The 57,217-nt window shown below is 69.8% G+C and carries 53 protein-coding genes (1 of these 53 cut by a window edge); 38 read left to right on the top strand and 15 right to left on the bottom strand.

Annotation, left to right across the window (positions count from 1 at the left end; genetic code table 11):
• Both ACFWQC_RS21560 and ACFWQC_RS21555 read right to left on the bottom strand, forming a co-directional pair.
• A protein-coding gene (locus tag ACFWQC_RS21560) for an FGGY family carbohydrate kinase (protein WP_378682635.1) crosses the window boundary here: on the bottom strand, nt 1-1,037 show its 5' portion. 433 nt of this gene lie to the left of the window's left edge; the window shows 1,037 of its 1,470 coding nt (coding positions 1-1,037); the start codon lies at nt 1,035-1,037; its stop codon lies beyond the left edge, outside the window.
• Complete coding sequence (locus ACFWQC_RS21555) at nt 1,034-1,876, bottom strand: DUF1028 domain-containing protein (protein ID WP_378682632.1); 843 nt, start codon at nt 1,874-1,876, stop codon at nt 1,034-1,036. The genes ACFWQC_RS21560 and ACFWQC_RS21555 overlap by 4 nt, the downstream gene beginning before the upstream one ends.
• A 189-nt stretch (nt 1,877-2,065) precedes the next feature.
• Here ACFWQC_RS21555 and ACFWQC_RS21550 point away from each other — a divergent pair, with 189 nt between their 5' ends.
• Together ACFWQC_RS21550 and ACFWQC_RS21545 are read left to right on the top strand one after the other, a co-directional pair.
• Complete coding sequence (locus tag ACFWQC_RS21550; RefSeq protein WP_378682629.1) at nt 2,066-3,484, top strand: APC family permease; 1,419 nt, start codon at nt 2,066-2,068, stop codon at nt 3,482-3,484.
• A gap of 110 nt (nt 3,485-3,594) precedes the next feature.
• Nucleotides 3,595-4,935, top strand: a complete 1,341-nt coding sequence (locus ACFWQC_RS21545; protein WP_378682626.1) for a class II 3-deoxy-7-phosphoheptulonate synthase — start codon at nt 3,595-3,597, stop codon at nt 4,933-4,935.
• Here the strand turns inward: ACFWQC_RS21545 and ACFWQC_RS21540 are convergent.
• The 4 genes from ACFWQC_RS21540 to pknB all read right to left on the bottom strand — a co-directional run bounded on the left by ACFWQC_RS21540 (nt 4,932) and on the right by pknB (nt 9,842).
• Nucleotides 4,932-5,399, bottom strand: coding sequence for a GNAT family N-acetyltransferase (locus ACFWQC_RS21540; RefSeq protein ID WP_378682623.1), 468 nt, complete (start codon nt 5,397-5,399; stop codon nt 4,932-4,934). The genes ACFWQC_RS21545 and ACFWQC_RS21540 overlap by 4 nt on opposite strands.
• 168 nt (nt 5,400-5,567) lie before the next feature.
• On the bottom strand, nt 5,568-6,539 hold the full coding sequence (locus tag ACFWQC_RS21535) for a hypothetical protein (RefSeq protein WP_378682620.1): 972 nt from the start codon (nt 6,537-6,539) through the stop codon (nt 5,568-5,570).
• Nucleotides 6,540-6,801: 262 nt separating this feature from the next.
• Entirely contained in the window at nt 6,802-7,710 is a 909-nt protein-coding gene (locus tag ACFWQC_RS21530; RefSeq protein WP_378682617.1) for a deoxyribonuclease IV, read from the bottom strand.
• Between the two features lie 2 nt (nt 7,711-7,712).
• Nucleotides 7,713-9,842, bottom strand: a complete 2,130-nt coding sequence (pknB, locus tag ACFWQC_RS21525; protein WP_378682614.1) for a Stk1 family PASTA domain-containing Ser/Thr kinase — start codon at nt 9,840-9,842, stop codon at nt 7,713-7,715.
• Between the two features lie 193 nt (nt 9,843-10,035).
• On the opposite strand from pknB, the gene ACFWQC_RS21520 reads away from it, so the two are divergent.
• From ACFWQC_RS21520 to ACFWQC_RS21510, 3 genes are read left to right on the top strand one after another with little or no spacing between them, the layout of a single operon-like run.
• Nucleotides 10,036-10,407 carry an Rv2175c family DNA-binding protein gene (locus tag ACFWQC_RS21520; RefSeq protein ID WP_378682612.1) on the top strand — a complete coding sequence of 124 codons (372 nt, stop codon included), beginning with the start codon at nt 10,036-10,038 and terminating at the stop codon, nt 10,405-10,407.
• Nucleotides 10,408-10,438: 31 nt separating this feature from the next.
• Entirely contained in the window at nt 10,439-10,855 is a 417-nt protein-coding gene (locus ACFWQC_RS21515) for a ribonuclease domain-containing protein (RefSeq protein ID WP_378682609.1), read from the top strand.
• Nucleotides 10,856-10,860: 5 nt separating this feature from the next.
• The gene (locus tag ACFWQC_RS21510; RefSeq protein ID WP_378682607.1) at nt 10,861-11,283 is read left to right on the top strand and encodes a barstar family protein; all 423 of its coding nucleotides are present in this window, start codon (nt 10,861-10,863) and stop codon (nt 11,281-11,283) included.
• On the opposite strand, the gene ACFWQC_RS21505 is transcribed toward ACFWQC_RS21510, so the two are convergent.
• Entirely contained in the window at nt 11,284-12,813 is a 1,530-nt protein-coding gene (locus ACFWQC_RS21505) for a molybdopterin-dependent oxidoreductase (protein WP_378682604.1), read from the bottom strand.
• A 101-nt stretch (nt 12,814-12,914) separates the two neighbouring features.
• Here ACFWQC_RS21505 and sigK point away from each other — a divergent pair, with 101 nt between their 5' ends.
• Both sigK and ACFWQC_RS21495 read left to right on the top strand, forming a co-directional pair.
• Nucleotides 12,915-13,517: an ECF RNA polymerase sigma factor SigK gene (gene sigK / locus ACFWQC_RS21500; RefSeq protein WP_378682601.1), complete on the top strand. Its 603-nt coding sequence runs from the start codon at nt 12,915-12,917 to the stop codon at nt 13,515-13,517.
• Nucleotides 13,507-14,181 (top strand): anti-sigma factor domain-containing protein, encoded by a 675-nt coding sequence (locus ACFWQC_RS21495; protein WP_378682598.1) that lies wholly within the window; start codon nt 13,507-13,509, stop codon nt 14,179-14,181. Before sigK ends, ACFWQC_RS21495 begins: the two co-directional genes overlap by 11 nt.
• Nucleotides 14,182-14,297: 116 nt before the next feature.
• On the opposite strand, the gene ACFWQC_RS21490 is transcribed toward ACFWQC_RS21495, so the two are convergent.
• Nucleotides 14,298-15,383, bottom strand: a complete 1,086-nt coding sequence (locus tag ACFWQC_RS21490; RefSeq protein WP_378682595.1) for a polyprenyl synthetase family protein — start codon at nt 15,381-15,383, stop codon at nt 14,298-14,300.
• Nucleotides 15,384-15,417: 34 nt separating this feature from the next.
• On the opposite strand from ACFWQC_RS21490, the gene metF reads away from it, so the two are divergent.
• Nucleotides 15,418-16,308, top strand: a complete 891-nt coding sequence (metF, locus tag ACFWQC_RS21485) for a methylenetetrahydrofolate reductase [NAD(P)H] (RefSeq protein WP_378682592.1) — start codon at nt 15,418-15,420, stop codon at nt 16,306-16,308.
• 4 nt (nt 16,309-16,312) lie between these two features.
• On the opposite strand, the gene ACFWQC_RS21480 is transcribed toward metF, so the two are convergent.
• Nucleotides 16,313-17,638: a phytoene desaturase family protein gene (locus tag ACFWQC_RS21480; protein WP_378682589.1), complete on the bottom strand. Its 1,326-nt coding sequence runs from the start codon at nt 17,636-17,638 to the stop codon at nt 16,313-16,315.
• Nucleotides 17,635-18,270 (bottom strand): DUF4126 domain-containing protein, encoded by a 636-nt coding sequence (locus tag ACFWQC_RS21475; RefSeq protein WP_378682586.1) that lies wholly within the window; start codon nt 18,268-18,270, stop codon nt 17,635-17,637. Before ACFWQC_RS21475 ends, ACFWQC_RS21480 begins: the two co-directional genes overlap by 4 nt.
• A gap of 143 nt (nt 18,271-18,413) precedes the next feature.
• Between ACFWQC_RS21475 and ACFWQC_RS21470 the strand changes: the two genes are divergently transcribed.
• From ACFWQC_RS21470 to ACFWQC_RS21450, 5 genes are all read left to right on the top strand, one after another.
• Entirely contained in the window at nt 18,414-19,007 is a 594-nt protein-coding gene (locus ACFWQC_RS21470) for a hypothetical protein (RefSeq protein ID WP_378682583.1), read from the top strand.
• A 169-nt stretch (nt 19,008-19,176) separates the two neighbouring features.
• Complete coding sequence (locus ACFWQC_RS21465; RefSeq protein WP_355017918.1) at nt 19,177-19,638, top strand: SAV_6107 family HEPN domain-containing protein; 462 nt, start codon at nt 19,177-19,179, stop codon at nt 19,636-19,638.
• 49 nt (nt 19,639-19,687) lie between these two features.
• Nucleotides 19,688-20,413 carry a methyltransferase domain-containing protein gene (locus ACFWQC_RS21460; protein ID WP_378682580.1) on the top strand — a complete coding sequence of 242 codons (726 nt, stop codon included), beginning with the start codon at nt 19,688-19,690 and terminating at the stop codon, nt 20,411-20,413.
• Nucleotides 20,414-20,530: 117 nt separating this feature from the next.
• Nucleotides 20,531-21,736 carry a DNA polymerase IV gene (gene dinB, locus ACFWQC_RS21455; RefSeq protein WP_378682578.1) on the top strand — a complete coding sequence of 402 codons (1,206 nt, stop codon included), beginning with the start codon at nt 20,531-20,533 and terminating at the stop codon, nt 21,734-21,736.
• 145 nt (nt 21,737-21,881) lie between these two features.
• Complete coding sequence (locus tag ACFWQC_RS21450; protein WP_160024339.1) at nt 21,882-22,250, top strand: DUF3040 domain-containing protein; 369 nt, start codon at nt 21,882-21,884, stop codon at nt 22,248-22,250.
• A gap of 27 nt (nt 22,251-22,277) precedes the next feature.
• On the opposite strand, the gene ACFWQC_RS21445 is transcribed toward ACFWQC_RS21450, so the two are convergent.
• From ACFWQC_RS21445 to ACFWQC_RS21435, 3 genes are read right to left on the bottom strand one after another with little or no spacing between them, the layout of a single operon-like run.
• Nucleotides 22,278-24,566 (bottom strand): transglutaminaseTgpA domain-containing protein, encoded by a 2,289-nt coding sequence (locus ACFWQC_RS21445; RefSeq protein WP_378682575.1) that lies wholly within the window; start codon nt 24,564-24,566, stop codon nt 22,278-22,280.
• Nucleotides 24,566-25,858, bottom strand: coding sequence for a DUF58 domain-containing protein (locus ACFWQC_RS21440; protein ID WP_378682572.1), 1,293 nt, complete (start codon nt 25,856-25,858; stop codon nt 24,566-24,568). Before ACFWQC_RS21440 ends, ACFWQC_RS21445 begins: the two co-directional genes overlap by 1 nt.
• A gap of 29 nt (nt 25,859-25,887) precedes the next feature.
• Nucleotides 25,888-26,841, bottom strand: a complete 954-nt coding sequence (locus ACFWQC_RS21435; protein WP_378682570.1) for an AAA family ATPase — start codon at nt 26,839-26,841, stop codon at nt 25,888-25,890.
• Nucleotides 26,842-27,131: 290 nt separating this feature from the next.
• Between ACFWQC_RS21435 and mraZ the strand changes: the two genes are divergently transcribed.
• From mraZ to ACFWQC_RS21325, 22 genes are all read left to right on the top strand, one after another.
• Nucleotides 27,132-27,554, top strand: a complete 423-nt coding sequence (mraZ, locus tag ACFWQC_RS21430; protein WP_008363047.1) for a division/cell wall cluster transcriptional repressor MraZ — start codon at nt 27,132-27,134, stop codon at nt 27,552-27,554.
• A gap of 249 nt (nt 27,555-27,803) precedes the next feature.
• Nucleotides 27,804-28,814: a 16S rRNA (cytosine(1402)-N(4))-methyltransferase RsmH gene (rsmH, locus tag ACFWQC_RS21425; protein ID WP_378682566.1), complete on the top strand. Its 1,011-nt coding sequence runs from the start codon at nt 27,804-27,806 to the stop codon at nt 28,812-28,814.
• On the top strand, nt 28,811-29,407 hold the full coding sequence (locus ACFWQC_RS21420) for a hypothetical protein (protein WP_378682564.1): 597 nt from the start codon (nt 28,811-28,813) through the stop codon (nt 29,405-29,407). Before rsmH ends, ACFWQC_RS21420 begins: the two co-directional genes overlap by 4 nt.
• A gap of 12 nt (nt 29,408-29,419) precedes the next feature.
• Complete coding sequence (locus ACFWQC_RS21415; RefSeq protein ID WP_378682561.1) at nt 29,420-31,246, top strand: peptidoglycan D,D-transpeptidase FtsI family protein; 1,827 nt, start codon at nt 29,420-29,422, stop codon at nt 31,244-31,246.
• A gap of 172 nt (nt 31,247-31,418) precedes the next feature.
• Entirely contained in the window at nt 31,419-31,853 is a 435-nt protein-coding gene (locus ACFWQC_RS21410) for a MarR family winged helix-turn-helix transcriptional regulator (RefSeq protein ID WP_378682558.1), read from the top strand.
• A gap of 56 nt (nt 31,854-31,909) precedes the next feature.
• Nucleotides 31,910-33,157, top strand: coding sequence for an MFS transporter (locus tag ACFWQC_RS21405; RefSeq protein WP_378682555.1), 1,248 nt, complete (start codon nt 31,910-31,912; stop codon nt 33,155-33,157).
• Between the two features lie 69 nt (nt 33,158-33,226).
• Entirely contained in the window at nt 33,227-34,765 is a 1,539-nt protein-coding gene (locus ACFWQC_RS21400; RefSeq protein ID WP_378682553.1) for a UDP-N-acetylmuramoyl-L-alanyl-D-glutamate--2,6-diaminopimelate ligase, read from the top strand.
• Between the two features lie 138 nt (nt 34,766-34,903).
• Nucleotides 34,904-36,022 carry a phospho-N-acetylmuramoyl-pentapeptide-transferase gene (mraY, locus tag ACFWQC_RS21395; protein ID WP_355017907.1) on the top strand — a complete coding sequence of 373 codons (1,119 nt, stop codon included), beginning with the start codon at nt 34,904-34,906 and terminating at the stop codon, nt 36,020-36,022.
• Entirely contained in the window at nt 36,022-37,485 is a 1,464-nt protein-coding gene (gene murD / locus ACFWQC_RS21390) for a UDP-N-acetylmuramoyl-L-alanine--D-glutamate ligase (RefSeq protein WP_378682549.1), read from the top strand. The genes mraY and murD overlap by 1 nt, the downstream gene beginning before the upstream one ends.
• 193 nt (nt 37,486-37,678) lie before the next feature.
• Nucleotides 37,679-38,971: a putative lipid II flippase FtsW gene (gene ftsW, locus ACFWQC_RS21385; RefSeq protein WP_160024329.1), complete on the top strand. Its 1,293-nt coding sequence runs from the start codon at nt 37,679-37,681 to the stop codon at nt 38,969-38,971.
• Nucleotides 38,972-38,984: 13 nt separating this feature from the next.
• Nucleotides 38,985-40,061: an undecaprenyldiphospho-muramoylpentapeptide beta-N-acetylglucosaminyltransferase gene (gene murG / locus ACFWQC_RS21380; protein WP_378682545.1), complete on the top strand. Its 1,077-nt coding sequence runs from the start codon at nt 38,985-38,987 to the stop codon at nt 40,059-40,061.
• A 79-nt stretch (nt 40,062-40,140) separates the two neighbouring features.
• Nucleotides 40,141-41,559 (top strand): UDP-N-acetylmuramate--L-alanine ligase, encoded by a 1,419-nt coding sequence (gene murC / locus ACFWQC_RS21375; RefSeq protein ID WP_378682543.1) that lies wholly within the window; start codon nt 40,141-40,143, stop codon nt 41,557-41,559.
• A gap of 17 nt (nt 41,560-41,576) precedes the next feature.
• Nucleotides 41,577-42,470 carry a cell division protein FtsQ/DivIB gene (locus ACFWQC_RS21370; RefSeq protein ID WP_378682540.1) on the top strand — a complete coding sequence of 298 codons (894 nt, stop codon included), beginning with the start codon at nt 41,577-41,579 and terminating at the stop codon, nt 42,468-42,470.
• 213 nt (nt 42,471-42,683) lie between these two features.
• A complete protein-coding gene (gene ftsZ / locus ACFWQC_RS21365) occupies nt 42,684-43,913 on the top strand; it encodes a cell division protein FtsZ (RefSeq protein WP_378682538.1) in 1,230 nt (409 codons plus the stop codon).
• Nucleotides 43,914-43,938: 25 nt separating this feature from the next.
• Entirely contained in the window at nt 43,939-44,679 is a 741-nt protein-coding gene (gene pgeF, locus ACFWQC_RS21360) for a peptidoglycan editing factor PgeF (protein WP_378682536.1), read from the top strand.
• A complete protein-coding gene (locus ACFWQC_RS21355) occupies nt 44,679-45,383 on the top strand; it encodes a YggS family pyridoxal phosphate-dependent enzyme (RefSeq protein ID WP_378682534.1) in 705 nt (234 codons plus the stop codon). The genes pgeF and ACFWQC_RS21355 overlap by 1 nt, the downstream gene beginning before the upstream one ends.
• A gap of 116 nt (nt 45,384-45,499) precedes the next feature.
• A complete protein-coding gene (locus ACFWQC_RS21350) occupies nt 45,500-45,985 on the top strand; it encodes a cell division protein SepF (protein WP_378682531.1) in 486 nt (161 codons plus the stop codon).
• Nucleotides 45,986-46,137: 152 nt separating this feature from the next.
• On the top strand, nt 46,138-46,905 hold the full coding sequence (locus ACFWQC_RS21345; protein WP_229788310.1) for a DivIVA domain-containing protein: 768 nt from the start codon (nt 46,138-46,140) through the stop codon (nt 46,903-46,905).
• 470 nt (nt 46,906-47,375) lie between these two features.
• Nucleotides 47,376-47,804 carry a TraR/DksA family transcriptional regulator gene (locus ACFWQC_RS21340; protein ID WP_160024321.1) on the top strand — a complete coding sequence of 143 codons (429 nt, stop codon included), beginning with the start codon at nt 47,376-47,378 and terminating at the stop codon, nt 47,802-47,804.
• Nucleotides 47,777-48,373: a signal peptidase II gene (lspA, locus tag ACFWQC_RS21335; RefSeq protein WP_378682527.1), complete on the top strand. Its 597-nt coding sequence runs from the start codon at nt 47,777-47,779 to the stop codon at nt 48,371-48,373. The genes ACFWQC_RS21340 and lspA overlap by 28 nt, the downstream gene beginning before the upstream one ends.
• On the top strand, nt 48,370-49,311 hold the full coding sequence (locus ACFWQC_RS21330) for an RluA family pseudouridine synthase (protein WP_378682525.1): 942 nt from the start codon (nt 48,370-48,372) through the stop codon (nt 49,309-49,311). Before lspA ends, ACFWQC_RS21330 begins: the two co-directional genes overlap by 4 nt.
• A complete protein-coding gene (locus ACFWQC_RS21325) occupies nt 49,289-49,756 on the top strand; it encodes a GNAT family N-acetyltransferase (protein WP_378682522.1) in 468 nt (155 codons plus the stop codon). The genes ACFWQC_RS21330 and ACFWQC_RS21325 overlap by 23 nt, the downstream gene beginning before the upstream one ends.
• Nucleotides 49,757-49,789: 33 nt before the next feature.
• Here ACFWQC_RS21325 and ACFWQC_RS21320 read toward each other — a convergent pair whose 3' ends face one another.
• Both ACFWQC_RS21320 and mmuM read right to left on the bottom strand, forming a co-directional pair.
• Nucleotides 49,790-50,203, bottom strand: coding sequence for a hypothetical protein (locus ACFWQC_RS21320; RefSeq protein ID WP_378682520.1), 414 nt, complete (start codon nt 50,201-50,203; stop codon nt 49,790-49,792).
• Between the two features lie 85 nt (nt 50,204-50,288).
• Nucleotides 50,289-51,173, bottom strand: coding sequence for a homocysteine S-methyltransferase (gene mmuM / locus ACFWQC_RS21315; protein WP_378682517.1), 885 nt, complete (start codon nt 51,171-51,173; stop codon nt 50,289-50,291).
• Nucleotides 51,174-51,334: 161 nt separating this feature from the next.
• Here mmuM and dnaE point away from each other — a divergent pair, with 161 nt between their 5' ends.
• The 3 genes from dnaE (at nt 51,335) to ACFWQC_RS21300 (ending at nt 57,145) form a co-directional block, all read left to right on the top strand.
• Nucleotides 51,335-54,919: a DNA polymerase III subunit alpha gene (gene dnaE / locus ACFWQC_RS21310; protein WP_378682514.1), complete on the top strand. Its 3,585-nt coding sequence runs from the start codon at nt 51,335-51,337 to the stop codon at nt 54,917-54,919.
• On the top strand, nt 54,904-55,536 hold the full coding sequence (locus ACFWQC_RS21305; protein WP_378682511.1) for a hypothetical protein: 633 nt from the start codon (nt 54,904-54,906) through the stop codon (nt 55,534-55,536). Before dnaE ends, ACFWQC_RS21305 begins: the two co-directional genes overlap by 16 nt.
• A gap of 88 nt (nt 55,537-55,624) precedes the next feature.
• Complete coding sequence (locus ACFWQC_RS21300) at nt 55,625-57,145, top strand: hypothetical protein (RefSeq protein ID WP_378682508.1); 1,521 nt, start codon at nt 55,625-55,627, stop codon at nt 57,143-57,145.
• The last annotated feature ends 72 nt before the right edge of the window (nt 57,146-57,217 follow it).

Genomic DNA, 57,217 nt, shown 5'->3' with positions numbered 1-57,217 from the left:
AGGCCGGTCAGGGCGGGCACGAACACGACGCCGTCGGACGAGGTGACGGTGTGCGCCAGGGCCTCGGTCTCCGCGGCCGAGCCGATGATCTGCAGGCCGTCGCGCAGCCACTGCACCGCGGCGCCGGTCACGAAGATAGAGCCCTCCAGGACGTAGGTGACCTCTCCGGAGGGTGACATCCAGCCCGGGGAGGTGAGCAGCCCGGAGTCCGACCGCTGCGGGGTGGTGCCGGTGTTGGTCAGCACGAACGAGCCGGTGCCGTAGGTGCACTTGGAGTCGCCCACCTCGAACGCGGCCTGCCCGAACAGGGCCGCTTGCTGGTCCCCGGCCACCCCGGCGATCGGCAGCGAGAGATCCAGGAAGGAGCGCGGGTCGGTGACCACGCCCTCGCCCCAGTTGGGACCGATCTCCGGAAGCGCGTCGCGCGGCACCCCGAAGAGATCGCACAGCTCGTCGGACCAGTCGTTGGCGCCGATGTCGAACAGCAGGGTCCGTGACGCGTTCGAGACGTCGGAGACGTGGTGCATGCCGCGGGTCATCCGGGCGATGAGGTAGGAGTCGACGGTGCCGATCGCGTAGCGCCCCGACTCCACGTGCGCCCAGGTGTGCGGCTCGTTCTCACGGATCCAGGCCAGCTTCGTCGCGCTGAAGTAGGGGTCCAGGCGGAGCCCGGTCAGCTCCCGGACGCGGGCGTCGTGGTCGGCCATCGAGGCGCACATCGCGGTCGTACGCCGGTCCTGCCACACGATCGCCCGCCGGGGCGACCCCAGCGTCTCCCGGTCCCACAGCACGACCGTCTCGCGCTGGTTGGTGATCCCGATGCCGACGAGGTCGTCCTTGCCGTGGGCCGCGAGGACCGTACGGCACGCCTCCAGGGTCGCCTGCCAGATCCCCTCGGGCACGTGCTCGACCCGGCCCGGGCTGGGGAAGAGCTGGTCGAACTCCTCATAGCCGCGGGCCGCGACCTCACCCTTCTCGGTCACGATCAGGGCCGTGACGCCGGTGGTGCCGGCGTCGATGGCGAGGATCGAACTCACTTCGGGGTCCTGACGATGTCGAGGATGCGCCGGTCGATCCAGGACAGGTCCTCGGCCACCCGCATCTCGTAGTTCTCGGTGGCGACCCAGGCGAGGAAGCCCGAGTCGCCCTGTGCCGCGGCGTACGTCTCCACCTCGGCCTCGATCTCCGGGGTGACCTGCACCTTCTCGGCCTCGGTCGACGCGGTCAGGTAGAAGTCGCTGAGATCCAGGAGCCGCTTCAGCTCGGTGATCGGCGCGGCGTGGTCGTCGACCCGGAGGTCGGCCGCGATGTCGTCGTTGCCGCCGTAGCCGGCCTCCTCGCGCACCACCAGGAGGGCCGCGCTCTGCCGGCCGCGGCTGTCCCCGCCGGCCTCGTCGCCCGCGGCCAGGGCCGCCAGCAGCCGGTGCTGCAACGGCTCCTCGGGGGCGGAGGCCAACCAGGCGGCCTCCATCGCCTCGACGACCTCGGGGCCGGTGAGGATGTTGCCCTGGATCGCGTACGACCCGTTCTCGGTGGAGCCGGTCCGGCCGCCCGCCCAGGCGAAGCAGGACGGTCCGGTGTGGGACGCGGCGTTGCCGTCGACGTCGACGATGCCGACCTGACGGTGGTCCCGTCGCTCGTCCTCCTCCAGCAGCCTCTCGAGGGCGACCGAAGCGGTCGCACCGTCGTCGAGGTGAGCGAGCGCGAGACCCTTGTAGGCGACGTTGGCCTCGGCCTGGGTGGCGATGGCTCCGACTCCCGCGACGGCGGCCGGGACGGCCGATCCGACGGCGAGGAACTTCGAAGCGACGGCCACACCCCAGGTGGGCTCCCCGGTGCCTGGATCAACTGCTCTGGCGACGATGGAGAAGGTCATGGCGTGACCCTATCCACGAAATTTCGTCCGGTTACGGCGTGTTGACGAATTGTCGTACACCTGACGGCGAGGTTGGGCTTTGATTGAGGGATCCCTTCATCCCAATTTCGGAACTGAGTTTCGAACGTGACCAGGAAGGACATCATGACAACCCTGGCGAAAGAAGAAACACCCGAGTTGAAGCGAGTGATGGGGCCTTGGCTCCTTCTGCTCTTCATCGTCGGTGACATCCTGGGAGCCGGCGTCTATGCCGTCACCGGGACCATGGCCGGCTACGTGGGCGGCATCCTGTGGCTGCCGTTCCTGCTCGCCTTCGTGGTGGCCACCATGACGGCGTTCTCCTACCTCGAGCTGGTGACGAAGTATCCCAGCGCCGCCGGTGCCGCGCTCTACACGCACAAGGCGTTCGGCATCCACTTCCTCACCTTCATGGTGACCTTCGCGGTCGCCTGCTCGGGCATCACCAGTGCGTCGACCTCGGCCAACACGCTGGCGCAGAACTTCTTCGGTGGTCTGGAGATCAACGGCTGGATGGACGCGCCCAGCGAGGGCGTCGTCACGCTGGTCGCGTTGGGCTTCATGGTCCTGCTCGCGCTGATCAACCTGCGTGGCGTGGGCGAGAGCGTGAAGTTCAACATCATCCTCACCGTGGTCGAGATGGTCGCGCTGTGCATCGTGATCGGCGTCGGCTTCTACGTGATCGCCCAGGGCAAGGCGGAGATGTCCGAGCTGATCTCCTTCGACGACTACTCCAACATGGGCGTGGTCTTCGCCGTCACCGCGGCGACCTCGGTGGCCTTCTTCGCGATGGTCGGGTTCGAGGACGCGGTCAACATGGTCGAGGAGACCAAGGAGCCGGAGAGGATCTTCCCGCGCACCATGTTCATGGGCCTGGGTGCAGCCGCGCTCCTCTACATCCTGGTCGCGGTCTCGGTCGTCAGTGTCCTGTCCCCCGGAGAGCTCGAGACGATCCGTGAGTCCGAGGGCCGGGCCCTGCTCGAGGTGGTCGCCAAGGGTGCTCCCGACTTCCCGATCGACAAGGTGTTCCCGTTCCTGGCAGTCTTCGCCGTCGCCAACACGGCGCTGATCAACATGCTGATGGCCAGCCGGCTCGTCTACGGCATGGCCAAGCAGCGGGTGCTGCCCAAGCAGCTGGGCGCAGTCCTGCCGGGCCGGCGCACGCCCTACATCGCCATCATCTTCACCACGGTGCTGGCGCTCTGCCTGATCTGGTACGTCTCCAGCGACCCGGACAGCAACATCGTCTCCAACCTCGGCTCGACGACCGCGCTGCTCCTGCTGTGCGTCTTCGCGATCGTCAACATCGCCTGCGTGGTCCTGCGCAACCGACGTGCCGACACCGACAAGGTGTTCTTCACCGCGCCGAGGTGGCTGCCGCCCATCGCCGCGATCCTGTGCATCTACCTGGCCGGCCCGTGGGTCGACCGCGACGGGATCGTCTACGAGATCGCCGGCGGCCTGATGGTCATCGGCGTGATCCTGTGGGCCATCACCTGGCTCATCAACAAGTTCGCCAACAAGGACGACGAGCCGCCGCACTTCCAGGACATCGAGCACATGGACGTGAACCCCGAGGACGACAAGTAACCGGGTGAATTCGGTCAGGGCCGGCGTACGTTCTCTCGAGGACGTACGCCGGCCCTGCCGTCTCTGAGATGACTTCGTAACAACCGGGTGATCCGCGTACTCTGAGGCTCGTGAACGACGCCTTCCCCTCCCTCGAGCAGCTGCACGCCATCGGAGCCCTTCAGCAGCCGACCTATTCCGACCCGGCCGCGCTGGCCGCGGCGGTCGAGAAGCTGAGGAACCAGCCGCCGCTCGTCTTTGCGGGGGAGTGCGACCAGCTCAAGAGCTCGATCGCCGCCGCCGGCCGCGGTGAGGCGTTCATCCTGCAGGGCGGCGACTGCGCCGAGGTCTTCGCCGAGGCGACCGCCGACAACACCCGCAACAAGCTGCGCGTGCTGCTGCAGATGGCCGTGGTCCTGACGTACGCCGCCTCCGTCCCGGTCGTGAAGATCGGCCGCCTCGCGGGGCAGTACGCCAAGCCGCGCTCCTCCGACATGGAGACCCGCGACGGGGTGACCCTGCCGGCCTACCGCGGCGACGCCGTCAACGGCTTCGAGTTCACCGCCGAGTCCCGCATCCCCGACCCGCAGCGGCTGCTGGACGTCTACCACGCCTCCTCCTCGACCCTGAACCTCGTGCGCGCGTTCACCACCGGTGGCTACGCCGACCTGCGCCAGGTGCACACCTGGAACTCCGAGTTCGTCCGCAACTCGCCCGTCGGCGCGAAGTACGAGGCGATGGGCGCAGAGATCGAGCGCGCGATCGCGTTCATGGAGGCCATCGGCGCCGACCCGGAGGAGTTCCACCGGGTCGACTTCTACTCCTCCCACGAGGCGCTGCTGCTCGAGTACGAGCACGCGATGACCCGCATCGACTCGCGCACCGAGACGCCGTACAACGTCTCCGGCCACTTCGTCTGGATCGGTGAGCGCACCCGTCAGCTCGACGGCGCCCACGTCGAATACTTCCGCCACCTCAACAACCCGATCGGCTGCAAGCTCGGCCCCACCGCGACCCCCGACGACGCGCTCGCGCTGGCCGCCAAGCTCAACCCGAAGAACGAGGAGGGCCGGCTCACCTTCATCACCCGCTTCGGCGCGGGGAAGGTGCGCGACGGGCTGCCCGGGCTGGTCGAGAAGATCACCGCCGAAGGCGTCAACGTCACCTGGATCTCCGACCCGATGCACGGCAACACCTTCTCCACCTCCAACGGCTACAAGACCCGCCGCTTCGAGGACGTCCTCGACGAGGTCCAGGGCTTCTTCGACGTCCACCACGCCCTCGGCACCGTCCCCGGCGGCATCCTCGTAGAGAACACCGGCGACGACGTCACCGAGATCATCGGCGGCGGCGAGGAGCTCGACGAGGCCGGCCTCGTGCACCGCTACGAGTCCGTCGTCGACCCCCGCCTCAACCGCGTCCAGTCGCTGGAGATGGCATTCCAGGTCGCGGAGATGCTCAGGTCCCGCTAGTCCCGTGCCCAGGCGAGCTGCATGATCTCGTCGCCGTCGTGGAGGATGCTGCGGTTGTTGGTGTCGGTGAAGTCGGTGCGCTCGTAGAGGCGCTGGGCGCGCCGGTTGTCGGTGCGGGTCCAGACGCTGAGGCCCTCCCAGCCGCGTGACTGGAGGTCGCGGATCATCTCGGTGCCGACGTGGGAGCCCCAGACCGCGGGGTCGACGAAGACCATCGAGATGTGGCCGTAGCCGGGCAGGGGTACGCCGTCGACGAGGTAGGTCTCGGCCACCAGCATGCCCGCCGGGCGGGTGCCGTAGTGGGCGAGGAGCGCCAGCTCGGCGGAGTCCAGCTTCTCGCGGACTCGGCGGATGCGGGCCTCGGTTGCGGTGCGGCGGCGGGCGGCGTTGGCCGCCCGCCAGACGTCGAGCGCAAGGGCGCGCTGCTCGTCGCTGCTGATCTCGGCGACGATGATCCTCGGCATCAGTGCCCCAATCCGAAAGTCCGTGCCGCAAGTCGTGCGATGCGTGCGTGCATCGCAAGGCGGCGTGGCGACGGCATACCGGGCGTCTTCCGAGCGGCGCCAACGCAGCGAGGCGCGTGCGCAGCGTGCGACTTGCGGTGCGGAATTGAGGTGCGGGGCACTAGGCGGCTACAGCGTCATCAGCCAGATGCCGAGCACGAGCATCACGATCATGAAGATCGCGCCCACCCACAGCAGCACGATCCAGGTCGAGGGATTGTCCTCGGACTCGGAGGCCATCAGCGAGGAGACGTACTCCTGCTGGGCGCCGTAGTCGCCGAAGTCCTGCTCGATCGGCTCCTGCTCGGCGACGTAGCCGTAGCCGGTCTGCCAGTCGCCGGCCTCCTCGGTCGCGTAGGCGTCCTCCGCGTAGCCGCTCGCGTAGGCCGGCTCATAGATCTCGGCCGCAGTCTCCTGCTCCTGCGGCGGGGCCCAGTGGCGGACCTGGCCGTTGCGCGACTCCTGGACGAGCATCCCGGAGGGCTGGACGAAGGGCTGGTACGCCGCCTCGACCGTGACCTCGGAGACCGGCTCGGGCTCAGGAACGGGCTCGGGCCCGGGAAGGGGGCCAGGCTCCGGGGTCGGGTCGGGGACGGGCTCCGGGCCGGGGACGGGCTCGGGTTCCGGGACCGGCGTCGGCTCCGGGAAGGGCGACGGGTCCGGGACGGGCGACGGCTCGGGGTCCGGGATCACGGCCTGCTCCGCGGCGGCCGGCTCGTGTGCCGGCGGGAGCGTGGTCGGTGGCGGGGCGGTCGGCGGTGCGTACGCCGGACGGACCGCGGTGGTGCCGTCGGGCTCCTCATCGGTGTCGAGCTTCTCCTCGACGGACGGCGCCTGGCGCCTCGAAGTGCGCTCGGTGGGCTCGTCGTTGGAGGCCGACGATGCCGGACCCGGCACGTTGTCGTCGCCGTAGGCACTGATCCGAGGCAGGCTCAGGGAGGTCTGCGCCGCGTCGGGCCCGTTCTCGACGGCCTCCGGGGCCGTCGAGGAGACGGGCTTCCGGATCACGGTCGCCTCGTTGGGCTCGTCGAGCTCATCGGGCGTGACGTCATCGTTCGCAGTGGGCTGGGTGGCTTCGGGCTTCGCTTCAGCAGCGGACACGGGCGGCGTCCTTTCCTCTACATCGGTGGAGTCAGCCTCGGCTGCTCGGTCGGGCTCCGTGGCGACCTCGAGTCCACACATCGGGCACGCCGGCTCATCGGACAGCCGGTGTCCACACTGTGCGCAGCTGGTCATGCCACCCCCATGGCGTCGAAGATCACTCCCGTGCGTTCCCAAGCGTAGACGACCGGAGCGAGGCCGAGTGGCGAGCTTGCTCGTCCGCTCGTGCCGAGCGAGGAAGTAACCATGCGAAGCATGGAGGTCACCCGCCTTGACCTTGGGCCGACGCCCGCAGATCGCGGAGCAGCGCCATATCGGGGTTGTCCGCGTCGCGAGAGCCGGGAGTCTCCAGGATGAAGGGGACTCCGTCGGTCGCCGGATGCGCGAAGAGCTCCTCGAAAGCCGTCGTGCCGATGTGGCCGCGGCCGATCTGCTCGTGGCGGTCGAGGTGCTTGCCCCGTACGTCCTTGGAGTCGTTGGCGTGGATCAGCCGGAGGCGGCCGGGGCCGCCGATCTCGACGATCCGGTCAACGCACGCGGTCGCGCCACCGGGCTCGTCCAGCGGGGCGCCGGCGGCGAAGACATGGCAGGTGTCCAGGCAGATCCCGGCCTTGGGGTGGAAGTCGACGGCCGCCAGGTATGCCGGCAGGTCCTCGACGCCCGCGCAGAGCGAGCGTCCCTGTCCGGCGGTCGGCTCCAGCAGCAGCCACGGCGCGGTCTCGGCCTCGATGTCGTCGAGCACCGGCAGCAGCGCCTCGCGTACCTGCTTCATCGCGACGGCGTGCTTCTCGGTCGCATCCCCGTCGGGGGAGACGAAGGAGCCGGTGTGGACGACGACCCCTTCGGCGCCGATGTCGGCGGCGCGGCGGAGGTTGTGGGCGACCAGGGCGGCCGACCTCTCGTAGGTGGCCGGGGTCGGCGAGCCGAGGTTGACCAGATAGGGGGCGTGGACGAAGGCACGCATGCCGCGCCGTTCGATCTCTGCCCGGAACGCCTTGTCCTCGGCGGGTTTCCCTGCCGAGAGCGCCCAGCCGCGTGGGTTGCCGACGAAGATCTGAAGGGTCTCGCCGCCGACCGCGTCGGTGTTGGCGAGAGCACCGGCGACGAGACCCTTGCCGACCTGTACGTGGGTGCCGATCGGGTTGCGAAAGGCGGTCCGAGAAGTGGTCAAGGTCAGTTCAGCCAGATCGTGATCTCGGAGCCGTAGGGAGCCTCGCCGCTCGCCGGCTCCTGACGGGTCACGTAGCCGAGGCCGAGGTTGATGCCGGCCTCCGGCTCCTCCTTGACCTTGAATCCGGCGGCCTCGAGAGTCTGCCTGGCTGTGGCCTTGTCTGCGCCGACGACGTTTGGAACCGCGACAGCGGCGGGGCCCTTGGCGACCACGAGGGTCACGGTCTCGCCCTTGGGGAGGGTGCCGGAGTTGGGGCTCTGGCTGAGCACGGTGCCGGGCTGGATCTCCTGGTTCTCCTCCTCCTGGATCTCGACCTTCAGGCCGTCGGCCTCCAGCGACTTCTTGGCGCGCTCGGCGCTGCGGCCGGTCCAGTCGACGATGTCGACGGGAGCCGGACCCTTGCTGATCACGAGCACGATCGCTTTGCCGGGCCGCACCAGGGTGCCGGGGCGCGGCTGGGAGTTGATGACGTGGCCCTCGGGGACGTTGTCGTTGAACTTCTCGATCGGGTCGCCGATGCCGAGGCCCTTGTCGCGGATCTCGTCCTGAGCGTCGTCGGCGAGCATGCCCTTGACCTTGGGCACCGAGTATTCCTCGATGCCTCTGCTCACGCTGATCTCGACCGTCGATCCGGGCAGCGCCTTGTCGTCGCGGCCGGGGTCGGAGTCGATCACGACGCCCTCCTCGACGGTGTCGGAGAACTCGGTGTTGGCCGAGACCTCGAAGCCGGCGTCCTGCAGCTGCGTGGTGGCTGCGGCCTTGCTCAGGCCGGCCACCGAGGGCACCCGCTCGTAGCGGCCGTCGATGAACCACCACAGGCCGCCCGCCACCAGCGCGACGGCCACCACGGCGGCTCCGATGGCGATCGGGCCCGTCCAGGTCGCGGGCATGCTCCAGCGCTGCTTCGGCTGCGCGGGAGTCGGGGCGATGCGTACGTTCTCCTCCGGCTCGCTCAGCGAGAGCCGGGCGCCCGCGGGGAGTCCGACGCCCGGAGGCGGCGGTCCCGGCGGGCCAGGGGGACGGCCGGGCGGCGGACCGGACGGTCCGGACGGTCCGGACGGTCCCAGTCCGAGGGCGGGCAGGACCGCGGTCGTCTCGGCACCGGACTCGTCGTGAGCCCGTGCCGGGGAGTCGGTGCCACCGGCGCCCTGTTCGGGCGCGCCGGGCCGGGGGAGCGCCAGGTCGGCGGTGAGGTCGGGGTCGTCGAAGATGCCCGCGGACAGGGTGGCCATGACCCGGTTGACCATGCGCAGCAGCACGCCGGCGTCGGCCGGGCGCAGCTCGGGATCACGGGCGGTCGCGCGGGCGACCAGGGCGTCGACGTACCGGGGGATACCGGGGGCTGCCTTCGACGGCGGCGGGACGTCTTCGTGGACGTGCTTGTAGGCGATCTCGACCGGCGAGGGACCGCTGTGCGGCTTGCGGCCGGTGAGCAGTTCGTAGAGCACGACGCCGGCGGCGTAGACGTCGGACCGCGGCCCGGACCTGGACTCGGTGACCAGCTCGGGCGCGAGGTAGGAGACGGTGCCGACGAGGTTGCCGGTGGTGGCGTCGTTGGAGTTGTTGTTCATCACCCGGGCCAGACCGAAGTCGGCGACCTTGACCCGCTGCGAGATCGAGGCTGCACCCGTGGTGATCAGCACGTTCTCGGGCTTGATGTCGCGGTGCACGATCCCGACCGCGTGGGCCGCGGTCATCGCGCTCAGGATCGGCTCGATGTAGGCCAGCGCCTTCGCCGCGCCCAGCGGAGCCTGTGAGGCGATGGTGTCGCGGAGGGTGTGTCCCTCGATGTACTCCATCGCGAGGAAGGCGACGCCGTCGTCCTCGTCCTGGTCGTAGACGGCGACCACGTTGGGGTGCGAGAGCTTCGCGGCAGACCTGCCCTCGCGTACGAACCGCTCGGCGAAGTTGCCCTCCTCGTCGAGGTCCTGGTGCATGACCTTGACGGCGACGATGCGGTCCAGCCGCATGTCATGGGCCACGTATACCGTCGCCATGCCGCCCTTCGCGACCTTCTCGACGATCCGATAACGCATCCCCAAGACCTTGCCCAGAAGGGGTTCGGATGCGGTAGCCGAGCCTCCGCCGTGGCGCCCGATGACGTCGTCACGGGGGTCCGCCTCACTAGCCACGCGATCCTCCTGTCTCCGGTTGGAGAAGTATTCCGGACCGGGCAATGGTACGGACCAGCGGGTCCCCCTCACGACTTTCCGGACCGGCTACCCGGGCCGGTAATGTGATTGTTATGAGCGAGCGTCAGCGAGTGACCATGGGCCTCAGGCCGCCACGTCCGTACTCTGGCGCGTGCGCTACGGAGGTGGCGGCATGAGTGAGATGCGGTTGGCGGAGCAGGATCTGGGTGTCCTGGTTGAAGAGTGGATCGACTGGGCTACGGCCGCGTCTCTGCTCGGAGTGACCGTGGGGAAGGTGCGCACCATGATCCGCGAGCACGAGCTCGCCGCCGCGGTCCCTCCGGGGGTGAAGGGCCAGCACATCCCGGCCCTGTTCATCCAGGACGGTCTGCCGGTCAAGGGTCTGAGCGGACTGCTGCACGTCCTCCACGACGGACGCTACGACGACCGCGAGATCATCGCCTGGCTCTTCCTCGACGACGACCTTCCCGGCCGCCCGATCGACGCGCTTCGGGAGAACCGCGGGTCGGAGGTCAAGCGCCGGGCCCAGGCCATGGCACTCTAGACAACCGGTCCGTACGTCTCGGAGGAACCTCGTGAGGTCGAAGTCTGCCCTGGTCGCCCTGCTGATCGCCGTCCTGATGGCGCTGGTCGCCGGATGCGGAGGCGGCACCGGAGGTGACTCCGGGGCGGACGGTGGCGGGAAGACCGGCACCGACCCCGAGAGCGGGCTCGCCTGGATCGCGGAGTCCGACCTGCCGCCCGAGGGCGTGGAGACGCTCGAGCTGATCGACGCCGGCGGCCCGTTCCCCTACCCGGGCAAGGACGGCAGCACCTTCGGCAACCGCGAGCAGATCCTGCCGGAGGAGGCGTCGGGCTACTACGCCGAATACACCGTGCCGACGCCTGGCTCCGATGATCGGGGCGCGCGGCGTATCGTCACAGGCGAGGGTGGGGAGTTCTACTTCACCGAGGACCACTACGAGTCGTTCTCACGGATCGACCGGGGGTGATGGAGATGAGTGGACTGGCAGCACTTCTCGCCGGCAAGGTCGATCCCGGCGTCTATCGCTGGCACACCGAGCTGGCCGCGGCCGACCTCTCCGAGTCGGTGACCGGCGCGGGCTGGTCGCTGGCGCAGATCGCCGACGTCGTCGAGACCAAGGACGAGGTGCTCGGCGCCATCGGCGCCGCGCTGGGCTTCCCGGCCCACTTCGGTCGCAACCTCGACGCGCTCTGGGACTCGCTGCGCGACCTCTCCGCGCCCACGGTGCTGCTGTGGGAGACGTGGGGGTGCGCTGCGTACGCGGATCGTGCCGGTTTCGACAAGATCGTCCGGGTTCTCCAGGACCGTGCCGCGGAGATCTCCGAGGACCGGCCGGCGTTCACCGTGCTGCTGCGCGGGGACGGTCCGGAGACGGACCTGCCCGACCTGGGCTGATCACCCGACCTCGACCGTACGGGTGGGGTAGCCGGTGGCTCCATCGGGAGCGGGCGGCGCCTCGTCGGCGGTCTGCGGAGTGCCGGTGCGGTCATAGGCCCGCGCCTGGATCCGGTGCTCGCCCTCGGTCGCGTCCCAGCGGTAGGTCCACTGGCGCCAGGTGTCGATGCTGTCCTCGGCGGCGAGCGTGGCGGGCTGCCAGGGGCCGTCGTCGATGCGTACCTCGACCTTGCTCACACCCCGGTGCTGCGCCCAGGCGACGCCGGCGATGGTGCGTTCACCAGGCATGACGTCGTCTCCGGGCAGGTCGATGCGGCACTCGGTCTTGATCGGGCCCTCGGCGGACCAGCCGCGGTCGGTCCAGTAGGCGCGGAAGTCGGCGAAGCGGGTGACCTCCAGCTCGGTGAGCCACTTGGTCGCCGAGACGTAGCCGTAGAGGCCGGGGACGACCATGCGGACGGGGAACCCGTGGTCCCGGGTCAGGGGCTCACCGTCCTGGGCGATCGCGAGCAGGGCGTCGCGGCCGTCGGTGAGCGCCTCGAGCGGGGTGCCGATGGTGATGCCGTCGGCGCCGGTGGACTTCACCGCGTCGGCGTCGGGGGAGAGGCCGGCGCGCTTGAGGACGTCGCGGATGCGTACGCCGGTCCAGGTCGCGTTGCCGATCAGGTCGCCGCCGACCTCGTTGGAGACGCAGCAGATCGTCACGCGGCGCTCGTAGAGCGGCATCGCGAGCAGGTCCTCGTAGGTGAGCTCGACCGGGTCGTCGACCAGGCCGTGGATCTTGAGCCGGTAGTCGGCGACGTCGACGCGTGGGGTGAGCAGGGCGATGTCGATGCGGTAGAAGTCGTCGACGGGGGTCAGGTGGGGCGTCAGCCCGTCGATCCGGAGCTCCGCGCCCGCAGGGAGGGGCGCGGCGGGGGAGACGGCCGCGGGGATGGCCACCCTCGTCGCCGGGAGCCGGCGTCCGGTGACCACCTTGGCGCCCACCCCGCCGGCCGCGCCCACCGCGGTCACCGTCGCCGCGGCGACCAGGAACCTGCGACGGTCGAAGCCGTCGGGGGCCTCGGCCTCGGTGGGCGGGCTGTCGGTGTCGCGTAGCGGCCGGGTGAGGAGGATCAGTGCGGTGATGCCGACCGCGAGGCCGATCAGCAGCGCGATGATCCCGATCGTGCCGTTGTCGGCCCGGTCGGCCCGCAGGGCGGCGATGTCGATGGCCCCGAGGAGCAGCAGCATGCCCGCGCCGAGGGCGGGGCGGCGTACGGCCAAGGCGCCGGCCACCCCGAGCAGGACGAGGGTGACCAGCCCGACGCAAGCGAGCAGGATCGGCTTGTCGGCGGTGCCGAAGGTGGCGACCGCCGCCTCCTTGAGCCAGCGTGGGGTCAGGTCGATGACCCGGTCGCCGAGCGCGAGCAGGGGAGAGGCGCCACCGGCCAGGGCGGCGATGAGCTCGGCGACGCCGAGGCCGAGCACGCCGGCGGCGATGCCCGCGAGGGGGCCGTAGAGACGTCCGGGGAGGATGCGGGATGCCATGCTGTGGGTTCGTGGCCGATCGATGGGCGGATGGGACCAATCCTCCCACTCTTCGGCTGCGAACCCGGGATGAGATCTTTCATTTGTCGAAAGGGGTGCGCGTGCGGCGAGCGCTGCGGGTCGTGGGCGACGAGTCGCCGCCTGACCCCGATGACGAGCTGGACCCCGCGGCGGTGCTCGCCGCGGTCGCCGGTGGCGACCTCGATGCCTTCGGCCGGCTCTACGACGACCTGTCTCCGCTCGTCTTCGGTGTCGCCCGGCGGGTCGTGCGCGACCCCTCACGTGCCGAGGAGGTGACCCAGGAGGTGTTCACCGAGATATGGCGCCAGGCGGCCCGGTTCGACCCGTCGCGCGGCACTGTCCGGACCTGGGTGCTGACGATCGCGCACCGTCGCGCGGTCGACACCGTGCGCTCCACGCAGGCCTCGCGGGCTCGCGAAGAGCACGTCGCCCGGCGTGAGCCGGTGGAAGTCGCCGGCCCGGAGGACGCTGTCGTCATGGCGTCGGAGCACGAAGGCGTACGCCGCTGCCTGGACTCCCTCACACCACTGCAGTCCCAGGCCGTGCGGCTGGCCTATTACCAGGGCTTCACCTATCCCGAGGTCGCCGAGATGCTCGGCCGGCCGCTGCCGACGGTGAAGTCACGGATGCGGGACGGGCTGATCCGTCTTCGAGACTGCCTGGAGGTGCAGGATGGCGCCTGACGTGCACGGCCTGGTCGGGGCCTACCTGCTCAACTCGTTGGCGGACGAGGAGCACGCCGAGGTCGAGGCGCACCTGGCTGCCTGTCCCGACTGCCGGGAGGAGGTCGACTCGCTGCGGTCGGCGACCGCCTCGCTCGCCGGTCAGGTCGCCGAGACGCCGCCGGCATCGCTGCGCGCCCGCGTGGTGCGTACGGCCTCGGAGACTCCGCAGCTCCCGCCCGTGGTCTCCGTGGCGCGGCGCCGTCGTCGGCTCGTGGGTGTGCTGGCCGCGGTCGCGGCCCTGGTCATCGGAGTCGGCGTGACGGTCGGCGTGGTCGTAGGAGATGACGACCCGCCCGCGATGACCGCCGCCGAGGTGATGTCGGCCCCCGACGCGCGGATGCACAAGGAGGAGACCTCCGACGGCGAGCTGATGGTCGCGATGTCCCACCAGATGCGCATGGTCGCGGTCGACACCGCCGACCTCGAGCGCCCCGCCGGGATGTCCTACCAGGTCTGGTGGCACACCGACGCCGGCATGGAGTCCGCCGGCGTCCTCGACGAGGAGATGTCGGTCGCCGTCCCGGTCGAGGACGGCGACCTGATGGTCACCATGGAACCCGAGGGCGGCTCCGACCGACCGTCGGAGAAGGTCCTCTTCCAGATGCCTGCCGAGCGCCTCTGACCCGCCGAGGCGTCAGCTAGGTCGGCCGAGGCGTCAGCTAGGTCGGCCGAGGCGTCATCACGTGACGTCTCGGCCAGCGGGAGTGACGCTTCGGCCGACGTACCTGACGGTTCGATTCAGACGGTGCGCTGGGTGGCGGCGGTGGCGAGGGCGCGCAGGACCCCGGCGGCGTACGCGTCGAGGACGCCTGACGTCTTGGCGTCGTCGAGGGCGGTGAGGCCCTGGCCGGAGAGCTCGGTGATGGTCTTCTCGACCTGCTGCTCGGCGCCGGAGAAGGCGATGAGCGCACGTAGCGCCGCGACCTGGTCCGCGTTGAGCGGTTGGCCGAGTGCCTGGTCCAACAGTTCGGCGTCCTCGGGGGTCGACCCTGCTAGGGCGAGGGCCACCAAGACGGTGCGTTTGCCCTCGACGAGGTCGTCGCCGGCGGGCTTGCCGGTGACCGAGGGGTCGCCGAAGACGCCGAGGAGGTCGTCGCGGAGCTGGAAGGCCTCGCCGACGGGCAGGCCGTAGGCCGACAGCGCCTCGATCTGCTCCGGGGAGGCTCCGGCCAGGGCGGCGCCGACGTGGAGGGGGCGCTCGACGGAGTACTTGGCCGCCTTGTAGCGCACCACCTTCATCGCCGCCTCGACGTCCGCGGCACCGCGAGCCTGGACGGTGATGTCGAGGAACTGCCCGGCGATCACCTCGCTGCGAGTGTGGTCGAACACCGAGAGGGCGGCAGAGGTCTCGGCGCCCCCGAACCCAGAGGTACGCAGCAGCTCGTCCGACCAGGTCAGCAGCAGATCGCCGAGGAGGACGGCCGCGGCATCGCCATAGGCACGGGACCGGCCCGGCCAGCCCGCGGCGGAGTGGTCGGCCTCGAACGCGCGGTGCGCGGCCGGCGCTCCGCGCCGGGTGTCGGAGTCGTCGATGACGTCGTCGTGGACGAGCGCCGAAGCCTGGAGCAGCTCGAGCGCGGCGGCTGCCCGGACGAGCGACCCCTCCTCGGACGGCGAGGGGGAGGGGCGGACCGCGTGGAAGCCCCAGTAGCAGAACGCGGCCCGCAGCCGCTTGCCGCCGGACATCGACTCGCGGGCCCGGCGCAGCAGCGGTTCGACCTCGTCACCGAGCGGAGCCAGCCGCTGGGACTGGGTCTCGAGGAAGGTGTCCAGTGCCCCCTGGACGCGACTGCGGAATTCATCGGCGTCCCACGTTTCATTCACTCTCCGAGCCTAGGGCACTGCCTAGGATGGCCCGATGGTGACTGGACGTGGACGCTCTCTCGCGGAGCTGATCAACCAAGGCGAGCGCTCGTTCTCCTTCGAGTTCTTCCCACCGAAGGACGAGACCGGCGAGGAGCAGCTGTGGAACGCCGTACGCGCGCTGGAGCCCTACCGCCCCACCTTCGTGAGCGTCACCTACGGCGCCGGCGGCTCGACCCGTGACAAGACGGTCGCCATCACCGGCCGGATCGCCGCGGAGACCGAGCTGCTCCCGGTCGCCCACCTGACCTGCGTCGGCCACACCCGCGAAGAGGTCGCCGCGATCCTGGACTCCTATGCGGCGCAGGGCGTCGCGCACGTGATGGCGTTGCGCGGCGACCCCGCCGAGGGGCCGCGTGCCGAGTGGACCCCGACCCCGGGCGGCCTCGACTACGCGATCGACGTGGTGAAGCTGGCCCGCGAGCGCGGTGACTTCCGCATCGGCGTCGCCGCCTTCCCGGAGGGCCACCCGGGCGCGGAGTCGCTCGATGCCGACGCCGACGTGCTGGTCGCCAAGGCGAAGGCCGGCGCGGAGTTCGCGGTCACCCAGATGTTCTTCCGTGCGGCCGACTACTTCGGCCTCGTCGAGCGGGTCCGTGCCCGCGGCGTCGACATCCCGGTCCTGCCCGGGATCATGCCGATCCTGAATCTCGCCGCCATCCGCCGCCAGAGCGAGCTGATCGGCGCCGAGGTCCCTGAGGAGATCGTCGAGCGCCTCAGCGCCGCCGGCCCCGAGCCCGCCGACATCCGTGCCGAGGGCATCGCCGTGGCCGCCGAGCTCTGCCAGGAGCTCCTCGACGGAGGCGCCCCGGGGCTGCACTTCTACACCCTCAACCGCTCCAAGGCGACGCTGGAGATCTTCGCCAAGCTCAACGTCACGGCCTAGGCGCTCACTTCTCGGCAGGCCCGATCGACTGCGCGACCAGCGCGGACGAGAGCCCGGCGAAGGGCAGCCCGGAGCCGGGCGTCGCGTGGGCGCCGGCGGCGTAGACGTTGGGGAGAGGGGTGCGCGGCCCGAGGCGCTGGAACACCGTGCCGCGCCCCGCCCACTTCACGCCCAGCGGCGACCCGCGCCAGCGGCGTACGAGCTCGGCGGCGCCCAGGTCGACACGGTGCACGACGTGCTCGCGCAGGTCGATCTTGTGGCGCGCCAGCGCCAGCAGGACGTCCTCCATCAGCTTGCCGTGGGAGTGGATCGTCCAGGCGTGCTGCCCCTCGGGGGCGAGCCCGCGGGTCCGTACGACCAGGGTGGGCTCGCCGTGGAGCACCAGCTCGTCGGGAAGATCGAGGAGGTGCTCGGGCAGCGAGGAGAGTCCGAGGTGGAACGTCATCGGCGGGATCGCCGGCAACGAACGTTCCACCAGCGGCCGCAGTGCCGGCAGCGAGCGCGGGTCGAAGGCGAGGACGACCGCCCCGTCGGCGCCGAGATCGATCTCGCCGGCGGTGGTGCTGACCGCGACCGCCCGTCCGTCGCGTACGACGATGTCCTCCACGCGGGTCGCGGTCTGCACCGAGACCCGGCGGGTGGCCATCCGGGCGGCGAGCACCTCGGCCACCACCCCCATCCCGCCCTCGACCCGCCAGGCGCCGAAACGCTGCTCGAGATAGGCGGTGAGCCCCGCCCAGGCAGGTACGTCACGCAGCTCCTGCCCCGCCGCGACGAACGGGTGCGCCGCGACCAGCCGGAGCCGCTCGTCCTTGAACGTCTTGCGCAGCCGCTTGTGGAGGGTCTCGCGCGACCGGAACCGCTCCGCGACGGCCGCGGGCAGCGCCGAAGGCTCCCACGGCACCTCGAAGTAGTGCTGGCGCAGCACCTCCCAGTCCTCGCTGAACCTGGCGACATAGTCGGTCCACCGCTGACCCATGCCCGCGCCCAGCTCGTCGAAGGCCGCCAGCTGGGCGCCACGGGTGCCGCCGGGCACCGAGACCGAGGTCTTGTCGGCGAACCGGTGCTCGCGGATGACGTCCATCGGCACCAGCTCGAGCTCACGCTCCGCGGGCCGTCCGGACTTGCGGAACAGGTCGCGCATCACCGCGGGCAGCAGCGTCGAGGTCGCCGACGCGTCCCAGGTGAACCCTTCTTCACGCACCGGTACCAGAGCGCCACCGAGCTGACCGGAGGCCTCGAGGAGGGTCACCGAGTGGCCGAGCTTGGCCAGCCTGGCGGCGCTGGCCATCCCGGCGTACCCGCCCCCGAGGACGACTACCGCCGTCACTGGACGGGGTAGGGCTTGGTCGTGCCGTCGGACGGCTCCTCCGGCGGCGGGGCGCCACGTCTTCCACGCCGGGTCAGCCTGCGCCAACCCCCGCGAACGGCGCGGAGGAGGAGATACATCAGCACCAGCCCGGCCACCAGCAGGACCGCGGCGATGCCGGCGGCGGCCAGCGGGTGCGCGGTCGCGAACCAGACCACGCCGAGGACGAGGCCGTCCTCGGCCAGGCTGACCACCGAGTTGGAGACCGGCTCGGGGGAGGAGTTGACGGCCAGCCGCTCGCTGGCCTTGACCAGGTGGGACATGAACGCCGAGGTGCCGCCCACGACGCCGCCGACAGCCGCGTTGAGCGAGTCGGCCTCACCGGCGAGCAGGACGCCGATCACGGCGCCGATGGTGGGCCGGATCACCGTGGAGATCGAGTCCCACGTCGAGTCGACGTAGGGCACCTTGTCCGCGACGAACTCGATCGCGAACATCGCCCCCGCGGCCGCCAGCACCGGCCAGGTGCCGAGCACGTCAGGGATCTCCTCGGCCCCCGTCGTACGCTGCACGACGCCGAGCACCAGCACGACCAGATAGGCGTTGATGCCACTGGCCCACCCGCTGGAGAAGGTCAGCGCTAGAGATTCCATGGAGACATCTTGGCGTACGACACCGACAACACGGACCCGGCCCGAGACCAGGCGCACGCGATCCCGTATTTACCTCCGTTGTGCCCCGTGCGGCAGAATGGGCTGATCAACGCAGAGTTCCCCCCACGTCGCAAGGAGACCGGATGACCATGACGACACCCGACGAGAACGAAGGTGTGGTCGTGAACGAGGACCGGGAGGCCACCGTCGAGGTGGCGGCCCTCGCTGCTGAGCCCGTGCCGCGGGAGATGAGGTGGGCGGTCCGGCTGATCGTCGGTCTGATCGCGTTCAGCGCCGTCGTGGTCGTGGTCATGGTGCTGCGCTCCGATGACCTGGTGCGCGCGTGGGCGGAGGGCAACGCCTCGGCCAAGCGGATCCTGGAGACCGAGGGGCTCGAGGCCCTCATCAACCCGCCCAACGACAACCGGGTCAGCGCGCCGGCGTTCATCGCCCCCGCGATCACCCTGTTCGGCGTGATGGCCATCATGCTCGGCGTGCTCGCGGTCTTCCTCCGCAACGGCTTCGAGTGGGCCCGCATCGTGATCACCTTCCTGGTCTTCATCTCCGCGGTGGCCAGCGTCGGCGGCATCCTGACCGGCCCGCCGGTGATCATCAGCGTGCTCACCACGATCGCGATCGTCATCGCCGCCGGGCTGCTGGTGGTCATGTGGCTGCCGGCCAACACCCGCTACATCCACCCGCCGCACCTCATCCGCGGCGCCGTCGCCGACGACTGAGCGACCCGCAGCACCGCTCGACACGCCCCGCCACCGAAACGTCTTGTGACTGTCGGTGGCGGGGTGTAGTTTGATCACGTGTTCGAACAGATGTTCGAACAACCAGGCTCTGGCGGGCGTCGTCCTCGACCCCCGACGCCCGCCGGAGCCGTCCACTGCGGGGTCGACCGTGAGCGAGAAGGACGACCCGATGCATCTGCTGCCGGCCACGACGCACAGCTACCTCTTCCGAGCCACCGAGACCCTCGCGGAGGCGATCGTGGCCGACGACGTGCCGAGCAGGTACGCCATCGCTCACGTCGCCGCACTCCAGGCCGCCGCCGCGCTGATCGCCGCCCGCACCGATCCTGTCGAGGCCGCGAGCCGCGCCGGTCGCCGCCGCCCGTGGAACGCCTGGGTCCGCCTCAAGAAGGTCGCGCCCGAGCTCTCCGAGTGGGCCGACTACTTCGCCGCAGGTGCCGCCAAGCGCGCCGCCGCGGAGGCGGGCTCCATCCGTGCGGTCACCGCGGAAGAGGCCGACGAGCAGGTGCGTGACGCCGACCGGTTCCTCGCCGTCGTCGAGGAGTCGCTCGGGCTGATGGCTCACACCTCGCAGGCCACCCCGCTCCGGCACGACCGCCTCGTGGGCTGATCCAGGTGTGGCGTACGCAGGGTGGGAGGCAGGGCCTACGCTTGGCCCCATGTCAGCTGGCTCCGCTTCCACCAGTCGTCGGGCAGGCGCCCGGACCGTCGCCGTCTGGGACGCGCTCGACCCGGTCCTGGCCTCCGGCGCGCTCGACGTCCTCGACATCGGCGGCGGCACCGGCACCTCGGCCGTACGCATCGCCGGGCTCGGCCACCGGGTCACCGTCGTCGACCCCAGCCCCGATGCGCTGGCCGCGCTCGATCGCCGGGCGCGCGAGGCCGGCGTCTCCGTCGACGCGCGCCAGGGCGACCTGGCCGCACTCTCCGACGTCGCCGACCCCAGCGGTGCCGACGTGGTGCTCTGCCACGGCGTCCTCGAGGTCGTTCCCGACCCTGCTGCCGCACTGGCGGGGATCCGCGAGGTGCTCCGTCCCGGCGGCACGCTCAGCCTGCTGGTCGCCCAGCGCACCGCGGCCGTCCTCTCCCGCGCTCTGGCCGGCCACTTCGCGCAGGCCGCAGAGCTTCTCGACGACACTGCTCCTCAGGGGCGCTCCGGGCGCCGGTTCGCGCTCGACGAGGTCACCGGACTGCTCGAGGCTGCCGGGTTCGAGGTCACGGACGTTCGTGGCGTACGTGTCTTCGTCGATCATGTTCCTGGGTCGTTGCTCGATGTCGATCCTGGCGCTACCAACGCGCTGGTCGATCTGGAGCAGCGGGCTTCTACTCGTGCTGATTACCTGCCACTGGCTTCGCAGCTTCACTTGCTCGCTTCGCTTCGCTGACGGCTCGCTTCGCTTCGCCGGGTGGCGCCGACGCGGCGCAAAGGTCCCACCTCCGCTAGCGCTCCGGCGTGACATTTGCGCCGAGTCAGCGCTTGTCCGCGTCCTTGGAGGATCGGGGTGACCTCCTCCGCTGGCGCTCCGGAGGTCACCCCGATCCTCCATGTCGACATGGACGCCTTCTTCGTGTCGGTGGCCATCAGGCACCAGCCCGAGCTCTGGGACCAGCCGGTGGTGGTCGGGGGACACGCCCGTGGGGTGGTGACCTGCGCCAACTATCCGGCGCGGGCCTACGGCGTGCGGGCCGCGATGCCGGGCTCGATGGCGAGACGGCTGTGCCCTCAGCTCGTCTCGGTCCGTCTCGACTCCGGTGAGGTCGCCGAGGTCTCCCATCAGGTCCGCGAGATCTTCCGCCGCGCCACCCCGCTGGTGGAGGTGGTCAGCGTCGACGAGGCGTTCCTCGACGTACGGGGAGCGACCAGACTCTTCGGGAGCCCCGAGGAGATCGCCCAGCGGATCCGCCGCCAGATCGCCGAGGAGCTGAGCATCACCTGCTCGGTCGGTGTCGCGCCCACCCCGAGCGTGGCCAAGGTCGGCAGCCGCAAGGCGAAGCCCGACGGCGTCGTGGTCGTCCGGCCGGAGGAGATCCCCGGCTTCCTCCACCCGCTCGACGTCGGTGAGCTCTACGGCGTCGGCCCGAGCACGAGGACCCGGCTGCGGCGGCTCGGCTTCGAGACGGTGGGCGACATCGCGCGCACCCCGGTGCTGACCCTCCACCAGATCCTCGGCCCGCGCCTCGGCGGCCACCTGCACCGGCTCGCGACCGGCACCGACCAGCGCGAGCTGACCGGGCGGCTGGGGCCCGACCTGCCGGACCGGTCCACCGGCGCCCAGGAGACCTTCGGTCACGACCTGAGCGACCGCGAGGACATCGTCCGCGAGCTGTTGCGCCTCTCGGCCCGCGTCACCCGGCGGATGCGGCGGGCCGGCTCGGTCGGCCGCACGGTCGCGCTGACGGTGCGGTTCACCGACTTCAAGACCATCTCGCGCTCGCGCACGCTGCCTGATCCCACCGACGTCACCCAGGAGGTGCACGCCATCGCGGTCCGCCTCTACGACGAGCTGAATCTCCGGGGCCGGGCTCTGCGCCTGGTCGGGGTCCGGGTCGAGCACCTGGTCGCCCGCGAGGGCACCGACCGGCAGCTGGTGCTCGGCGCGCGGGAGCGGGGTTGGTCCGAGGCCGATCGCGCCATCGACCAGGTCACCGAACGCTTCGGATCCAGCCTCGTGCGCCGCGCGAGCCTGCTCGATCAGGGCCGGGGTTGACGCACCAGCCACTTCGCTTGACACAATCGGTCCTGGTTGTGCCATGTGGCAGAACGTCAAGGGGCAAGAATTTTCTGGGCTCACTACCGCCTTCAGGGTGGCCAGCCTAGACTTGGAGATGCCCCAACAGGACATGGGAGGTACGGTGCCACTCTCGGAAGAGGAGCTTCGCCTGCTCGAGCAGATGGAGCGCGCGCTCTCGGCGGAGGACCCGAAGTTCGCCTCCGCCCTCCGAGGCACGGCTCTGCGCCGTGCCCAACGTCGACACGCGGTCATCGCGGGCATCGTGCTCGCCGGTGGTGTCGCGTTGCTGATGACCGGTGTGATCTCGCGGATGTGGATCGTCGGGGTGGTCGGCTTCTTGGTGATGCTGGCCTCGACCTCCGTGCTGCTCACCGCTCTTCGTGGTGCTGCCGCGGTCGAGGAGGACGACGGGGACCACACGCCCCGCAGCTCGTTCTTCGACCGGGCCAGCGAGCGCTGGAAGCAGCGCCGCCGCGACAACGACCTCTGAGAGAACGATCTCTCAGGGAGACCACCTCTAGGACGAGATCAGCTCCCGCCCGGACCGGGCAACCGGTCCGTCGGAGGCTGGCGCCGGCGGGCGGCGGAAGACCGACGCCGGCCACAGGCGTGCCCGGCGACGGGCACGCCGATCAGCGTGCTCCCTGAGCGTGGCCGAGACCAGGCGTACGTCGTTCCCGACCGCCGCGGCGTCGCGACGCTCCGCGTAGCGGTTGCGCTCGACGGCGGCCACGATCCGCTGCAGCGCGAGCATCGGCTCGCGATCCTGCAGATGCGGGGCCAGGCCGGTGGCCTCCTCCCGGGGTGAACGGGTCCCGGTCCACGGGAGACCGAGGTCGATCGCGGTGTCGCCGAGCTCGCTCCAGCCGGCCTCGGCGTCGCCCGCGAGCCGCGTCGTACGCCGCCTGCGCCGGATCACGGCCGGCGCCGCGAGCGCGATCAGGCCGGCCAGGGCGACGATCCCCAGACCGGTCCAGACGGCGCCGGCGTTGGACTCCTCGGTGCCGGTGTCGGCGACCTCGGGCGTGTCGGGCTCCTCGCGCTGCGGACGGTTGGGCACCGGCGCGACGCTCGTGCCGGCGCTGGGAACAGGCGCCTCCGGCTCGTTGCTGGCATTGCTCAGCGCACCCGTGGTGTAGCCGGGCTCGCTGGTGTCTGCGGCCGACGGGGTCGGCTCGAAGCGAATCCAGCCGATGTCCTCGAACCACAGCTCGGGCCAGGCGTGCAGGTCGCGGCCACGGAACTGCCACACGCCGTCCTCGTCCCGGTCGCCGCCCAGGAAGCCGAAGGCGACCCGGGCCGGGATGCCGAGCTCGCGAGCGAGCACGGCCATGGCCGTGGCGTACTGCTGGCAGTAGCCGATCTTGTTGTCGGTCAGGAAGTCCAGCAGGGCCGCGCTGTCGGCGCCGACGTCACGCTCCAGGCTGTAGGTGAACTCGCCGCTGTGGCGGAACCAGTTCTGCAGGGCGACCGCCTTGGCGAACGGCCGGTCCTGGCCGGCGGTCCGCTCCAGGGCGATCTCCTCGATCTCGTCGGGGAGCAGCGGGAGGTCGGTCATGCCCGGTGGGGCGCCGACGCCGGGGTCGCCGGCGGCGAGGAGGCGCTCCTGGGTCGGCTCGACGGGGGCGGCGGTCATCCGCCAGCTCTGCCCGGCGACGGTCTGGTCCCTGCCCTCGGTGGACATGAAGTCGAGGGTGTCCTCGTCATATCGCCACGGACCCCGGGCGGTGACCTCGAGGGGATGGGCGAAGATCGGCAGCCAGGTCGACTGGAACTTCGCGCTCGCCCGCAGCTGGTAGGTCGTGGGATCGCCGAGCAGGGTCGGGTCGGACATCGGCGGCTCGAAGGTGGCCACGCCGCTGTGGTCGGAGGGTACGTCGCGGTTGCCCGAGGTCCACTCCGTGCCGGTGAACTTGGTCAGGGCTCCGACGCGGAGATAGGACGGGGGAGTCTCGGTGTCGCCGTAGACGGGGGTCACGGACACCATCACCTGGTCGCTCTGCCGGCGCAGGTCGTCGTAGAGCCCGACGGTCGGGTTGATCACTCGCAGGGGGCCGTTGCCGTCGCCAGGCCCCAGGCCCGGAAGGGAGACGTTCGGGCTGGGCATCCAAGCCGGGGTGAGCAGGGCGATCATGACCGCGGAGACGCCGATGACCGCCGGCCCGGCGGCGGGCACCACCGGAAGGTCATCGTCGAGGCGCCGGCCCCAGCGGCTCAGCTGCTGGGCTCGGTCGAGGCGGAGCATCACCAGGAACGAGATCGCGGTGAGCGCGAAGACGACCCAGGAGACCCCGCCCCCGCCGCCGGCGCCGATGATGCTGAACGGCACCGTGAAGACACCCAGCACCACGAGCCCCATCATCGGCGGCCGCCGCAGCGAGACGGCGAGGATGTCGGCCAGCAGCACCGCCGCGACGCCGCCCGGGATGAGGTAGGGCGCCACCTCCGGCCCGGACATCGGCAGGTCGAACGGGTTGAACGCGACGTACGCCTCGGTCATCTCGGCCGTGACCTTTGCCCGTCCGGCGCCGGTGACGGGGAAGGGGTGCTGCACGACCAGGAGGCCGGTCGCGATCGTGCCGAGGAGCACCTGCAGCAGGACCACGACCGAGCCGTGCACGCGCAGCAGCCGCGCGGAGATGCCGGTGCCGACCACGAGCAGGCCGGCGACCAGGATCGGGCCGAGGTAGGGGAAGCGGGTGCTCGTGAACGAACCCCACGACGACAGTGCGAACAGGACGGTCAGGAAACAGGTCAGCGGCACCGCCATCGCGGGCACCACGCCGCGTGCGTCTCGGGAGGTCATCATCGCGCCGCCCCCGCTCCCGCTGCCGCACCCCGGGTGCCGAGCTCGCGCCAGCGCGTGGCCACCGAGTCGCCGACCCCGAGCTCGACCGCCTTCCAGCCGTGCTGGATGAGCAGAGGTACGCCGCTGGGCCGCCGTTGCTCCGGCGCCAGGTGCACCGCGCTCCAGCCGTCCACGGCGAGCGAGAAGGCGAGCGCGGCCCCGGTGTGGTGTCGCACCCGGCGAAGCACGCCGGCGTCGTCCTCGTCCAGCGAGCCGAGCACCGCGACGGTGACTCCGCCCTGCCCGGCCTCGCCGATCCACGAGGCGTCGATGCGGTGGTGCTGGACGGTCTCGACCACGGCGAGCGCCTCCAGCAGGGCGGCCGCGTCGGCCTGGCCCTCGCGGTCGTGCCAGCCGGTGTTGAGCTCACCGCTGCCAGCGGCGCCGGGGGTGTTTCCGCCGGAGGTCACCAGCCGCACCGAGTAGCCGGCCTCGACCAGGTGCACCGCGACCGAGGCGGCGACCACCACGGCGTGCTCGAAGGAGGAGCCCGCACCCTGGCCGCGGTGGACCGAGCGACGGTTGTCGAGGAAGACGGTGGCACGAGCCTGCCAGGGCTGCTCCTCGCGGCGCACCATCAGCTCGCCGAGCCGCGCCGAGCTGCGCCAGTGCACCCGCCGCAGCTCGTCGCCGCGGCGGTACTCACGCACCGTGACGTCCTCCGCGCTGCCTCCGAGGAACGCCCTCGGCCGGGAGTCGCCCGACGAGGTGGCGTTGCCGGTCAGGGGAGTCGCGGGCAACGGGACCACTCTCGGGGTGACCGTGAACGGGATCGTGGACTGGAACGCGCGATTGAGCTCGACCAGGCCGAACGGGTCGGCCACGGTCACACGCATCGGGCCGATGTCGAAGCGGCCCCGGATCTCGGAGCGGATCTGGTATCCGAGCTTGTGGCGCCACCCGAAGCCGATCCGGTCGACCACGAAGCGCGGGCGCCCACCCAGTGCGTACGGCACCGTCTCCTCCAGCAGCAGGGTCCCGGTGGGGATCCGGCCCTCGTTGGCGATGGTGAGCTCTACCTTGGCCGGCTGACCGGCCTCGGTCAGGTGCGGCTCGATGTGGCGGACGAGCGCGAGCCGGTAGCGGCCCCAGGCGGCGACCACCGCTGTGACCAGCGGCAGTGCGACCAGCAGCATCCCGATCCGGGACAGTGTGGACTGGTCCAGCAGGATCCCGCAGACGATGGCGGTGATCCCGGCGGCCAGGAAAGCCCGGCCTCGGACGGTCAGTCCGGACAGTGCCTCACGCATCGCGCCCCTCCTTGAAGTCGGCCCGAGGGTCAGGTCTGTGGCACCGGCACGGCGGACACGACGGACTCGAGGATGTCGGTGACCGAGCGGCCGTGCATCGCCGCGGAGGCGCTGGGGAGGAGACGGTGGGCGAGGACCGGACCGGTCAGCCTGCGTACGTCATCGGGGAGGACGAACTCGCGTCCGTGCAGGGCGGCATGAGCCTTGGCGGCTCGCAGGAGGTGGAGGCTCGCCCGCGGCGAGGCGCCCAGGGCGAGCTCGTTGTTGGTGCGGGTGGCCGCGGTCAGGGCCACGGTGTAGCGGCGGACCGCCTCCGAGACGTAGATCTGGTTGACGACGCCGACGAGCTTGCGGATCTCCACGGCGTCGGTGACCGGGTCGAGGTCGTCGAGCGGGTTGGCCGCGCTGTGATTGGTCAGCATCGCGATCTCGGAGGCCACCGGCGGATAGCCGACCGAGACCCGCGCCATGAACCGGTCGCGCTGCGCCTCGGGGAGGGCGTACGTCCCCTCCATCTCGATCGGGTTCTGGGTCGCGATCACCATGAAGGGCGACTCCAGCTGGTAGGTCACGTTGTCGACGGTGACCTGATGCTCCTCCATGCACTCCAGGAGCGCCGACTGGGTCTTGGGGGAGGCACGGTTGATCTCGTCGCCGACCACGATGTTGGCGAAGATGCCACCCGGGCGGAACTCGAACTCCCGGGTGTTCTGGTTGAAGATCGAAACCCCGGTGACATCGCTCGGGAGCAGGTCGGGCGTGAACTGGATGCGGCGTACCGAACAGTCGATGGAGCGCGCCAGCGCCTTCGCGAGCTGGGTCTTGCCGACCCCGGGCACATCCTCGATCAGGAGGTGTCCCTCGGCGAGCAGCACGGTCAGCGTGGAGTCGACGACGTCGGTCTTTCCTTCGATCACCTTCTCGATGCTGTCGCGAATGCGGCCCGCGACCCGCACCAATGTCTCGATCTCTGCCACATGCACTGGGCCCGATCCTGGGGCCTCCAACGGCGTCGTCACGTCGCGTCCTTCCGACTCACCCTGCTTATGGGAACACCGTACGGGGTAGCGCCTACGGGCGTCTGCGTCATTCACCCGACTGTGACCTGTAGGCGGTATGCCGCCGGCTTCAGCCCCACGCGGGCCGGGGGAGCGGGCGGTGGTGGGAAATCGCCTCGTGGGGGAGGAAGGTGGTTTGAATGTGGGGGATTGTGGGGTACGGTGGGGCAAAGTGGAGGAACGATCCACGTTGAGCTGACCGCGGGGGCGAGCACATGTTCTTCATGGGCACGTACACGCCGAAGCTCGATGAGAAGGGCCGGATCTTCCTCCCGGCAAAGTTCCGAGATCGACTGGCGGAGGGGGTTGTCGTGACGCAAGGTCAGGAGAACTGCCTCGTGGTGTGGCCCGAGGACGTCTTCATGCAGGAGGCGCAGCGGGCCCAGCAGACGCCGCTCACCTCTCGGGACGCACGTGACTACGCCCGTGTCCTCTTTGCGGGGGCCGAGCAGACGACACCCGACAAGCAGGGCCGGATCGGCATTCCGCCGCTCCTGCGCGACTACGCCGGGATCGTCAAGGACGTGGTCGTGATCGGTGTGATGGACCGGATCGAGATCTGGGACCCGGCCAAGTGGGCGGAGTACTCCGCGGGTGCACAGGCCAAGTTCGCAGACCTCGACGAGTCGACGGACTGATAAAGGGACAGATCGACAAAGCGACAAGCAGCAGAGCTGATCAGAAACGAACAAGTCAACAGCGGATCCGCAGGACGAGGTCTCAGTCCCGCTCCACTCATCCAGCCATCCGGGGCACCTTCCCCGGCTCCGGACGGCCCAGGTGGTGACGGAGCGGGCATGAGACCTGGCTCTGCGGATCCGTGGCGTTGTCAGCCCGTGGCTCTCTCAACGAGGCGGGGCAGAACACACACCAGACGAAGCCGTGCGATGGGGGTCGAGGCGGTGACGAACCAGAAGCACGTGCCGGTGATGCTCGACCGCATCGTCGACCTGCTCGCGCCGGCGCTCGCCGATGGGGGCGTGCTGGTCGACTGCACGACCGGTCACGGTGGTCACACCGAGGCCGTCCTCGAGCGGATCCCTGGATCACGCGTGATCGGCATCGACCGGGACACCTATGCCCTCGGCATCGCGGGGGAGCGGCTGGCCCGCTTCGGCGATCGGTGGACAGGCGTCCACGCGGTCTACGACGAGATCCTCGACGTCGTTTCCGGGCAGGGCCTGGACGAGGTCCAGGCGGTCCTCTTCGACCTCGGTGTCTCCTCGATGCAGCTCGACCAGCGCGAGCGGGGCTTCGCCTACGCGGAGGACGCGCCGCTCGACATGCGGATGGACGCCACCCGGGGTCAGACCGCGGCGGACGTCCTCAACAACTACTCCGCGGCGGACCTGACCCGGATCCTGCGGGACTACGGCGAGGAGAAGTTCGCCAAGAAGATCGCCTACGCCGTCGTCAAGCGTCGCGAGACGGTGCCGTTCACGACGAGCGGGCCTCTGGTGGAGCTTCTCTACGCGGAGATCCCGGCACCTGCCCGTCGCACCGGCGGACATCCGGCCAAGCGCACCTTCCAGGCGCTGCGGATGGAGGTCAACGACGAGCTCGGGGCGCTGCGTACGGCACTGCCGGACTCTCTCGAGGCCGTCGGTCTGGGCGGCCGGGTGGTCGTGGAGTCCTACCACTCGCTCGAGGACCGGCTCACCAAGCGGGCCTTCGCCGAGGCGACGAAGCTGGACGTACCTCCGGACATGCCGTTCGTGCCGCCCGAGGCCGAGCCGTCGTTCCGCCTGCTCACCCGTGGTGCCGAGCAGGCCAACGAACAAGAGATCGAGGAGAACCCGCGCGCCGCCTCGGTGCGACTGCGCGCGGTGGAGCGCATCAAGCCACGATCCAACCCAAGAGACAACACAGCCAAGTCGAACCCTGGAGCAGCCAGATGAGCATCGCCGCCGCGCCACAGGCGCCCGTGCGCAGCCCGGACCGGGCCACCGAGACGACCCAGACACGGCTCACCGCCGTGCCGGCGCCGCTGCCTGCCCCGATGGCGCCGCGGCTGCCGTTCGTCGTGCTCGTCTCGATGCTGCTCATCGGTGGCGTCGTGGGTCTGCTGGTCTTCAACACCTCCATGCAGCAGTCGGCCTTCCAGGAGCAGCGTCTCCAGGAGCAGGCGACCACGCTGGCCGCCCGGGAGCAGGCACTCGACGGTGAGCTGAAGAAGATGGAGGACCCGCACAAGATCGCCGCCAAGGCGAAGGATCTCGGCATGGTCGTCCCGCAGAACGCGGCCATGCTCCGGGTCCCCGAGGCCAAGATCGAGGGCGAGGCGGCCGCGGCCGACCGGTCCGCGACACCGCCGCTGCACCCGAAGGTCGCCAAGCCTTACAGCGTGCTGGTCGCCGAGCAGAAGGCGGCCGAGGCGGCCGCCGCGAAGAAGAAGGCGGCCGAGCTCGCCGAGAAGAAGCGCGAGCAGGAGGCGGCCGAGAAGCAGACGGCCGAGGAGCAGCAGCGTACGTCTTCGGGCGAGGCTCGGTAGGGGAGCGGAGCGATGGCCCAGCGACAGGTCAAGCGGAAGGTCCGCCGGCCGGCGCGCCGCTCTGCCTCGAGGTCAACGCCGAAGGCGACGCAGCGACGCGGGCCGGTGCACATCCGGCTCCGCGTCGGCTTCATCCTGGTGGCGATGGTGCTCTCGGTCTTCGGGGGCCGGCTGGTGCAGCTGCAGGGCATCGACCCGCACTCGTACGCCGCGATGGCGGCCGCCGAGAACGTCGTCGATGTCGTGCTGCCGGCCGAGCGCGGCGAGATCCTCGACCGTGACGGCGAGGCGCTGGCCGACTCCTCCGACGGGCTGATGGTGCTGGCCGACCCGAAGCAGACGAAGAAGGACGCCCCGGCGATCGCGGCGTTCCTGGCCAAGGAGCTCGGCGTCGACTACGCCTCGGCGCTCGCGAAGCTCCGCAAGGACGGCAGCCGGTTCCAGTACATCAAGCGTCAGGTGCCCGCGACCCAGGCGACCGCCGCGGTCGAGAAGGCGGGCAAGGAGGGCTATCAGGGGCTGTGGACCAGCCGTGACCCGCTGCGCAACTACCCCAACGGCGACGTGGCGGCCAACCTGGTCGGCTTCCTCGGCAACGACCAGCGCCCGCTGGCGGGCCTGGAGGCCGCCTTCGACAAGCACCTGGCCGGCAAGGACGGGCATGCGGAATACGACGCGACCAGCCCGGTAAGCGGCACCCGGATGCCGCTGGGCACCAACAACCGCGTCGCTCCCGTAGACGGCGACGACCTGAAGCTCACCCTCGACCGCGACCTGCAGTACTACGTGCAGCAGACCCTGATGGAGGCCGTGCAGAAGTCGCGCGCGGAGTCGGGGATGGCGGTGGTCATGGACACCCAGACCGGTGAGATCCTGAGTCTGGCCGACTACCCGACCTTCGACGCCCGTGATCCGGGAGCATCGCCGAACACGCTGCGCGGGAGCAACGCGCTCTCCAACGTCTACGAGCCCGGCTCGGTGCAGAAGGTGCTCACCGTCGCCGGCCTGCTCGACCAGGGTCTCGTCTCGCCCTCGACCCGGCTCAAGGTGCCGGGGTCCTACAGCTCGGGCGACGCCGACATCCATGACTGGTACGAGCACGGCATGGAGAAGCTCACCCTGGCCGGGGTGATCGCGAAGTCCTCCAACATCGGCACCGTGATGGCCGCGAACAAGTACGAGGACGGCCAGCTGCGCGACTACCTCTCCGCCTTCGGCCAGGGCCGGCGCACCGGCCTCGGCCTCGACACCGAGTCGGCCGGTCTGCTCGCCTCGCCGGAGACCTGGAACCCAGCCGACGAGGACCGCATCGACTTCGGTCAGTCGATCTCGGTCAACGCCGTGCAGATGACCGCCGCGCTCAACACGATCGCCAACGGCGGCGTACGCATCGACCCCAGCCTGATCGCCGGGAGCGCCACCAACAACTCCGGCATCGAGGTCGGCACCGACACCGCGGATCGCACCCGTGTGGTCTCCGAGGAGGCCGCCTCCCAGACCGCGGAGATGATGGAGCGGGTCATCAACGACCCGGACAACGCCACCGCTCCGCAGGCCGCCGTCCCCGGCTACCGCGTCTCCGGCAAGACCGGAACCGCGCAGCGGGTCAACTCCGAGTGCAAGTGCTACGACGGCACCACCACGGTCTCCTTCGGCGGCTTCGCTCCCACCGACGACCCGCGGTTCACGGTTTATGTGGCCATCCACAACCCCGGCAACGGCGGTGGCGGTGGCACCGTCACCGGCCCGGTCTTCTCCCAGATCATGTCCTTCGCCCTGCGCCGCTACGGCGTCCCGCCGACCGGCACCGAGCCTTCGAAGATGCCTACTGGCTGGTGAGTTGTGCCGGTTGCAGGGATACCCGGTTCACCGGGTGTCCCTGCACATTTCTCAGGCGTGCACTACTCGGGCAACGCAACACCGGAGAAGTGCAGGAACTGCCTGTGCGCTGTGACGGATGAGACAGATGATCCGGCTCAAATGCATAACATAGGTATGTTATGTTTCTTGGGTGAGCACGACATCTGCCTCCGGACGTGACCTGTCGATCGCCCTCGAGAAGGTGGTGCGGCTGGTGCGGGAGGTGTCGACCGCGGGGGACGTGTCGCCGACGGCGGCCACGGTGCTGGCCGGGCTGGCGAGGACGGGACCGCAACGGGTCACCGACCTGGCGCGGGTCGCCGGGGTGTCCCAGCCCGCGATGACGCAGCTGGTCAACCGGCTCACCCAGCAGGGGATGCTCGCCCGGGTCGCCGATGAAGCCGACAGGCGGGCGGTCCTGGTCGAGGTCACCGACGCCGGCCGAGAGGTCCTCGAGACCAGGCGTGGGCAGCGAGCCGGTGTGCTCGGCGCCGCCTTGGCCCGGGTCTCCGCCGAGGACCGCGCCGCCATTGCGGCGGCGCTGCCCGCACTCGACCGGCTCGTCGACGCCGTGCTCGATTCCTGACGCGCCGGCCTGCCGGCGACGCGTACGAAACCAACGTCTGAGAAGAGGCAAGAAGAATGAGCTCCCACCAAGGGGCAGCTGCCGCAAGTCCGTTCAAGCAACCACGCGCCGTGTGGGCGGTCGCGTTCGCGTGCGTGGTGTCGTTCATGGGCATCGGGCTCGTCGACCCGATCCTGCCGGTGCTCGCCGAGGAGCTGGCGGCGACGCCCGCCCAGGTGTCGCTGCTGTTCACCAGCTACCTCGTGGTGACCGCCGTGGCGATGATCGGGGTCGGCTGGGTCTCCAGCCGGATCGGCGCCAAGTGGACGCTGGTCCTCGGCCTGGTGCTGATCGTGGTCTTCGCCGGGCTGGCCGGGACCGTCGACGGTGTCGACGGCATCGTCGGCTTCCGGGCCGGCTGGGGCCTGGGCAACGCGCTGTTCATCTCCACCAGCCTCGCCGTGATCGTCGGCTCGGCGACCAGCGGGTTCGCGGGGGCGATCATCCTCTATGAGACCGCGCTCGGCCTCGGCATCGCGGTCGGTCCGCTCCTCGGCGGCGTCCTCGGTGGCATCTCCTGGCGCGGCCCGTTCTTCGGCGTCTCCGCGCTGATGGCGATCGCGCTGGTCGCCACGCTGGTCTTCCTGCCGCCGACGCCCAAGCCGGAGAAGAAGGTCACCCTGCTCGCGCCGCTCGCCGCGCTGCGCCACCGCGGGCTGCTGACGATGGGCATCATGGCGCTGCTCTACAACTGGGGCTTCTTCACCCTGCTCGGCTACGCCCCCTACCCGATGGGGCTGCACGACCCGCTCCAGCTCGGCTGGGTCTTCTTCGCCTGGGGCATCCTGGTCGCCGTCTTCGCCGTGTGGGGCGCGCCGTGGGTGCAGCGACGTTTCGGCACCGCGCCGACCCTCTACGTCAACCTGCTCGGTCTCGGTGCCCTGCTCGCCGTCATCGGCCTCGGCGTCTCCTCGCCGAGCGTGGTCATCGTGGCCGTCGTCCTGTCCGGCATCTTCGTCGGCCTCAACAACACGCTGACCACCCAGGCGGTCATGCTGGTCTCGCCGGTGGAGCGGCCGATCGCGTCCTCGGCCTACGGTTTCGTACGTTTCATCGGCGGCGGTCTCGCCCCCTTCGCCGCGGGCAGGATCGCCGAGGCGACCGACCAGTCGGTGGCCTTCTACGTCGGCGCCGCCGCCTTCCTGATCGCGATCCCCGTCCTGGCCAGCGGCCACAAGCTGATCACGGCCGCCGAGTCGGCCGAGACCGCCGAGACCGCCGAGACCTCCGAGTCCGTCGCGCCGACGCTGCAACCTGCCGGTTGAGGCTCGCCACGCCGCGCCCGGTGTCGGCCCGGCGGGACCTGGTCCCGCCGGGCGGATAACCTTCGGCAGGTGAGCAGTGCGTACGAGACGGCGGATCCCAAGAGCCCGACCCGCCCGCGAGTGACCGAACCGGTGACGTTGGCCGACCTGGCCGGCGAATTCGGCCTGGAGGCTCGGGGCGAGGCCCGCGTCACCGGGGTCACGCTGAGCTCCCAACGGGTGCTGCCGGGCGACCTCTACGCCGCGCTCCCGGGAAGTCGGGCGCACGGTGCGACCTACGCCGCCAGTGCCGTCGAGGCCGGTGCGGTGGCGGTGCTCACCGACGCGGTAGGCGCCGCCGAGCTGGAGTCCCAGGGGCTCGGTGAGGTGCCCGTGCTGCTCGTGGAGCAGCCGCGCAAGGTACTCGGCGCGCTCTCGGCCCGCGTCTACGGCAACCCGTCGGGCAGGCTCCGGCTGATCGGGGTCACCGGCACCCAGGGCAAGACGACGACCACCCGCCTGGCCGAGAGCGCGCTGCTCGACGCCGGCCACCGCGCCGGCGTCATCGGCACCGTCGGCACCCGGATCGGCGGGCGCGACGTGAAGACGCCGCTGACCACGCCCGAGGCTCCCGACCTGCACGGTCTCTTCGCCCGGATGGTCGAGGAGGGGACCGAGGCGTGCGCCATGGAGGTCTCTTCCCACGCTCTGGTGATGGGTCGCGTGGACGGGGTCGTCTTCGACGTCGCCGTCTTCCTCAACCTCGGCCGCGACCACCTCGACTTCCACGACACGGTCGAGGACTACTACGCGGCGAAGGCCGACCTGTTCACCCCGGAGCGGGCGATGTTGGGCATCGTCAACATCGACGACGAGCACGGCCGCCGCCTCGCCGCGGAGGCGACCATCCCGATCCTCACCTACGCCCTGCACGACGACACCGCCGACTGGCGCGCCACCGACGTCGAGTTGCGCCCCGACGGCTCCAGCTTCACCGTCCACGGCCCCGACGGCCTGGAGTTCCCGGGCGCCAGCCCGCTGGCCGGCGACTACAACGTCAGCAACACCCTCGCCGCCCTGGCGAGCATCCACCACGCGTACGGCGAGGAGACGGTGGTGCGCGAGGTCGCCACCGCCCTGGCGAAGGGCTCCGGAGTCCCTGGACGCCTCGAGCGGATCGACGAGGGCCAGCCGTTCACCGTCGTCGTCGACTACGCGCACAAGCCGGACGCGGTCGAGGCCGCGCTCGGCACGCTCCGTCCGCTGACCGAGTCCCGGCTGATCGTCGTGATCGGTGCCGGGGGAGACCGTGACACCGGCAAGCGGCCGATCATGGGGGAGATCAGCGCACGGCTGGCCGACCACGTGATCGTCACCGACGACAACCCCCGCACCGAGGACCCGGCGAGCATCCGGCGACAGGTGCTGGAGGGTACGACCGGCGGCAGCGCGAGCGTCGAGGAGATCGGCGACAGGCGGGCCGCGATCGTCCGCGCGATCAGCCTCGCCGAGCCCGGCGATATCGTCGTCATCGCAGGTAAGGGGCATGAGACGGGCCAGGAGATCAACGGCGTCACCCACCCGTTCGACGACCGCGAGATCGTGCGTACGGCGTTGACCGCACAGTGATCGATGTGCTGATACGGCGGGGTGCCGCAGAGCCGGCGAACCCGTAGGGAAGAATGCCGGGGGCCGGTGTCTTCGCTATGCACACCGGCCCGGGGGCAAGGACCAGGAACGGCATGGCAAGGAAGGCACCCGGCTGACATGAGAGCGATCTTGCTGAGCGGAGCGATTGCGCTTCTGTTCTCGCTGCTCGGCACCCGATTTGCGATCGTACAGTTCACGAAGTTGGGCTACGGCCAGGAGATCCGCGAGGACGGCCCGACCACCCACCGCACCAAGCGCGGCACCCCGACCATGGGTGGCGTCGCGATCGTGATCTCGGTCGTCGTGGGCTACTTCGCGGCCAAGCTGTTGACCGGGGACGCCCCGAGCGCGACGGCCTATCTGCTCCTCTTCCTCCTCGTGGGCATGGCCGCGGTCGGCTTCGTCGACGACTTCATCAAGGTCTTCATGCAGCGCAACCTCGGTCTGCGCGCGTGGTCCAAGATGGTCGGACAGACACTGGTCGCGGTGGGCTTCGGCGCGGTCGCGATCCATCCGAGCCTGGCCAACGCCGACGGCATCACGCCGGCGGCCGACCAGCTCTCCTTCATCCGTGACTTCGGTCCACACTTCCTCGGCGGCGACGGGATCCTCTATTGGCTCGGTGGCGCCCTGCTGCTGGTCATCTTCTGGATCATGGTCACCGGCACGTCCAACGCCACCAACCTCACCGACGGCCTGGACGGGCTGCTGGCGGCCTCCTCGGCGATCGTCTTCGCCGCCTACACGATCATCTCGATCTGGCAGAACAACCAGCGCTGCGGCCGCCCGAGCGTGGAGATCGGCACCTGCTACGAGGTGCGCGACCCGCTCGACATGGCGATCCTCGGCGCCGCGATCAGCGGCGCCTGCATCGGCTTCCTGTGGTGGAACGCCAGCCCGGCGAGGATCTTCATGGGCGACACCGGCTCGCTCGCGCTCGGCTCGGTGCTGGCCGGCTTCGCGATCCTGTCGCACACCGAGTTCCTGCTGATCATCCTCGGCGGCCTCTTCGTCACTGAGACGCTCTCGGTGATCCTGCAGACGGGCTGGTTCAAGCTCACCCGCAAGGTGACCGGCACCCCCAAGCGGATCTTCCGGATGACACCGATCCATCACCACTTCGAGATGCTCGGCTGGGAACAGGTGACCGTGGTGATCCGGTTCTGGATCATCACCGGTCTCTGCGTCGCTGCCGGTCTGGGAATCTTCTACGCCGAATGGGTGGCGACCATCTGATGACCGAGCCGGACGACATGGCTGAGAAGCTCGACAAGCTGGGCCGCAACGACTCCTGGGAGGGCGTGAAGGCGGTCGTGGCCGGCTTCGGCGTCTCCGGTTTCGCCGCCGCCGACAACCTCACCCACCTGGGTGCCTCGGTGATCGCGCTCGACGAGTCGCCGGGCGACGAGGAGCGCCAGGAGAAGGCCAAGCTCCTCGGCATCCTGGGTGCCGACGTACGCCTCGGTGAGGGCGCCACCCACGTGCTGCCCGACGACGTCGACGTCGTGGTCACCTCACCGGGCTGGAGGCCGACGGCTCCGCTGCTCGCCCAGGCGCGCGAGCGCGGGATCCCGATCTGGGGAGAGGTCGAGCTCGCCTGGCGGCTGCGCGACCCCGACAACGCCGCCTCCTGGCTGGCGGTCACCGGCACCAACGGCAAGACCACGACCGTGCAGATGCTCGACAACATCCTGCGTACCGCCGGGCTCCGGTCCGTCGCCGTCGGCAACGTCGGCCTGCCCATCGTCGAGGCCGTGATGGACCCCGAGCCCTACGACGTCTTCGCCGTGGAGCTCTCCTCCTTCCAGCTCCACTACACCTCCTCGATGGGCGCCGAGGCCGCAGTCGTCCTCAACATCGCCGAGGACCACCTCGACTGGTACCCCTCGATGAAGGAGTACGCCGCCGACAAGGGCCGCGTCTACGAGGGCGTCGAGCGGGCCTGCGTCTACAACGTCGCCGACGAGGCCACGCTGCATCTGGTCGAGGAGGCCGACGTCGTCGAGGGCGCCCGCGCGATCGGCTTCACCCTCGGCACCCCGGCGGTGGGTCAGCTCGGGATCGTCGAGGACATCCTGGTCGACCGGGCCTTCGTCGAGGAGCGTCAGACCTCCGCCGCGGAGCTGTGCCAGATCTCCGACCTCGCCTCGTCCGCACCCCACTACGTCCAGAACGCGCTGGCCGCGGCCGCGCTCGCCCGGGCGCACGGGGTCTCCCAGGCCGCCGTACGCGACGGGCTGAAGTCGTTCCGTCCCGACGGCCACCGCATCGAGGTCGTCGCCGAGGCCGGCGGCGTCACCTGGGTCGACGACTCCAAGGCGACCAACCCGCACGCCGCCCAGGCCTCGCTGCAGGCCTACGACCCGGTGATCTGGATCGCCGGCGGGCTGGCCAAGGGTGCCCGCTTCGAGGACCTGGTCGCCTCCATCCACGACCGGCTGCGGGCCGTCATCCTGATCGGCCAGGACCGCGACGTCATCGCCTCGGCCCTCGCCGCCCACGCCGGCGACCTGGAGATCGTCGAGCTCGAAGACCCCGACGGTGTGGCCGCCCTCGCGGAGGCGGTCGAGATCGCCGCAGCCCTGTCCAAGCCCGGCGACACCGTGCTCCTGGCCCCCGGCTGCGCCAGCCAGGACCAGTTCCGCGACTACAAGGCCCGCGGCGACGCCTTCGCGGACGCCGTACGCCGCCAGATCTGACCCCACCCGCCGAGACGTCACTCCGGTCGGTCGAGTTGGTACCGCGCTGCCAGCTCGACCGACGCGGGTGACGCTTCGGCCGACGCGGGTGACGCCTCGGCTGGGGCGACACGCGGAGGAGATGCGCCGCGAACGCGGAGACGGCGGCGAGAATGTAATGGACGTACGTCGCACCGCAACTGGGAGGTAGGCCGTGACGACCACCAGCCCCGACCAGACCGGTTCCGGCTCGGCCGAGCAGGCCAAGGCGTACCCGAAGTCGGTCCTCGGCTACCTCAAGGCCTGGTTCCACGCGCTGAGAGTGGCGCTGAACCGGCCGCTGGCCGCCTACTACCTGCTGCTCACCAGCACCGCGCTGCTGCTGACCATCGGGCTGATCATGGTGCTGAGCGCCTCGAGCGTGTGGGCCTACACCCAGATGGGCAACTCCTACGCGATCGTCGGGCGGCAGGTGCTGTGGGTGATCATCGGCATCCCATGTGCGTTCATCGCCTCCCGGATCCGGCCGAAGCACCTGCGACGGCTGGCCTGGCCGGGATACGTCATCGCCTGCGTGCTGCTCTTCCTGACCATCTTCCTGGGCCACGACGTCAACGGACAGCAGAACTGGATCGGGGCCGGCCCGGTCAAGATCCAGCCGAGCGAGATCGCCAAGCTGGGGATCGTGCTGTGGGCGGCCCACGTCTACGCACTCAAGGAGCGCCGGCTCGACAGCCTCCACGAGGTGCTGATGCCGGTACTGCCGGGCATCGCGCTGGCCACCGGCCTCGTCCTCGCCGGCCGGGACCTCGGCACCGCCCTGGTCTTCTTCGCGATCGTGCTCGGGATGCTGTGGGTGGTCGGGGCGCCCGGGCGGCTGTTCGGGATGGCGATCTCGATCATCGGCGTCTCGGTGCTTTTCCTGATCAGCACCGACACCGAGCGGCTCGCCCGGTTGACCAGCTTCGCGGACCCGTTCAAGGACTACCACGGACAGGGCTGGCAGCCCTCCCACGGCCTCTACGCACTCAGCTCGGGCGGCATCCTGGGCCAGGGGATCGGGGCATCGCAGCAGAAGTGGGGCGACCTGCCGGAGGCCCACACCGACTACATCTTCGCCGTGCTCGGGGAGGAGCTCGGCCTGGTCGGCACCCTGCTCGTCGTCGGCCTCTTCCTGACCCTCGCCTTCGCGCTGGTCAAGGTCGCGCGCCAGACCGACCGGCCGTTCGTACGCTACTTCAGCTTCGGCGTGCTGGTCTGGCTGCTGGGCCAGATGATCATCAACGTCGGCATGGTGCTCGCGCTGCTGCCCGTCATCGGCATCCCGCTGCCGCTGGTCTCCTACGGCGGCTCGGCGCTGATCCCGTCGATGGTGGCGCTGGGCGTCGTGATCGGCTTCGCCCGTCGTGAACCGGCGGCAGCCGCGGCGCTGAAGCAGCGTAAAGCCTTGGCAAAGGATCGTGCGCGCCAGGCAGCCGCTTACCGGTCCGCTCAACGCAACCGATAAGTTCGGAGGCATCATGAAGGCCCTCCTCGCCGGTGGTGGCACCGCCGGACACACATCCCCCCTGCTCGCCACGGCTGATGCCCTGCGCCGTCTGGACCCCAGCGTGGAGGTGACCTGCCTCGGCACGCCTCGCGGCCTGGAGAACCAGGTCGTTCCCGCCGCGGGCTACCCGCTCGAGCTGATCCCGCCGGTCCCGATGCCGCGCCAGCTCAGCAGCGACCTGCTGAAGGTGCCGGCCAACCTCAAGGGCGCGGTCGACGCGACCTACGAGGTGCTCGACCGGGTCCGGCCCGACGTGGTCGTCGGCTACGGCGGGTACGTCTCGGTGCCGGCCTACGTCGCTGCGAAGCGGCGCCACATCCCGGTGATCGTCCATGAGGGCAACTCGATGCCCGGCTACGCCAACAAGGTCGGTGCTCGCCTCGCGGACCGGGTCGCGGTGAGCTTCCCGGACACCAAGCTGCCCAAGGCCGAATACATCGGGCTGCCGATCCGCCGGATGATCTCGACGATGGACCGCTGGGCGCTGCGCGCCGAGGCCCGCAGCTTCTTCGGGCTCGACCAGCACCGCCCCACGATCGTGGTCACCGGCGGCTCGCAGGGCGCCCGGACGATCAACGAGTCGGTCTCCGGTGCCTACCCGGTCCTGGCCAGCAACGGGATCCAGGTGCTCCACGTGATCGGCCCGAAGAACGAGCTGGTCTCGCCCGGCCCCGGCTACCACGTGCTCAACTACGTCGACCGGATGGATCTCGCGCTCGCCGCCGCCGACCTGATGATCTGCCGCTCCGGCGCCAACTCGGTGATCGAGGCGAGCGCCGTGGGAGTGCCGGCCGTCTACGTGCCCCTCCCGATCGGCAACGGCGAACAGGCCCTCAACGCCCGCGCCGTCGTCGACGCCGGTGGCGCCGTGCTCGTCTCCGACGCCGACATGAACGCCGCCTGGGTCACCAGCCACGTACCCCCGATCGTCACCGACCGCGCCCGGCTCGAGGCGATGTCGAAGGCCGCCAGCGACCTGGTGCCGCGCGACGCCGACGAACGACTGGCACGGATCGTCCTGGAGACGGCGCAAGGAGGTAGGTCGTGAGCGAGCGTCAGCGAGCGAACCGCGGGCACAACATGTCGACGCGTCCGTATTCTTTCTTCTTCGCGACGGAGGCGTCGGCATGAGAGTTCCGGTTCCTGAGCACATCCTGCCGGCCGAGCAGCTGGGCAGGGTCCACTTCATCGGCATCGGTGGGGCGGGTCTGTCCGCGATCGCCCGGGTCATGCTGGCCCGCGGGATCGAGGTCTCCGGCAGCGACGGCGCCGACTCCTCGATGGTCGCGGCGCTGCGCGAGGAGGGCGCGACCGTCTACGTCGGTCACGACGCCTCCCAGGTCGAGGGCGTCGACACGCTGATCGTCTCGACCGCGATCCGCGAGGACAACCCCGAGTACGTCGCTGCCGTGGCGAAGGGCCTGCGGATCTACCCGCGCTCGGCCGGCCTGGCCTCGGTGATGGAGGGCCGCCGCGTCCTCGCCGTGGCCGGCACCCACGGCAAGACCACCACCACCTCGCTGCTGACCGTCTCCCTGCAGGCTGCGGGCGCTGCGCCGACCTACACCGTCGGCGGCGAGCTGGCCGCCTCGGGCACCAACGCCGCCGAGGGTTCGAGCGACCTGTTCGTCGCCGAGGCGGACGAGTCCGACGGCGCCTTCCTCGTCTACAAGCCGTACGCCGCGGTCGTCACCAACGTCGAGGCCGACCACCTCGACCAGTGGGGGACCGAGGAGGCCTACCGCGAGGGTTTCGCCCAGTTCGTGGGGCGGCTGGCGCCCGACGGGTTCCTGGTCGCGGTCATCGACGACCCCGGCGCCGCGGACCTGCGCCACGTCGCCCACTCGCTCGGTCGCCGCTTCGTCGGCGTCGGTGAGTCGGAGCTGGCCGACGTACGCGCCGTCGACATCGTGCTGGAGGGCACCACCTCCTCCTTCACCGTCGTCGACGGGCTCGACGAGCTGGGCCGGATCACGCTGCAGATCCCCGGGCGCCACTACGTCGCCGACGCGCTGGCCGCGTTGACCGTCGGCCTGCGTCTCGGTCACTCCTTCGACCTGCTCAAGGCGGGGCTGGAGTCCTTCACCGGCACCCGGCGGCGGATGGAGCGCAAGGGAGAGGCCGCAGGCGTACGCGTCTACGACTCCTACGCACACCACCCCTCCGAGATCGCCGGCGACCTCGTCTCCGGCCGGTCCGTGGCGGGGCAGGGGCGGCTCATCGTCGCCTTCCAGCCGCACATGGTCTCTCGCACCCGGATCTTCGGCGAGGAGATGGGCCGCGTGCTCGGCGCCGCCGACGAGGTCGTCGTCCTCGACGTCTACCTCGCCCGCGAGGACTACGACCCCGAGGTCACCGGCAAGCTGGTCGCCGACGCGGTGCCGCTGCCGCCCGACCGGGTCGTCAGCGTCGCCGGTCTCGAGGAGGCCGCCGCCGAGCTGGCTCGCCGCGCCCGACCGGGTGACCTGGTTCTGACGCTCGGGGCAGGTACCGTGACCGAGGTGGGCCCGATGGTGCTCGCCGCGCTACGTAGGGCAGAGCAGTAACGCTGGGGGAGGCGAGCATGGGGGAGAAGGGATCGGACACCGAGATCGCCGAGGCCCTGGAGATCGCCCAGTCGGCGTCCGGGGAGCGCGAGATCGACCTTGACTCGGAGGAGGCCCAGGCCGGCGCTGAGTCGGAGCCGGAGTCTCAGGACGAGCGTGCTGCCGTCGATCCGGCGACCCTGAAGAGCCGTAAGGCCTTCGCCCGGCGCCAGTGGCGCCGGCGCTGGCTGGCATGGCGCTACCTCATCGTCGGCACCCTGGTCATCGCGCTCCTGCTCGGCGGGATCTGGGCGGTCTACTTCTCCACCTGGCTGCAGGTCAAGGGCACCTCGGTGCACGGCGCGATGAAGATGACCAGCGCCAAGCAGGTCGTCGAGTTCGCGGCCGTCCCTGTCGGGGAGCCGCTGGCCACCGCCGACCTCGAGGCCGTACAAGTGCGCGTGCTCAACGGGCTGCCGATGGTGCGCTCGGTCAACGTCTCGCGCGAGTGGCCCGACAAGATCCGGGTCGACGTCACCGAACGTACGCCGGTGGCAGTCGTCTCCATCGGCGGTCGGCTCCGTGCGCTCGACGAGACCGGCACCGTCTTCTGGGACTACAAGAAGGCGCCGCGTGGTCTGCCGATGGTGAACACCGTGACCGGCGCCAACTCCGACGCGCTCCGCGAGGCGGCCGCGGTGGCCTCGGCGCTCCCGGCCGACCTCGCCAAGACGGTCGACCACGTCGAGGTGACCACCGTCGACTCGATCTCCCTGGAGCTGCGCAACGACAAGCGGGTGGTGTGGGGGAGCAGCGCCCAGTCCGACACCAAGGCCGACGTTCTGGTCGCGTTGATGAAGGCCGAGCCCGACGTGGCCCGCTACGACGTCTCCGTGCCCGGCCAGCCCGTCACCAGCAAGAGCGTCGACTGATCTTCCCTACCGGATGGCTCTGCCATATTGCCCCTACCGGACGGCACGAGATCGGCACAACTGATCCGCGTCCGCGTGTCGCGCCAGTTTGAGGACGTACGTCTGCCTACTGTTCTGAGAACGGCGAGGTTGACATAACTATAACCCTCAGGTTGAGGGTAAGGGTTCAGAACTCGCCGTGAGAGCCAACCAGCGAGCGAAGGGGCGACCACCGTGGGAGCTGCACAGAACTATCTGGCGATCATCAAGGTCGTCGGCATCGGTGGCGGCGGCGTCAACGCTGTCAACCGGATGATCGAGGTCGGCCTCAAGGGGGTCGAGTTCATCGCCATCAACACCGACGCCCAGGCGCTGCTGATGAGCGACGCCGACGTCAAGCTCGACATCGGTCGCGAGCTGACCCGCGGTCTCGGTGCCGGCGCCAACCCGAGCGTGGGGGAGAGCGCGGCCGAGGACCACGCCGACGAGATCGAAGAGGTCATCAAGGGCGCCGACATGGTCTTCGTGACCGCCGGCGAGGGTGGCGGCACCGGCACCGGTGGCGCCCCGGTCGTGGCCCGCATCGCCCGCTCCCTCGGCGCCCTGACCATCGGTGTGGTGACCCGCCCGTTCGCCTTCGAGGGCCGCCGTCGCGCCAACTCCGCCGAGGAGGGGATCAGCAAGCTCCGCGAGGAGGTGGACACCCTCATCGTCATCCCCAACGACCGGCTGCTGTCGATCTCGGACCGCAACGTGTCGGTGATGGATGCGTTCCGCCAGGCCGACCAGGTGCTGCTGCAGGGTGTCTCCGGCATCACCGACCTGATCACCACGCCCGGCCTGATCAACCTCGACTTCGCCGACGTGAAGTCGGTCATGTCCAACGCCGGCTCGGCGCTGATGGGCATCGGCTCGGCCCGCGGTGACAACCGCAGCGTCGAGGCCGCCGAGATGGCCGTCTCCTCGCCGCTGCTGGAGGCATCGATCGACGGCGCCCACGGAGTCCTGCTCTCGATCGCGGGCGGCTCCGACCTCGGTCTCTTCGAGATCAACGAGGCCGCCGCGCTGGTCGCCGACGCGGTCCACGAGGAGGCCAACATCATCTTCGGCGCGACCATCGACGACGCGCTCGGCGACGAGGTCCGGGTCACGGTGATCGCCGCGGGCTTCGACGGTGGCATGCCCAAGCGTCGCGAGGGCGCCTCGGCGCTCGGCAGCGTGCAGGGCCGCTCCACCGCCTCCCAGTCCGCCAACAACGGTGAGACCGCCGCCGTGGCCACCGCGGTCGCGACCCGGCGCACCGAGGAGGCCGAGGAGACCCCGGCCGCCGCGCCCGCCAAGCCCGCCCCGGCCACGCCTCCGCCTGCTGCCCCGCCGGCCGAGCCCGCCCCGGTCGCCAAGAAGCCCGCTCCGAGCGTCCAGTACAGCGATGACGAGCTCGACGTTCCTGATTTCCTTAAGTAAGCACAGTCTGAAGTAGGTCCCTTTCTTGTATTCGTTCCGAGCCACAGCAGGCCTCGTCGACCTGGCGTTCACCGACAGGTACGGCGGGGTCAGTCTCGCTCCGTACGCCGAGCTCAACCTGGCGGTCAACGGCTCGGACTCGCCGGAGGCGAAGGCCGAGAACCATCGGCTGCTGATGGCCGACTTCGCCGACGGCGCGCCCTATGCCGACCTCTACCAGGTCCACGGCAACGCTGTCGTCGACGCTGGTCGAAGCGGAGCCCGAGACAACCCGGCGAAGTGCGGCACCCGTCCCGAGGCGGACGGGATCGTGACCACCGAGCGTGACCTGGTGCTGCTGGTCCGCACCGCCGACTGCGTACCCGTGCTGTTCGCGGACGAGGCGGCCGGGGTCATCGGCGCGGCGCACGCCGGACGCAAGGGGATGGCGGCCGGGGTGGTGCCCGAGACCATCGCCCGGATGCGCGCGCTCGGCGCGACGCGGATCAGCGCCTGGGTGGGGCCGCACGTGTGCGGCAAGTGCTACGAGGTGCCTGCCGAGATGCAGGAGGAGATCGCCGCGGCCGAGCCGGCCGCGCGCGCCACCACGAGCTGGGGCACCCCGAGCCTCGACGTCGGCGCCGGAGTGCTCGCCCAGCTGGCCCGCGAGGGTGTCGAGGCGGTCGACGCCGGTCGCTGCACCCGCGAGTCCGAGGACCTCTACTCCTACCGTCGCGACGGCGCCGGCATGTCGCTGGGCGCCCTGATCCGGCTGCGCGGTGCCTGATGGCGACCGATCGCGCCGATGAGATCGCCGCGGGGCTCGCCGAGACCCGCGAGCGGGTCGCGGTGGCCGCCAAGGCCGCCGGTCGCCCCGCCGACGACGTCCACCTGGTCGTGGTCACCAAGTTCTTCCCTGCCTCCGACGTACGCATCCTGGCCGGCCTCGGGGTCACCGACGTCGGCGAGAACCGCCACCAGGAGGCGGCGGCCAAGGCGGCCGAGTGCGCCGACCTCGGGCTGCGCTGGCACTACATCGGCGGGCTCCAGTCCAACAAGGCGGCCGCCGTGGCCGGCTACGCCGACGTGGTCGAGTCCGTCGACCGGTCCTCCCTGCTGCCCCGGCTCAGCCGTGGCGCGGGGGAGCGTGGCCAGATCCTCGACGTCCTCCTGCAGGTATCCCTCGACCCGCCCGGGCGCGAGGGTCGCGCCGGGGCGGATCCCGGTGACGTACGCGACCTGGCTGCTGAGGTCGAGGCGACCGACGGGCTCCGACTGCGGGGGCTGATGGCGGTCGCGCCTCTCGGTGAGGAACCGGAGCCGGCGTTCGTCCGGCTGGCGCGGATCCGGGAGGACTTCCTGGTCGAGTATCCCGAGGCGACAGTGCTGTCGGCGGGGATGAGCGGCGACCTGGAGCAGGCGATTGCCCATGGCGCGACACACGTACGTGTCGGGTCTGCGGTCCTCGGACAGAGGCCAACTGTCAAGTAATGTCTCGGGAAGCAATACTTTGGGGAAGGTGGCGGCATGAGTGAGCGTCAGCGAACGGCAATGATCCTCAGGCCGGTGCGTCCGTATTCTTGCGTTTGCGCTACGGAGGCACCGGCATGAGCGGCGCGATGCGCAGGTTCGGTGAATACCTCGGCCTGCTCGAGGACACCGGGTACGACGACGAAGTCTACGAGGGTGACGACGACGAGACCCGCTCCCACCAGGCCGTCAAGGCGCCGGTGCGGTCGAAGCAGTCACGTCCGGCTCCGGTGGCTGACCTTTCCGAGCGGCGACGAGCAACGGTGGTGCCTGCAGTGGCAGAGCTTTCCAAGATCATCACGCTGACCCCGACGTCCTACAACGAAGCGCGTCAGATCGGCGAGAACTACCGCGACGGCACGCCGGTGATCATGAACCTCACCGAGATGAACGATCCGGACGCGAAACGGCTCGTCGACTTTGCGGCCGGCCTGATCTTTGCTACCTATGGGAACATCGAGAGGGTCACCAACAAGGTGTTTCTTATCTCACCTGCGAACGTTTCGGTCACAGCTGAGGCCAAGCAGAGGATCGTTGAGGGCGGCTTCTTCAACCAGAGCTGAGGCCTTCGACACCTGCTCGTAGGTGCCTGGATGCGGTCCGCATCTGGCATGTCTACGGACAGGCGCTAGAGTTTCGACAGCATTACCTGATGCCGCCCCCCGGCGGTGCAGTCCGTACGTCTGAGTCAACCGAGTAATGAATGGGTGAGGTCATGCCGCTGACGCCAGAGGACGTGAGCAACAAGCGCTTTACTCCCGTCCGGCTCCGCGAGGGCTACGACATGGGCGAGGTGGACCAGTTCCTCGACGAGGTCGAGGCCGAACTGGCACGTCTCACCCGGGAGAACGACGACCTTCGCGGGAAGTTGGCATCTGCGCAGTCGGGTGGGGGTCCGTCCTTCCCGATGGCTCCCGAGCCGCCTGCTCCTGAGCCGATGCCGGCTCCTGAGCCGGTCTCGCACCAGATGCCGATGTATCAGGAGGCACCGCAGACCGGCGGCATCGAGACGATCCGGGTCGAGACCGTGCCGGAGGCGTCCAACGCCGCTGCGCGCCTGCTCGAGCTGGCCACGCGCAACCACGACGCGCTCATCGACACTGCCAAGAACGACGCCGACAAGATCGTCGGGGAGGCCCGCACCAAGGCCGAGCGCCTCGAGGCCGAGTCGAAGTCGAAGGCCGACCGCATGGAGGCCGACGCGCGCACCCGTGCGCAGATGCTCGACAGCGAGACCGCCGAGCGTCGCCAGCAGCTCTTCGGCGAGCTCGAGCGTGAGAAGGACAACCTGACCACCGAGGTCGACACCCTGCGCAACTTCGAGCGTGAGTACCGCTCCCGCCTGAAGAGCTACTTCACGCAGCAGCTCGACGCGCTCAACAACTCGGCTGAGTCACAGGCGCCCGTGATGGCTGCCGCCGTCAACGAGTCGGGCCCGGCGCCCAAGCGCCTGCGCTCCATCCTGGGGGAGGACGAGGGCTGAGGTCCTCGTAGTCAGGCTTCCATCGGCCGGTCCCGCATCGCGGGGCCGGCCGATGCGTACGTCCGCCGTGTCCTGACGGAGCCCGCCGGCCGCGGCAGGAACGCGTTGTAGCAGGTGAGATGGGTCCTGTAAGAGGATTTCGGAGTTTTTTCCGCGCTGCGGACCAATATGCGTGCAGTTTCGGTGTGTTAGTTGAGTGGAGCCGAATCCCGGGCTACATTCCGGGCACGCACTCCGCACCGACTCGGCGGCGCGAAGTGACGGCAGGAGAAAGGGGACTCCATGTCTGTACCGATGAGGTGTCGCGCCAGCGCGGCAGTCGGGCGCGTCCAAGTGGCGACGCCCGAGCTTTCTGGGAATACCAGCTCCTACGTCACGGCTTCCACGTCGGTGGCCGCGGCGAGCGCCTAAGCCAAAACTGACCACCGTGCGGCCCGGGGGGCCGTGTCTCACACCAGAAAGCGAGTGCCGTGCCTAAGAAAGCAACCAAGACCGTCGTCTCTCCTGACCAGCTGAAGGTCAAGGACGGCGAGGACCCGTGGACGAAGGATGAGCTCAACGAGGTCATCGACGAGCTTCACGAGATGAGGGCTCACAGCCTCGAGGTGCTCACCGCTCTCGAAGCCGAGCTCTCCGGCTTGATGAAGGACTCCGGCGATGGCGCCGGCCAGGACCAGGCCGACATGGGCGCGACCAGCTTCGAGCGTGACCACGAGCTGACCGTGGTCAACAGCGAGAAGGACAAGCTGGCCCAGATCGAGCGTGTCCTGGGATACCTCGAGGACGGCTCGTACGGCATCTGTGAGTCGTGTGGGGAGCCGATCGGCAAGATGCGGCTCATGGCGTTCCCGCGTGCCACACTGTGCATGACATGCAAGCAGCGCGAGGAGCGTCGCTGAGCGACGCACATACCGGTCCTGAGTCCGACGTGCGCCCTGTTCGATGGGCCGAGTTCGCGACCGTCGCAGTGTTTCTGCTGGTCATCGACCAGCTCACGAAGCTCTGGGCGGTCGCGACGCTCGTTCCCGGGCAGCCGCAGGAGTTCATCGGGTCGGTGCTCCAGCTCAACATCATCCGCAACCCGGGAGCAGCCTTCTCGACCGGGACCGGCTACACCTGGGTCTTCACGACTCTCTCGATCGCGGCCACGATCGGTGTGCTCTGGTTCGCGCGCCGGGTGCGTCACCGCGGCTGGGCCATCGCGCTCGGCATCCTGATCGCCGGTATCAGCGGCAACCTGGTCGACCGGCTCCTGCGTGAGCCGGGCTTCTACGTCGGGCACGTGGTCGACTTCCTGCAGCTGCCCAACTGGCCGATCTTCAACGTCGCCGACATGTGCATCAACGTCGCCGCGGTGCTGATCGTGATCTTCTCGTTCAAGGGGATCGGGCTCGACGGGTCGATCGACGGCGGTGCCGCGGACGAGTCCGATGACACCTCGGACGAGCCCGAGGGCGAGAAGAAGTGAACTTCGGTCACGCCGACCAGCGCACGCTGCACGTCCCCGACGGTCTGGAGGGGGAGCGGGTCGACGCTGCCATGGCGCGGCTGTTCGGCCTCTCCCGCACCCGCGCGGCAGAGCTGATCGCCGAAGGGCTGGTGACCGTGGACGGCTCGGCCGTGGCCAAGAGCGACCGGGTCAGTGCCGGGTCGATGCTCGACGCGACGATCCCGTCGCAGGCAGACCCCCTCGAGATCAAGCCCGAGATCGTCGAGGGCATCAAGATCATCTACGACGACGACGCCTTCGTGGTGATCGACAAGCCGGTCGGCGTGGCCGTCCACCCCTCGCCGGGCTGGCAGGGGAAGACCGTCGTCGGCCATCTCGTCGCGGCCGGCTTCCGGATCTCCACCTCGGGGGCCAAGGAGCGCGAGGGCATCGTCCAGCGCCTCGACGTCGGCACCTCGGGCGTGATGGTGATCGCCAAGTCCGAGCACGCCTACTCCGTCCTCAAGAACGCGTTCCGGCAGCGTACGGTCGACAAGACCTACCACGCGCTGGTCCAGGGCCATCCCGACCCGCTCGAGGGGACGATCGACGCACCGATCGGGCGCAACCCGAAGTACGACTACAAGTTCGCGGTCCGCGCGGACGGGCGTCAGTCGGTGACCCATTACGAGACGCTCGAGGCACATCGGTTCGCCTCGCTGCTCGAGATCCACCTCGAGACCGGGCGCACCCACCAGATCCGCGTCCACATGTCGGCGCTGAAGCACCCGTGCGTCGGCGACCTCACCTACGGCGCCGACCCCGCCCTGGCGCGTCGCGTCGGGGTCGAGCGGCAGTGGCTGCACGCGGTGAAGCTCGGCTTCGAGCACCCGGAGACCGGTGAGTACGTCACCTTCGAGTCGACCTACCCCGACGACCTCCAGCACGCCCTCGATGTCATTCGCGACTCCGACTGAGGCGGTGCTCCGCCCGGCGGAGTCCGAGGACATCGCCGAGATCGTCCGCACCTACGTCGAGGCACGTGCCGCCGCGCCGATGCCGGCTCCGATCTACCCGGAGTCGGACATCGGGGAGTGGCTCGCGGTCAAGGTCCTGGCACCCCAGAAGGGGTCGCAGGTCTGGGTCGCGGACGTCGACGGCGTCGTCTCCGCCTTCGTCGCCTTCACCCCGACCTGGCTCGATGACCTCTTCGTCAACCCGCGCGCCCAGGGCACCGGCCTCGGCACCATGCTGCTCGACCTGGTGAAGTCCCTGACCCCCGACGGCTTCGGCCTGTGGGTCTTCGAGATGAACACCCCCGCGCGGGCCTTCTACGCCCGCCACGGGCTGCGCGAGGTCGAGCGCACCGACGGCTCCGCCAACCAGGAGAAGACCCCCGACGTACGGATGGCCTTTCCCTGACGAGACGTCACTCCGGTCGGTCGAGGCGGCAGCTCATGTGGCGGAATCGTCCGGTGTGGCGATCGAGTCGGCCTTCATCCGAGGCGTACGCCGCTGCCACCGCTCGGCGAGGATCATGCCGGCCGGTGGCCCGACGAGCATGAAGATGCTGCGGAATGCGTCGGGCGGATCGGCGGTCTCGAGGCCGGGCATCAGTCCGAGAAGAACCGCCGCGAGCACGAGGAGGCTGAAGCCAAGGAGGCGGTCGGACGGGTCGTCGGCGCGTACGACCTGCCACAGGGCTCCGCCGGCGATCAAGGCCAGCGCCGCGAGTGAAGCGGACTGCGACGCCGAGAGCCACTGCGGGTCGGCGAGATGGAGTCCGAAGGCGACCAGGATGATCACGACCAGGACCCAGCGGGCCCGAGTCGTGTCCGGCTTCGATGCGGAGTCGGTCGACGGCGGCACGGCGAGAGTGTGGCATGTCGAGGACCGACGCGTCGGCAGAACGGTCGAGGCGTCACTCGCGTCGGCCGAGGTGGCATGTCGATGCCTACTCGGCCGACGTACCTGACGTCTCGGCCTGCAGATGTGACATCTCGGCCGCGATGAGGGCGATCTCGGCGGGTCCGACGCGGCAGCAGCCGCCGACGTACGCAGCCCCGGATCTCACCCAGGAGAGGGCCTCTCCGGGCCGGAAGTGAGGGGTGCCGGTCCAGGCGCCGTCGGCGTACGTCTCACCGGTGTTGGGGTAGACGACAGCGGGCTCGCCGGTGGCGGTGGCCAGCTGGACGGCGGCGGGTACGTCGGCCGGGTCGCAGCAGTTGACGCCGACGGCGACGACCGAGCGGATGCCCGCGGCCAGCGCCAGTGCGTCGGCCAGGGGCTGGTCGGCGCGGGTGCGGGTGCCGGCGCAGGAGTAGGAGAACCACACCGGGAGGCCGATGTCGTCGAGGAGGTCGACGAGCACCTCGGCCTCCTCGATGTCGGGGATGGTCTCTACCGCGATGAGGTCGGGGTCCTCGGTCTCGAGCAGGGCCAGCCGGGGCGCGTGGAAGTCACGCAGGGTGGCCGCGGAGACGCCGTAGCGGCCGCGATACTCCGAGCCATCGGCCAGATAGGCTCCATAGGGTCCGACCGAGGCGGCGACCAGGCGTCCGGGAGCCTCCTCGGCCACCTCGCGCGCGACGCGGACGCTGCGGCGCAGCAGCTCGGTGGCGTACGTCTGGGTCATTCCGGCCTCCACGAAACCGGGCACGCTGGCCTGGTAGCCGGCGGTCGTGGCGACGTCGGCGCCGGCGGTGAAGTAGGCGCGGTGGACCGCGGCGATCTCCGCGGGTGACTCGTCCAGCAGCCGGGCCGTCCACAGGGTCCCGGAGACGTCGTGACCGCGTGCTTCCAGCGCGTTGGACAGGCCGCCGTCGAGGATCGTCACCATGACTCAAGACTGTACGGCCAGCCGCCCGAGAAACGCCCTGGGGCGTCGACGAAACTGTCGGTGCCGCCAGATAGTCTGTAGTCCTTCCCCCAGGTCGTCCGTTTGAGCACGGGCTCCTGCGCCCGCTCCATCCGTTCGACCTCGAGGAGGGCTCCACGCCAATGGCGGCCGGCTCCAAGGACTCATTCGTCCACCTGCACGTCCACACCGAATACTCGATGCTGGACGGAGCCTCGCTCCTCGACGGGCTGTTCTCGCGCACCGCCGAGCTGGAGATGCCGGCGATCGCGATGACCGACCACGGCAACATGCACGGCGCCTACGACTTCTGGTCGAAGGCCCGCAAGCACGACGTGAAGCCGATCATCGGCATCGAGGCCTACATCACGCCGAACACCCCGCGCGGCGAGCGCAAGCGGGTGCGGTGGGGCAAGGGCGACCAGGCGCAGGAGGGCGGCGACGACGTCTCGGGTGGTGGTGCCTACACCCACATGACGATGTGGGCCGAGTCCACCGAGGGGATGCACAACCTCTTCCGGCTCTCGAGCCGCTCGAGCCTGGAGGGCTACTACTTCAAGCCGCGGATGGACAAGGAGATCCTCGCCGAGCACTCCAAGGGGATCATTGTCTCCACCGGCTGTCCCTCGGGCGCGATCCAGACCCGGCTGCGGCTGGGCCAGTGGGACGAGGCGCTCAAGGAGGCCGGGGAGCTGCAGGACATCTTCGGGAAGGACAACGTCTTCCTCGAGCTGATGGACCACGGCATCTCCATCGAGAAGCGGGTCCGCGACGACCTGCTCAAGCTCGGCAAGGCGATGAACATCCGCCCGGTCGCGACCAACGACTCCCACTACAACAACCCCGAGGACGCCGCCGCCCACGAGGCGCTGCTGTGCGTCCAGTCGGGCAGCCGGATGACCGAGCCGCCCTACTCCAAGGGCGGCAAGCGGTTCGCGTTCGAGGGCAGCGGCTACTACATCAAGACCGCCGCCGAGATGCGCGAGCTGTGGGGCCGGCAGGACCTGATCGAGGCCTGCGACAACACCCTGCTGATCGCCGAGCGCTGCGATGTCCAGTTCACCGAGTCGACCGGTGGCTACATGGCGCTCGCCGACATCCCCGAAGGCGAGACCGAGGAGTCGTGGCTGCGCAAGGAGACCTGGCGCGGCATCGAGCTGCGCTACCCGGGCGAGAAGACGACCCAGGAGGTCCGGGACCGCGTCGAGTTCGAGATCGACGTCATCCTGCAGAAGGGCTACCCGGGCTACTTCCTGGTGGTCGCCGACTTCATCCAGTGGTCCAAGGACAACGGCATCCGGATCGGACCGGGCCGTGGTTCCGGTGCCGGCTCGATCGTGGCGTACGCGCTGCGGATCACCGATCTCGACCCGCTCGAGCACGGGCTCTTCTTCGAGCGGTTCCTCAACCCCGAACGTCCCTCGATGCCCGACTTCGACATCGACTTCGACGACCACCGCCGCGGCGAGACGATCAAGTACGTCACGGAGAAGTACGGCGCGGAGAAGGTCGCCCAGATCGCCACCTTCGGCCGGATCAAGGCCAAGCAGGCGATCAAGGACGCGGCCCGCATCCTCGACCACGGCTTCGCGATCGGCGACCGGATCACCAAGGCGCTGCCGCCCGACGTGATGGGCAAGGGGGTTCCGCTCAAGGAGCTGTTCAACCCCGACCACAAGCGCTACGGCGAGGGCGGCGACTTCCGGGCCCTGCACGACACCGACCCCGACGTCCGCAAGATCTATGAGACCGCGCTCGGTCTCGAGGGCCAGATCCGGCAGACCGGCATCCACGCCGCGGGCGTGATCATGGCCTCCGAGCCGATCATCGACGTCGTCCCGCTGATGGAGCCCAAACAGGACGGCCAGGTCGTCACCCAGTTCGAGTATCCGACCTGTGAGGCGCTCGGCCTGGTCAAGATGGACTTCCTGGGCCTCTCCAACCTCCACACCCTCGAGGACGCGCTCGGCAACATCCGCGCGAACCGCGACATCGACCTGGTGCTCGAGGAGGTCCCCTTCGACGACAAGCCGACCTACGAGCTGATGCAGCGCGGCGACACGCTCGGCGTCTTCCAGCTCGATGGTGGTGGCATGCGCGCGCTGCTGCGCTCGATGCTGCCCGACCGGTTCGCCGACATCACCGCGGTCTCCGCGCTCTACCGGCCCGGCCCGATGGGCGCCGACTCCCACAACAAGTACGCCCACCGCAAGAACGGCCGCGAGCCGATCGTGCCGATCCACCCCGAGCTCGAGACGCCGCTCGCCGAGGTGCTGGGGGAGACGTACGGCCTGATCGTCTATCAGGAGCAGGTGATGTCGATCGCCCAGGTCCTGGCCGGGTTCTCGCTCGGACAGGCCGACAACCTGCGCCGCGCGATGGGCAAGAAGAAGAAGGCCGAGCTCGACAAGCAGTACGCCGGCTTCCAGGCCGGCATGCTCGAGCGCGGCTACTCCCAGAAGGCGATCGACACGATCTGGGAGATCCTGCTGCCGTTCTCCGACTACGCCTTCAACAAGTCGCACTCGGCGGCCTACGGCGTGGTCACCTACTGGACCGCCTACCTCAAGGCCAACTACCCGACCGAATACATGGCCGCGCTCTTGACCTCGGTCAAGAACGACAAGGACAAGATGGCGATCTACCTCAACGAGTGTCGCCGGATGAAGATCGCGGTGCTGCCGCCCGACGTCAACGAGTCCGCCCACGACTTCACCGCGGTCGGCAGCGACATCCGCTTCGGCCTGACCGCCGTGCGCAACGTCGGCGCCCAGGTGGTCGACGGCATCGTCGAGGCCCGCACCTCCAAGAGCCGGTTCGAGGACTTCAACGACTATCTCTCCAAGGTGCCCGAGCGGGCCTGCAACAAGCGCGTGATCGAGTCGCTGATCAAGGCCGGTGCCTTCGATGACATGAAGCACCGCCGTCGCGCGCTGGTGGCGATCCACGAGACCGCGGTGGACCAGTACATCGACATCAAGCGCAACGAGGCGATCGGCCAGGACTCGCTCTTCGGCGGCCTCGACGAGGACGGCGGCGACGGCTTCGGCGTCTCGGTGGCCATCCCCGACATGGACGAGTGGGACAAGATGACCCTGCTCGGCCATGAGCGGGAGATGCTGGGTCTCTACGTCTCCGACCACCCGCTGATGGGTCTGGAGCACGTCCTCGCCAACGGCACCGACTGCACCATCGGTCAGCTGATGACCGACGAGACGCGGCCCCACAACACCACCGTCACGGTCTCCGGGCTGGTCACCAACGTCAACCGGCGTATCACCAAGAAGGGCGACGCCTGGGCGACGGTGACCCTGGAGGACCTCGAGGGCTCGGTCGAGGTGCTGCTCTTCCCGTCCTCCTACCAGCTGGCCGCGCCACATCTGGTCGAGGACTCGATCATCCGGGTCAAGGGCCAGCTCTCTCGCGACAAGGACCAGCCCGAGCTGCGTGGCCAGGAGGTCACCGTCCCCGACCTGACCGGCGGCCCGGGTGCGGCCGGGGGGCCGGTGGTGATCTCGCTGCCGTCGACGCGGTGCACGCCGCAGGTGATCGCGGGGCTGCGCGACGTACTGACCACCTATCCCGGAGTAGCCGAGGTCAGGCTACGGTTGATGACACGGGACGCGACCCGGGTCATGAAGCTCGATGACCGGCTCCGGGTGGCACCGACTCCCGAGCTGTTCGCCGACCTCAAACAACTCCTCGGACCAGGATGCCTGACAATCTGATCGTGCCGCCGCCGCCCAGTCTCCATGCGACCGCTCGCCGCTCCGCCGCCCGCCCCGACCTGTCCCGCCCGGTGCTGGTCCAGGTGGCCATCATCGTGGCCGCCTTCATCGTCGGCGGCTTGGCGGCCGGTCTCGCGGCGGCGACGCTGTGGACCCCGCCGACCGGGATGGTGCTCGAGGACAAGTGGTATCGGGGGCTCATCTCGATCGATCCGCCCGCCATCGGGCAGAACATCGATCAGGGCGTCTTTGCCGCGACCGCCTGGTTCTCGGTCTGTGCGATCGTGCTCGGCCTGCTGGTCGGCATCGCGGCCGCGGTCTGGCTCAACCGCTCCGAGCTGGTCACCCTCGGTGCGTTGATGGTCGGCGGTGCGATCGGTGGCGGCTTGATGCTGCTGATCACCTCGCTGCTCTCGCCCGAGGACCCCAATGGTCTCGCCAAGGGTGCCGCCGACGGCACCGTGCTCGAGGACAGCTTCCAGCTGGCCTCGCCGTGGCTGGTCCTGCTCGTCCCGGGCTCGGCGATGCTGGCGCTGATGGTCATCTTCTTGATGTGGGCGCCGCACCCTCCCGCGGTTCACGAGCTCGAGGGGCAGCAGTCCCCGACCGAAAGGTAAATTCGGCGGACAGGCGCCTTCGGTCGGCGTAGATTCAACAGGTTGGACGGTTGGCACCATGCTGACCGACAGAACCTGAAAGTCACTGATGTCAGAGAACATGCCCGGTCAGAACCCGTCAGGACCGGAGGCGACAGAGATCCTCGATCTCGGCGGGAACCCTGCCGGAAAGAGCAGGAAGCCGCTGATCATCGGTGCGGCAGCCGTCGTGGGCGTCGCCATGCTGGCGACCGCCGGCACCGTCACCGCAGTCGCACTGAGCAACGCCGGTGGCTCCCCGGCAGAAGCGTTCCCCGCCTCGACGGTCGCTTACGCCGAGATCGACCTGACCGAGGCCAAGAACGCCCTGCCGACGCTGCGCAAGCTGCCTTCGCTCGAGAAGGAGCTCGGCCTCGAGAAGGGCGAGGACCCGCGCGAGGCGCTGTTCACCAACGCCTGTGACGACCTCGACTTCGCCAAGGACGTCGAGCCGTGGATCGGCTACAGGGCCGCGGTCGGCGCGGTCCCGACGGACGCGGAACCGGTGGTCGCGTTCGCGCTCCAGGTCACCGACGAGTCCGATGCCGAGGCCGGCCTTCCCAAGCTCGCCGAGTGCGGCGGCTCGGAGTCGGCCTGGTCGGTCGGTGACGGGTGGGCACTCATCGCGGAGACCGACGGCGACCTTGCCACGATCGAGAAGGCGGTGGCGGCCGGCACCCTGGCCGAGGACGCCGGCTTCGAGAAGTGGACCGGTGACGTCGGCGGCACGGGGTTCATCACGGCGTACGCCGCGAAGGAGCTGCCGGACGCCATCGCCGAGGCGGCTGAGAACGGCGCGTTCGACGAGGCCGAGGGTGAGCTCGCCGAGAACCCGATGGGTGGGATCGCGCCGTTGCCCGATCCGGCTGCCCTGGCCGACACGATTCGGTCGGCGATGAAGGACTTCGGCGGCGCGGCGTTCACCGTACGTGCCGAGGAGAACGCCTTCGAGCTCGAGGCCGCCTCGTCGATGGGCGAGCAGGCCGAGTCCATGGAGGCCGGCACCCTCGCCGGCACGCTGCCGAAGGACACCACCGCGGTGATCGCGGCCAACCCGGCCGATGGCTGGCTTACGACCGGCCTGGCCGGGAGCGGCGCGGAGGACCAGTTCACGCAGATGCTCGGGATGGCGCCCGGCGACCTCGAGAAGCTCCTCGGTGACAGCTTCGCGATCGCGGCCGGCGAGATCGACATGAGCGCTCCGGACTCCCTGGACATCGGGATCAAGCTCGACGGTGCCGAGTCCGCCGACGTGGAGAAGTTCGTCGGCGACCTCACCGCGGGCTTCGGTGCCGAGGGCATCGTCAGCGTCGACAGCGAGGGCGAGGTGACCTCCGTCGGGATGGGGGACTACAGCAAGGACCTGCTCGCCGACGGTGGCCTGGCAGAGACCGACAAGTTCAAGAACGCGGTCCCCAATGCCGAGGACTCCTCCGGGGTGGTCTACCTCGACTTCGACGGTCTCGACGAGCTGGCGGCGGCCGAGGCTCCCGAGGTCGCCGACGACATCGAGGCGCTCGGCCAGCTCGGCTTCAGCGCCTACCTCGACGGCGACACCTCGCGAGCCCTGGCTCGCATCACCGTCGACTGACCTGCCGAGCCGAGTCCGGGCCAAAAAAAAAAATACAAAGACGGGGGGGCGCCCGAATAAGAACCCCCCCGG

The sequence above is a fragment of the Nocardioides sp. NPDC058538 genome, assembly GCF_042719275.1.
In the GTDB taxonomy this organism is placed as follows: domain Bacteria; phylum Actinomycetota; class Actinomycetes; order Propionibacteriales; family Nocardioidaceae; genus Nocardioides.
This window is presented reverse-complemented; position numbering and strand designations above follow the sequence as displayed.

Coding starts and splice junctions, on each gene's coding strand:
- ACFWQC_RS21555 (WP_378682632.1), bottom strand. CDS start 1,876: ATGACCTTCTCCATCGTCGCCAGAGCAGTTGATCCAGGCACCGGGGAG.
- ACFWQC_RS21550 (WP_378682629.1), top strand. CDS start 2,066: ATGGGGCCTTGGCTCCTTCTGCTCTTCATCGTCGGTGACATCCTGGGA.
- ACFWQC_RS21540 (WP_378682623.1), bottom strand. CDS start 5,399: ATGCCGAGGATCATCGTCGCCGAGATCAGCAGCGACGAGCAGCGCGCC.
- ACFWQC_RS21520 (WP_378682612.1), top strand. CDS start 10,036: ATGAGTGAGATGCGGTTGGCGGAGCAGGATCTGGGTGTCCTGGTTGAA.
- ACFWQC_RS21510 (WP_378682607.1), top strand. CDS start 10,861: ATGAGTGGACTGGCAGCACTTCTCGCCGGCAAGGTCGATCCCGGCGTC.
- ACFWQC_RS21505 (WP_378682604.1), bottom strand. CDS start 12,813: ATGGCATCCCGCATCCTCCCCGGACGTCTCTACGGCCCCCTCGCGGGC.
- ACFWQC_RS21495 (WP_378682598.1), top strand. CDS start 13,507: ATGGCGCCTGACGTGCACGGCCTGGTCGGGGCCTACCTGCTCAACTCG.
- metF (WP_378682592.1), top strand. CDS start 15,418: ATGGTGACTGGACGTGGACGCTCTCTCGCGGAGCTGATCAACCAAGGC.
- ACFWQC_RS21475 (WP_378682586.1), bottom strand. CDS start 18,270: ATGGAATCTCTAGCGCTGACCTTCTCCAGCGGGTGGGCCAGTGGCATC.
- ACFWQC_RS21470 (WP_378682583.1), top strand. CDS start 18,414: ATGACCATGACGACACCCGACGAGAACGAAGGTGTGGTCGTGAACGAG.
- ACFWQC_RS21460 (WP_378682580.1), top strand. CDS start 19,688: ATGTCAGCTGGCTCCGCTTCCACCAGTCGTCGGGCAGGCGCCCGGACC.
- ACFWQC_RS21445 (WP_378682575.1), bottom strand. CDS start 24,566: ATGACCTCCCGAGACGCACGCGGCGTGGTGCCCGCGATGGCGGTGCCG.
- ACFWQC_RS21440 (WP_378682572.1), bottom strand. CDS start 25,858: ATGCGTGAGGCACTGTCCGGACTGACCGTCCGAGGCCGGGCTTTCCTG.
- mraZ (WP_008363047.1), top strand. CDS start 27,132: ATGTTCTTCATGGGCACGTACACGCCGAAGCTCGATGAGAAGGGCCGG.
- rsmH (WP_378682566.1), top strand. CDS start 27,804: ATGGGGGTCGAGGCGGTGACGAACCAGAAGCACGTGCCGGTGATGCTC.
- ACFWQC_RS21420 (WP_378682564.1), top strand. CDS start 28,811: ATGAGCATCGCCGCCGCGCCACAGGCGCCCGTGCGCAGCCCGGACCGG.
- ACFWQC_RS21415 (WP_378682561.1), top strand. CDS start 29,420: ATGGCCCAGCGACAGGTCAAGCGGAAGGTCCGCCGGCCGGCGCGCCGC.
- ACFWQC_RS21405 (WP_378682555.1), top strand. CDS start 31,910: ATGAGCTCCCACCAAGGGGCAGCTGCCGCAAGTCCGTTCAAGCAACCA.
- mraY (WP_355017907.1), top strand. CDS start 34,904: ATGAGAGCGATCTTGCTGAGCGGAGCGATTGCGCTTCTGTTCTCGCTG.
- murD (WP_378682549.1), top strand. CDS start 36,022: ATGACCGAGCCGGACGACATGGCTGAGAAGCTCGACAAGCTGGGCCGC.
- murG (WP_378682545.1), top strand. CDS start 38,985: ATGAAGGCCCTCCTCGCCGGTGGTGGCACCGCCGGACACACATCCCCC.
- murC (WP_378682543.1), top strand. CDS start 40,141: ATGAGAGTTCCGGTTCCTGAGCACATCCTGCCGGCCGAGCAGCTGGGC.
- ACFWQC_RS21370 (WP_378682540.1), top strand. CDS start 41,577: ATGGGGGAGAAGGGATCGGACACCGAGATCGCCGAGGCCCTGGAGATC.
- ACFWQC_RS21355 (WP_378682534.1), top strand. CDS start 44,679: ATGGCGACCGATCGCGCCGATGAGATCGCCGCGGGGCTCGCCGAGACC.
- ACFWQC_RS21350 (WP_378682531.1), top strand. CDS start 45,500: ATGAGCGGCGCGATGCGCAGGTTCGGTGAATACCTCGGCCTGCTCGAG.
- ACFWQC_RS21345 (WP_229788310.1), top strand. CDS start 46,138: ATGCCGCTGACGCCAGAGGACGTGAGCAACAAGCGCTTTACTCCCGTC.
- lspA (WP_378682527.1), top strand. CDS start 47,777: ATGCAAGCAGCGCGAGGAGCGTCGCTGAGCGACGCACATACCGGTCCT.
- ACFWQC_RS21325 (WP_378682522.1), top strand. CDS start 49,289: ATGTCATTCGCGACTCCGACTGAGGCGGTGCTCCGCCCGGCGGAGTCC.
- mmuM (WP_378682517.1), bottom strand. CDS start 51,173: ATGGTGACGATCCTCGACGGCGGCCTGTCCAACGCGCTGGAAGCACGC.
- dnaE (WP_378682514.1), top strand. CDS start 51,335: ATGGCGGCCGGCTCCAAGGACTCATTCGTCCACCTGCACGTCCACACC.
- ACFWQC_RS21305 (WP_378682511.1), top strand. CDS start 54,904: ATGCCTGACAATCTGATCGTGCCGCCGCCGCCCAGTCTCCATGCGACC.
- ACFWQC_RS21300 (WP_378682508.1), top strand. CDS start 55,625: ATGTCAGAGAACATGCCCGGTCAGAACCCGTCAGGACCGGAGGCGACA.